This window comes from Mesorhizobium sp. M0019 (assembly GCF_040323975.1).
Lineage (GTDB): Bacteria > Pseudomonadota > Alphaproteobacteria > Rhizobiales > Rhizobiaceae > Mesorhizobium.
Window position 1 is genome coordinate 1 of the sequence record NZ_JAMYVK010000040.1, and the last position, 55,245, is coordinate 55,245.

The 55,245-nt window shown below is 62.6% G+C and carries 56 protein-coding genes (1 of these 56 only partly in view); 19 read left to right on the forward strand and 37 right to left on the reverse strand.

Annotated features, from left to right (window positions below):
• Positions 1–172 precede the first annotated feature (172 nt).
• From nadE to NKK47_RS24865, 8 genes are all read right to left on the reverse strand, one after another.
• Positions 173–1,180 (reverse strand): NAD(+) synthase, encoded by a 1,008-nt coding sequence (gene nadE / locus NKK47_RS24830; protein WP_352578589.1) that lies wholly within the window; start codon positions 1,178–1,180, stop codon positions 173–175.
• Entirely contained in the window at positions 1,177–2,739 is a 1,563-nt protein-coding gene (locus tag NKK47_RS24835; protein WP_352578590.1) for a class I adenylate-forming enzyme family protein, read from the reverse strand. Before NKK47_RS24835 ends, nadE begins: the two co-directional genes overlap by 4 nt.
• A 22-nt stretch (positions 2,740–2,761) precedes the next feature.
• Positions 2,762–3,025, reverse strand: a complete 264-nt coding sequence (locus NKK47_RS24840) for an acyl carrier protein (RefSeq protein WP_352449958.1) — start codon at positions 3,023–3,025, stop codon at positions 2,762–2,764.
• Positions 3,026–3,044: 19 nt separating this feature from the next.
• Entirely contained in the window at positions 3,045–4,982 is a 1,938-nt protein-coding gene (gene asnB, locus NKK47_RS24845) for an asparagine synthase (glutamine-hydrolyzing) (protein WP_352578591.1), read from the reverse strand.
• 186 nt (positions 4,983–5,168) lie between these two features.
• Positions 5,169–6,140: an NAD-dependent epimerase/dehydratase family protein gene (locus tag NKK47_RS24850; protein WP_352578592.1), complete on the reverse strand. Its 972-nt coding sequence runs from the start codon at positions 6,138–6,140 to the stop codon at positions 5,169–5,171.
• A gap of 109 nt (positions 6,141–6,249) precedes the next feature.
• Positions 6,250–9,708, reverse strand: a complete 3,459-nt coding sequence (gene smc / locus NKK47_RS24855; protein WP_352578593.1) for a chromosome segregation protein SMC — start codon at positions 9,706–9,708, stop codon at positions 6,250–6,252.
• A 117-nt stretch (positions 9,709–9,825) separates the two neighbouring features.
• Entirely contained in the window at positions 9,826–10,551 is a 726-nt protein-coding gene (locus NKK47_RS24860) for a DsbA family protein (protein WP_023674158.1), read from the reverse strand.
• Between the two features lie 129 nt (positions 10,552–10,680).
• Positions 10,681–11,181 carry a DUF721 domain-containing protein gene (locus NKK47_RS24865; protein ID WP_352578594.1) on the reverse strand — a complete coding sequence of 167 codons (501 nt, stop codon included), beginning with the start codon at positions 11,179–11,181 and terminating at the stop codon, positions 10,681–10,683.
• A gap of 49 nt (positions 11,182–11,230) precedes the next feature.
• Between NKK47_RS24865 and mutY the strand changes: the two genes are divergently transcribed.
• Both mutY and NKK47_RS24875 read left to right on the forward strand, forming a co-directional pair.
• Positions 11,231–12,343, forward strand: coding sequence for an A/G-specific adenine glycosylase (gene mutY, locus NKK47_RS24870; RefSeq protein ID WP_352578595.1), 1,113 nt, complete (start codon positions 11,231–11,233; stop codon positions 12,341–12,343).
• Between the two features lie 11 nt (positions 12,344–12,354).
• Positions 12,355–12,966: an HAD family hydrolase gene (locus tag NKK47_RS24875; RefSeq protein WP_352578596.1), complete on the forward strand. Its 612-nt coding sequence runs from the start codon at positions 12,355–12,357 to the stop codon at positions 12,964–12,966.
• A 66-nt stretch (positions 12,967–13,032) separates the two neighbouring features.
• On the opposite strand, the gene NKK47_RS24880 is transcribed toward NKK47_RS24875, so the two are convergent.
• Positions 13,033–14,166: a site-specific DNA-methyltransferase gene (locus tag NKK47_RS24880; protein ID WP_352578597.1), complete on the reverse strand. Its 1,134-nt coding sequence runs from the start codon at positions 14,164–14,166 to the stop codon at positions 13,033–13,035.
• Between the two features lie 181 nt (positions 14,167–14,347).
• On the opposite strand from NKK47_RS24880, the gene NKK47_RS24885 reads away from it, so the two are divergent.
• Positions 14,348–15,037 carry an HAD family hydrolase gene (locus NKK47_RS24885; RefSeq protein WP_023674153.1) on the forward strand — a complete coding sequence of 230 codons (690 nt, stop codon included), beginning with the start codon at positions 14,348–14,350 and terminating at the stop codon, positions 15,035–15,037.
• A gap of 38 nt (positions 15,038–15,075) precedes the next feature.
• Here the strand turns inward: NKK47_RS24885 and NKK47_RS24890 are convergent, their stop codons facing one another.
• Positions 15,076–15,774 carry a hypothetical protein gene (locus tag NKK47_RS24890; RefSeq protein ID WP_352578598.1) on the reverse strand — a complete coding sequence of 233 codons (699 nt, stop codon included), beginning with the start codon at positions 15,772–15,774 and terminating at the stop codon, positions 15,076–15,078.
• Positions 15,775–15,902: 128 nt separating this feature from the next.
• On the opposite strand from NKK47_RS24890, the gene thrC reads away from it, so the two are divergent.
• From thrC to NKK47_RS24910, 4 genes are read left to right on the forward strand one after another with little or no spacing between them, the layout of a single operon-like run.
• Positions 15,903–17,294: a threonine synthase gene (gene thrC, locus NKK47_RS24895; protein ID WP_352578599.1), complete on the forward strand. Its 1,392-nt coding sequence runs from the start codon at positions 15,903–15,905 to the stop codon at positions 17,292–17,294.
• Positions 17,295–17,308: 14 nt separating this feature from the next.
• Complete coding sequence (locus NKK47_RS24900; RefSeq protein WP_352578600.1) at positions 17,309–18,601, forward strand: M16 family metallopeptidase; 1,293 nt, start codon at positions 17,309–17,311, stop codon at positions 18,599–18,601.
• A gap of 15 nt (positions 18,602–18,616) precedes the next feature.
• Entirely contained in the window at positions 18,617–19,213 is a 597-nt protein-coding gene (locus NKK47_RS24905; RefSeq protein ID WP_254818464.1) for a GNAT family N-acetyltransferase, read from the forward strand.
• 2 nt (positions 19,214–19,215) lie between these two features.
• Complete coding sequence (locus tag NKK47_RS24910) at positions 19,216–22,104, forward strand: EAL domain-containing protein (protein WP_352578602.1); 2,889 nt, start codon at positions 19,216–19,218, stop codon at positions 22,102–22,104.
• A 24-nt stretch (positions 22,105–22,128) separates the two neighbouring features.
• Here the strand turns inward: NKK47_RS24910 and NKK47_RS24915 are convergent, their stop codons facing one another.
• Positions 22,129–22,737, reverse strand: a complete 609-nt coding sequence (locus tag NKK47_RS24915; protein WP_031211061.1) for a YqgE/AlgH family protein — start codon at positions 22,735–22,737, stop codon at positions 22,129–22,131.
• A gap of 147 nt (positions 22,738–22,884) precedes the next feature.
• Here NKK47_RS24915 and NKK47_RS24920 point away from each other — a divergent pair, with 147 nt between their 5' ends.
• The 3 genes from NKK47_RS24920 to NKK47_RS24930 all read left to right on the forward strand — a co-directional run bounded on the left by NKK47_RS24920 (position 22,885) and on the right by NKK47_RS24930 (position 24,901).
• Positions 22,885–23,691, forward strand: coding sequence for a protein-disulfide reductase DsbD domain-containing protein (locus tag NKK47_RS24920; RefSeq protein ID WP_352456894.1), 807 nt, complete (start codon positions 22,885–22,887; stop codon positions 23,689–23,691).
• A gap of 82 nt (positions 23,692–23,773) precedes the next feature.
• Positions 23,774–24,274 (forward strand): peroxiredoxin, encoded by a 501-nt coding sequence (locus NKK47_RS24925; RefSeq protein ID WP_023674145.1) that lies wholly within the window; start codon positions 23,774–23,776, stop codon positions 24,272–24,274.
• Between the two features lie 147 nt (positions 24,275–24,421).
• Positions 24,422–24,901: a DUF2938 domain-containing protein gene (locus tag NKK47_RS24930; protein WP_352578603.1), complete on the forward strand. Its 480-nt coding sequence runs from the start codon at positions 24,422–24,424 to the stop codon at positions 24,899–24,901.
• Between the two features lie 4 nt (positions 24,902–24,905).
• Here the strand turns inward: NKK47_RS24930 and NKK47_RS24935 are convergent, their stop codons facing one another.
• The 12 genes from NKK47_RS24935 to coxB form a co-directional block, all read right to left on the reverse strand.
• A complete protein-coding gene (locus NKK47_RS24935; RefSeq protein ID WP_352456891.1) occupies positions 24,906–25,499 on the reverse strand; it encodes a histidine phosphatase family protein in 594 nt (197 codons plus the stop codon).
• A gap of 43 nt (positions 25,500–25,542) precedes the next feature.
• The gene (gene rnhA / locus NKK47_RS24940; RefSeq protein WP_352578604.1) at positions 25,543–26,070 is read right to left on the reverse strand and encodes a ribonuclease HI; all 528 of its coding nucleotides are present in this window, start codon (positions 26,068–26,070) and stop codon (positions 25,543–25,545) included.
• Positions 26,067–27,029, reverse strand: coding sequence for a homoserine kinase (locus NKK47_RS24945; protein WP_352456890.1), 963 nt, complete (start codon positions 27,027–27,029; stop codon positions 26,067–26,069). The genes rnhA and NKK47_RS24945 overlap by 4 nt, the downstream gene beginning before the upstream one ends.
• 5 nt (positions 27,030–27,034) lie before the next feature.
• A complete protein-coding gene (gene ispH, locus NKK47_RS24950; protein WP_254818458.1) occupies positions 27,035–28,039 on the reverse strand; it encodes a 4-hydroxy-3-methylbut-2-enyl diphosphate reductase in 1,005 nt (334 codons plus the stop codon).
• A gap of 107 nt (positions 28,040–28,146) precedes the next feature.
• Positions 28,147–28,902, reverse strand: a complete 756-nt coding sequence (locus NKK47_RS24955; protein ID WP_352578605.1) for an SURF1 family protein — start codon at positions 28,900–28,902, stop codon at positions 28,147–28,149.
• Complete coding sequence (locus NKK47_RS24960) at positions 28,899–29,285, reverse strand: DUF983 domain-containing protein (protein ID WP_352578607.1); 387 nt, start codon at positions 29,283–29,285, stop codon at positions 28,899–28,901. The genes NKK47_RS24955 and NKK47_RS24960 overlap by 4 nt, the downstream gene beginning before the upstream one ends.
• Before the next feature lie 83 nt (positions 29,286–29,368).
• Entirely contained in the window at positions 29,369–30,250 is an 882-nt protein-coding gene (locus tag NKK47_RS24965) for a cytochrome c oxidase subunit 3 (protein ID WP_352578608.1), read from the reverse strand.
• Position 30,251: 1 nt separating this feature from the next.
• Complete coding sequence (locus tag NKK47_RS24970) at positions 30,252–30,884, reverse strand: cytochrome c oxidase assembly protein (RefSeq protein WP_023674136.1); 633 nt, start codon at positions 30,882–30,884, stop codon at positions 30,252–30,254.
• A gap of 7 nt (positions 30,885–30,891) precedes the next feature.
• Positions 30,892–31,059, reverse strand: a complete 168-nt coding sequence (locus NKK47_RS24975) for a cytochrome c oxidase system small membrane protein (RefSeq protein WP_023674135.1) — start codon at positions 31,057–31,059, stop codon at positions 30,892–30,894.
• Positions 31,056–32,000 carry a heme o synthase gene (locus tag NKK47_RS24980; RefSeq protein ID WP_352578609.1) on the reverse strand — a complete coding sequence of 315 codons (945 nt, stop codon included), beginning with the start codon at positions 31,998–32,000 and terminating at the stop codon, positions 31,056–31,058. The genes NKK47_RS24975 and NKK47_RS24980 overlap by 4 nt, the downstream gene beginning before the upstream one ends.
• A 75-nt stretch (positions 32,001–32,075) precedes the next feature.
• Entirely contained in the window at positions 32,076–33,728 is a 1,653-nt protein-coding gene (ctaD, locus tag NKK47_RS24985; protein WP_352578610.1) for a cytochrome c oxidase subunit I, read from the reverse strand.
• Between the two features lie 38 nt (positions 33,729–33,766).
• Positions 33,767–34,645, reverse strand: a complete 879-nt coding sequence (gene coxB / locus NKK47_RS24990) for a cytochrome c oxidase subunit II (RefSeq protein WP_352456886.1) — start codon at positions 34,643–34,645, stop codon at positions 33,767–33,769.
• 371 nt (positions 34,646–35,016) lie between these two features.
• Between coxB and NKK47_RS24995 the strand changes: the two genes are divergently transcribed.
• From NKK47_RS24995 to NKK47_RS25010, 4 genes are all read left to right on the forward strand, one after another.
• On the forward strand, positions 35,017–35,541 hold the full coding sequence (locus NKK47_RS24995; protein WP_023674131.1) for an invasion associated locus B family protein: 525 nt from the start codon (positions 35,017–35,019) through the stop codon (positions 35,539–35,541).
• A gap of 128 nt (positions 35,542–35,669) precedes the next feature.
• A complete protein-coding gene (gene tldD / locus NKK47_RS25000; RefSeq protein ID WP_352578611.1) occupies positions 35,670–37,082 on the forward strand; it encodes a metalloprotease TldD in 1,413 nt (470 codons plus the stop codon).
• A gap of 151 nt (positions 37,083–37,233) precedes the next feature.
• Complete coding sequence (locus tag NKK47_RS25005; protein ID WP_023674129.1) at positions 37,234–37,509, forward strand: AbrB/MazE/SpoVT family DNA-binding domain-containing protein; 276 nt, start codon at positions 37,234–37,236, stop codon at positions 37,507–37,509.
• A complete protein-coding gene (locus NKK47_RS25010; protein WP_352578612.1) occupies positions 37,496–37,885 on the forward strand; it encodes a type II toxin-antitoxin system VapC family toxin in 390 nt (129 codons plus the stop codon). Before NKK47_RS25005 ends, NKK47_RS25010 begins: the two co-directional genes overlap by 14 nt.
• 54 nt (positions 37,886–37,939) lie before the next feature.
• Here the strand turns inward: NKK47_RS25010 and NKK47_RS25015 are convergent, their stop codons facing one another.
• The 3 genes from NKK47_RS25015 to NKK47_RS25025 form a co-directional block, all read right to left on the reverse strand.
• On the reverse strand, positions 37,940–38,311 hold the full coding sequence (locus NKK47_RS25015; RefSeq protein WP_352578613.1) for an antitoxin Xre/MbcA/ParS toxin-binding domain-containing protein: 372 nt from the start codon (positions 38,309–38,311) through the stop codon (positions 37,940–37,942).
• A gap of 75 nt (positions 38,312–38,386) precedes the next feature.
• Positions 38,387–39,628, reverse strand: a complete 1,242-nt coding sequence (locus NKK47_RS25020) for a class I SAM-dependent RNA methyltransferase (protein ID WP_352578614.1) — start codon at positions 39,626–39,628, stop codon at positions 38,387–38,389.
• A complete protein-coding gene (locus tag NKK47_RS25025) occupies positions 39,625–40,404 on the reverse strand; it encodes a TlyA family RNA methyltransferase (protein ID WP_352578615.1) in 780 nt (259 codons plus the stop codon). The genes NKK47_RS25020 and NKK47_RS25025 overlap by 4 nt, the downstream gene beginning before the upstream one ends.
• A 175-nt stretch (positions 40,405–40,579) precedes the next feature.
• Between NKK47_RS25025 and NKK47_RS25030 the strand changes: the two genes are divergently transcribed.
• Entirely contained in the window at positions 40,580–40,981 is a 402-nt protein-coding gene (locus tag NKK47_RS25030) for a GFA family protein (RefSeq protein ID WP_023674122.1), read from the forward strand.
• Between the two features lie 68 nt (positions 40,982–41,049).
• Here NKK47_RS25030 and NKK47_RS25035 read toward each other — a convergent pair whose 3' ends face one another.
• The 7 genes from NKK47_RS25035 to NKK47_RS25065 form a co-directional block, all read right to left on the reverse strand.
• Positions 41,050–41,301: a hypothetical protein gene (locus NKK47_RS25035; protein WP_352571390.1), complete on the reverse strand. Its 252-nt coding sequence runs from the start codon at positions 41,299–41,301 to the stop codon at positions 41,050–41,052.
• 209 nt (positions 41,302–41,510) lie between these two features.
• Positions 41,511–43,424, reverse strand: a complete 1,914-nt coding sequence (dxs, locus tag NKK47_RS25040; protein ID WP_352578616.1) for a 1-deoxy-D-xylulose-5-phosphate synthase — start codon at positions 43,422–43,424, stop codon at positions 41,511–41,513.
• An 81-nt stretch (positions 43,425–43,505) separates the two neighbouring features.
• Positions 43,506–44,426, reverse strand: a complete 921-nt coding sequence (locus NKK47_RS25045; RefSeq protein WP_352578617.1) for a pirin family protein — start codon at positions 44,424–44,426, stop codon at positions 43,506–43,508.
• Between the two features lie 9 nt (positions 44,427–44,435).
• A complete protein-coding gene (locus tag NKK47_RS25050) occupies positions 44,436–44,702 on the reverse strand; it encodes a DUF2277 domain-containing protein (protein ID WP_023674118.1) in 267 nt (88 codons plus the stop codon).
• A gap of 109 nt (positions 44,703–44,811) precedes the next feature.
• On the reverse strand, positions 44,812–45,063 hold the full coding sequence (locus tag NKK47_RS25055; RefSeq protein ID WP_352578632.1) for an exodeoxyribonuclease VII small subunit: 252 nt from the start codon (positions 45,061–45,063) through the stop codon (positions 44,812–44,814).
• 3 nt (positions 45,064–45,066) lie between these two features.
• Entirely contained in the window at positions 45,067–45,993 is a 927-nt protein-coding gene (locus NKK47_RS25060) for a histone deacetylase family protein (protein ID WP_352578618.1), read from the reverse strand.
• 133 nt (positions 45,994–46,126) lie between these two features.
• Positions 46,127–46,780, reverse strand: coding sequence for a TetR/AcrR family transcriptional regulator (locus tag NKK47_RS25065; protein WP_352578619.1), 654 nt, complete (start codon positions 46,778–46,780; stop codon positions 46,127–46,129).
• A gap of 118 nt (positions 46,781–46,898) precedes the next feature.
• Here NKK47_RS25065 and NKK47_RS25070 point away from each other — a divergent pair, with 118 nt between their 5' ends.
• Positions 46,899–48,122 carry an MFS transporter gene (locus NKK47_RS25070; protein WP_352578620.1) on the forward strand — a complete coding sequence of 408 codons (1,224 nt, stop codon included), beginning with the start codon at positions 46,899–46,901 and terminating at the stop codon, positions 48,120–48,122.
• Between the two features lie 59 nt (positions 48,123–48,181).
• On the opposite strand, the gene ribB is transcribed toward NKK47_RS25070, so the two are convergent.
• Entirely contained in the window at positions 48,182–49,282 is a 1,101-nt protein-coding gene (gene ribB, locus NKK47_RS25075; protein ID WP_023674113.1) for a 3,4-dihydroxy-2-butanone-4-phosphate synthase, read from the reverse strand.
• A 105-nt stretch (positions 49,283–49,387) separates the two neighbouring features.
• Positions 49,388–50,488, reverse strand: coding sequence for a chorismate synthase (aroC, locus tag NKK47_RS25080; protein WP_352578621.1), 1,101 nt, complete (start codon positions 50,486–50,488; stop codon positions 49,388–49,390).
• A 275-nt stretch (positions 50,489–50,763) separates the two neighbouring features.
• On the opposite strand from aroC, the gene NKK47_RS25085 reads away from it, so the two are divergent.
• Positions 50,764–51,027 carry a DUF1344 domain-containing protein gene (locus tag NKK47_RS25085; protein ID WP_023716902.1) on the forward strand — a complete coding sequence of 88 codons (264 nt, stop codon included), beginning with the start codon at positions 50,764–50,766 and terminating at the stop codon, positions 51,025–51,027.
• A gap of 63 nt (positions 51,028–51,090) precedes the next feature.
• Here the strand turns inward: NKK47_RS25085 and NKK47_RS25090 are convergent, their stop codons facing one another.
• The gene (locus NKK47_RS25090) at positions 51,091–51,678 is read right to left on the reverse strand and encodes a histidine phosphatase family protein (RefSeq protein ID WP_352578622.1); all 588 of its coding nucleotides are present in this window, start codon (positions 51,676–51,678) and stop codon (positions 51,091–51,093) included.
• 31 nt (positions 51,679–51,709) lie between these two features.
• Positions 51,710–52,528 carry an enoyl-ACP reductase FabI gene (gene fabI / locus NKK47_RS25095; protein ID WP_031211054.1) on the reverse strand — a complete coding sequence of 273 codons (819 nt, stop codon included), beginning with the start codon at positions 52,526–52,528 and terminating at the stop codon, positions 51,710–51,712.
• 568 nt (positions 52,529–53,096) lie between these two features.
• On the opposite strand from fabI, the gene NKK47_RS25100 reads away from it, so the two are divergent.
• Both NKK47_RS25100 and NKK47_RS25105 read left to right on the forward strand, forming a co-directional pair.
• Positions 53,097–54,677 (forward strand): hypothetical protein, encoded by a 1,581-nt coding sequence (locus tag NKK47_RS25100; RefSeq protein WP_352578623.1) that lies wholly within the window; start codon positions 53,097–53,099, stop codon positions 54,675–54,677.
• Between the two features lie 84 nt (positions 54,678–54,761).
• Positions 54,762–55,245 carry the 5' end (the start) of a phosphatase PAP2 family protein gene (locus tag NKK47_RS25105; RefSeq protein ID WP_352578624.1) on the forward strand. The gene runs 539 nt beyond the window's last position, so 484 of the gene's 1,023 nt are visible here — the first part of the coding sequence; its start codon is at positions 54,762–54,764; its stop codon lies off the right edge, out of view.

The following is a 55,245-nucleotide window of genomic DNA, read 5'->3' on the forward strand; positions in this document are numbered from 1 at the left end:
GGAACCCCAGTCACAAAGAACCACGGTCGATCAGCAGGCGCACCGCCTGCCACAAGCGCCATTGCCGCGCGAGCGGCTTAGTCCTTCCGCCCATCTCGGCCATTGGCGGCAGCCTGCTGATTGAGTTTTGACCCTAAGGCGCTTTTTGGGACGTGGCCGGTCTTGAAGCAGGTCAGGTACCGAGTTCTTCGACTTCCTCGACGAGTTGCGGAGGCTGGTGCAGATAACGCGTCGCCTTGCGCTTGGCGATGATATCGGCCCAGACGCGTTCCACTTGTGAGGCGGCCAACCCCGCCGCCTGCCCCACCACTTCGGCCGCCATGCCGTTGTTGAGACCGTAAAGGCAAAGATCCATACGGTCATAGGGAAGCGAGAAGTAAAACTCCTCCTGGGTCTGCGCCAGCGAGTAGGTATCGGTGGTCGGCGGCCGGTTCCGGATTTCTTCCGGAACACCGAGATGGGCCGCAAGCGCATAGACCTGCGTTTTATAGAGATGGGCGATCGGCTTGACGTCCGCGGCGCCGTCACCGTTCTTCACGAAGAAACCCTGATCGTATTCCAGCCGGTTCGGCGTTCCAAGGACGGCGAAGTTCAAGCGATCGGCGTGATAGTATTCAATCTGCTTGCGGGTGCGCTGCTTCATATTGGTAGCGGCGACGACGCCGAGATAGACAGGCAGCGGCATTCTCAGTTTCGTCTGCTTGCCTTCCGGGTCCTGCACCACCAGGGACGAGATATTGTAGCCCCCGCCCTCAAGAGCGTTCGCGATCACGATCTTAGAAGCCCAGCCTTCGCCGTATTCCGGGACCAATTCGCGGATGAAGGCGTCGCGGCGCTGGTAGCAGCCCATTGCGCGCAAGGCCGGCCCGATATCTTCCGTCACAGCCTCGACACCAAAAGTTTCGGCGACGAGCCGGCCGAGCCGCAGGCTTTCGGGATCAGAATCGCTTTCCGGCATGAACAGGCAAAGCACATTCCGCGGACCGACGGCACGTGCGGCCAACGCGACCGACACGCTCGAATCGATCCCGCCCGAAAGACCGAGCACAAGGCCCCGCTTGCGAAGCCCGCGCAACTGCTGGCGCAAGGCTGTTACGATACGGTCCGTTTCAGCGGCCGGGTCGATCGCCAGAGCCTTCGCCACAAAGGTCGGCGCGTCCTCGGTCGGGCGAAGATTCATTGCGCGGCCTCCATCATCTCTGCCGCAAGCCGACGGCTGACCTTGCCGGTATCCGTCTTGGGCAGCTCGCGGCGAAACTCGATGACCTTGGGCACCATGAAGTCCTCAAGATGACGTGCACAGTGACGAACGACATCTTTTTCGCCAAGCGCTGGGTCGGACCGTACGACAAATGCGCCGATCGCATGCCCAAGCACAGGATCCGGCACGCCGAAGACAACCGCTTCCGCGATGCCCGGATGAGCGTAAAGCACGGCTTCCACTTCCTTGGGCGCCACCTTCTCTCCCCGTGTCTTTATGATGTCGTCCTTGCGGCCGACGAAATAGAGAAAGCCGTCCTCATCGGCCCTGAACAGATCGCCGGTGTAGAGAACCTTCTCCCAAGGGTTCGGGCCTGGGCGCAGGGTTTGTTCCGTCGCAGCTTCGTTTCGCCAATAACCCTGCATGACGTGCGGCCCGCGAATGACCAATTCACCTGCTATGCCCGGCGGCACTCGTTGCCCGTGGTCGTCGACGATAAAAGCTTCGGTGTTTGGAATGGCTATTCCGACCGACCCCGGCCGGCGGTCGAGCTCCTCGGGCGGCAGATAGGTGCAGCGCTTGCATTCCGTCAGGCCATACATCGAATAGAGCCTGACACCGGGAAAAAGGAACCGCAAGCGTTCTATGTGAGCCGGCGGCAAGGCAGCCGCCGTGTTGGAAATATAGCGAAGGCTGGGCAGGAAGCCCGGCGCCAGATCACGCATCTGCAGGATCATCGCTGCCATCGTGGGCACGAGCGGAAGCCCGGTGACGCCTTCCTGGCGGATGCGTTCAAAGACCGCCTGGGGAAAAGCGAAGGACTTCTCGAGCACGAGCGTGGCGCCGAGCCTGACGGTCATCAGCAATTGATAGAGGCCGTAATCGAAAGCGAGGGGCAGAACATTCAAGATGATGTCGTCGGGCGAGTTGCGCAGGTAGTTGGTGATGGAGTCGGCCGCCGCGTCGCAATTGCGGTGCGTCATCATCACGCCCTTGGGCCGGCCGGTCGAGCCCGAGGTGTAGATCAACATAGCAAGATCCACGTCAATGCCGCGGTGGTCAATTTCCCTGGCTTGGAGCGTCAAGCAATCCGCCAGGGATGTGGCCCCTGCCGGGCATTGGTTATCGGCAGCAACGGTGGAGGCCACGAAGATGCCGGTCTTGCCGGAGGACGTCTTGCCGGAGGATCCGGACGCCTCGGCGACCACGGGCATCAGTTTTGCTTGCGTGAGGATCGCAGCGGCATCGCAATCGGCGATGATGTAGGCCAGCTTTTCGGCCTTGGTGGATGCGTTGATCGGACTGAAAGTCGCGCCTGCTTTAAGAACTGCGAAAATCGAAACCGCAGCCTCCCAGCAATTGTCCATGAAGATCATCACCCGGTCGTCGCGCCTGACGCCATTCATGAAAAGGGCGGCGGCCAGGCGGCTAGAGAGATCGTCCAGCTCTTCGTAGCACAGTCTTTTGTGCTCGGTGATCAATGCCGTTTTGGCTGGATGGGCAGCGGCCTTCGCCGTCAGAAAATGTTCGATCCGCACGGACGCTCCTCGCCGATGGCGCCTACGCTGCCAGCGCTTCTGCCTTTGCCTTGATGAAGGCTGAGATGCGGTCAATCGAATCCAGATTGGCCGGTACGATGTCGGCATCGACCATCGCTATGCCGAAATCATCCTCTATGAATGCCACGAGCTCCAACACGGCCGTCGAGTCGATGATGCCGTTCTCGATCAGTGATACGGAGTCTGCAAGCTCGTAGGACGTGTCCCCGAACAGGAAGTTGTCGACGATAAAGGTTTTGACCTTGTCCTTGATTGCTACCATGATTTTTCATTCCCTCGATTTCTCAGGCCGCTCGTGCTGCACCGACCTTTTCGCCAGTGAAAATCTTCTGCCACAGTTGCGTCGACAAAATGCCGACGAAAGCCGCATTGTCGCGGAATCCGGACGCTGGCTGCAAGCGGCATTTCTCGTGCAGGTTCGCCACCGCGTTGGCGTTGAATAGTCCGCCGGCGGCGATGCTCGCTTCGCTCAGTGAGTCGCGTACGTAGTCCAGTTCTCCCGCTCCAACGAAGGAGCGGGCTTCCGGTGCCCGGTAAGGCTGTTTGGTGCGCTCGCGGATGGCCGTCGGAAGCAGGTGCTTGGCAGCTTGGCGCAATATGTGTTTTTCCACCAGTCCCTTCAGCTTCATCTCCGGCGGAAGTCTGGCCGCAAACTCTACCAAGCGATGGTCAAGGAAGGGGAATCGCCCTTCGATACCGTGCGCCATGGCCATGCGATCGCCCTGGCTGGAGAGGATGTAGCCCGGCAAGAGAAAGCGGGTTTCGAGATATTGCGCCTGATGCAGCGGATGCCACCGGGAAAATGCCTCAGGCAACCGGCTGGCTAGGTCCTCGGCTGCGTCATACCCCTTCAATGTCGCGCGCAGGTCACCGGAAAAGAACATCTTCGCCGCTGATGTGGTCTTGAAACGCGGCCGATGCGAGAACAGCGGATCGTCCAGGGCAGCGCTGCCGGTTCCGAAGAACGCAGCCAGGTACTCCACGGACTGCTGTTGCAGGCCCGGCAGATAGGGATAAAGCTTGCGGAACAGTTGTGGCCTGATGCGCGATGCCGGCTGTCGCGCGCAGAAACGGCGAACCCGCGCTTCCTTGAAGACATCATAACCGGCAAAGACCTCGTCGGCGCCTTCGCCTGTCAGCACCACTTTCAAACCGGCCTGGCGAACGAGGCCAGACAATTGATAGAGGGGGGCCGGGGCGGTGCGGATGATCGGCCGCTCGGTAAAGCGGATGACTTCGGGAAACACACCGGCGATATCGCCGGCACGACACGCAATGGTTCGATGGCGCGTGCCAAGTGCTGACGCCATTTCGGTCTGGAAGGCGCTTTCGTCATGCTCGGCGCTGTCGAACGTCACGGAAAATGTCTGCAGCTTAAGAGGAGTCATGCCGGCCGCGAGTGCCGAAACGAGGGATGAATCGAGCCCGCCCGAAAGGTAGGAACCGACCGGCACGTCGGCGCGCATGCGAAGCCTCACCGCGTCGGTCAAAAGGGCCTGCAGTTCCTCGGCCGCGTCGTCCTCATTGGTGATCTTCGATGGCGTATCCGGATACGGGTAGTCTAGGTGCCAATATGGTTTGACCGTGACTTGCCCCTGTGTCGCGATCATCACGCTTGCCGGCTCCAGCTCGTGGATGTTGCGGAAAGCCGTGCGTGGAGCGATCGGCGCCCACAGCGTAAAGATCTGGTCGAGTGCAATCGGATCGATTTCGGCCGAGACGCCGGGTACCTTCAGGAGGGCCTTTATCTCCGACGCAAAGTAGAGCACCCCGTCCTTGCTGGTGTAGAACAGCGGCCGAACACCCATGCGGTCTCTTGCAAGCACCATCCGCCGCCGCCGGTTATCCCAAATCGCGAAGGCGAAATCACCGTTCAGGAGCGACAGGCAGTCTTCGCCCATCTCGTCATACAGCTGCAGGAGAACTTCGGTATCGCTCGACGTGCGGAAGCGTCGGCCCTTGGCCAGCAGCCCTTCGCGCAATTCCACGTAGTTGAAGATCTCGCCGTTGAACGCAATCGTCAAATTGCCGGTTTCGTCGGACATCGGCTGCTGGCCATCACCAATTCCAATCACCGACAGCCTCGCATGCCCAAGCCCAGCCTCGGGCGCTACGAATTTCCCTTGTTCATCCGGCCCGCGATGGGCGATCGCAGACGTCATGCGCGCAAGCAAAGCTTCCGCATCCCGGACTGAACCGAAATAGCCCCCGAATCCGCACATCCACACAGCTCATACTGAACAGCAAGCCACGAAACATAGCGGTCATAAGCGCCTCAAAGGTTAATCGGATACTTTTCAGCAAGCATGTGGTTAACAGGATGTTAGGACAAAATGGTGCTTTTGCGGACCGACTTGCGCCCCACTCCAAGGTGTCACGCTTGAAGGCGTCACGGCGAGCGATGCAAATCACTGCTTCGAGTACGGCCGGTACCAGTCAACAAACTTCTTCAGCCCGTCCTCTATCGAAACGCTAGGCCTGAAGCCGAAATTCCGCTCCAGCGCGGTCATGTCGGCGTAAGTCTTCTCGACGTCGCTCGCCTGCATCGGCTCGTTGTGGCGGATTGCCTTGACCTCGAGCAGCCTTTCCAGAATGTCGATGAAGTCGCCCAGCCGCACCGGCCGGTTGTTGCCGACATTGTAGAGCCTGTTCGGCGGAACGTCAGCCGCCGGCGGCTTGTCGAGCACGGCGACAACCGCCTTCACAACATCGTCTATGTAGGTGAAATCGCGCCACATTTCGCCATTGTTGAAGACCCGGATCGGCTTGCCCTCGAGCATCGCCTGGGTGAACATCCAATAGGCCATGTCGGGACGGCCCCAGGGACCGTAGACCGTGAAAAACCGCAGGCCGGTCTGCGGTATGCCGAACAGATGGGCGTAGGTGTGGCTCATCAACTCATCGGTTTTCTTGGTGGCAGCGTAAAGCGAAACGGGCTTGTCGACCTGATCGGCTTCGCTGAACGGCACGCTGCGGTTGCCGCCATACACCGAACTCGACGAGGCATAGACCAGATGCTCGAATGCCGGTTCGGCGCGACAGCATTCGAGCACTTCGAGGTGGCCCATGACATTGGAGCGGATATAGAGCCGCGGATTGTCGAGTGAGTGGCGCACGCCCGCCTGCGCGGCAAGGTGCACGATCCTAACGATCCCTTGCCCGGCCAAAGCGGCTGCAAGCGCGCCCTGTTCGGCAATATCGATCTGGTGGAACGAAAAATCCTTATGGGGCAGAAGGCGGGCAAGCCGCCCCTTTTTGAGCGCCAGGTCGTAATAGTCGTTCATGTTGTCGACGCCGACGACCGCTTCTCCCCGGTCGAGCAGATGGTGGCAAACGTGGCTGCCAATGAACCCCGCGGCTCCGGTGACAAGTATAGGCAACAAGCTTCTCCACGCGCATAGCCGGGCCGGTATCTGGAGCGGCAGATCCGGCCCATTTTGTCGTGCTATAGTCGAAAGCCGAGGTGGAGACTACCATTAAGCTGATGCGTCAGCTTGCCTCGCGCATGGCTTCGGCCGCCTGCAGGTCAACCGACACCAGTTGGCTGACGCCTTGCTCGGCCATGGTCACCCCAAACAGCCGGTCCATGCGCGCCATGGTGATCGGGTTGTGTGTGATGATGACGAAGCGCGTTTCGGTGGTTGCGGCCATTTCGTCCATCAGATTGCAGAAACGCTCGACATTGTGGTCGTCGAGCGGCGCGTCGACTTCGTCGAGCACGCAGATCGGCGCCGGGTTGGTCAGGAACACGGCGAAGATCAGCGACATCGCGGTCAATGCCTGCTCGCCGCCGGACAGCAGCGTCATCGTCTGCGGCTTCTTACCGGGCGGTCGCGCCAGGATCTCAAGCCCTGCTTCGAGCGGATCGTCGGACTCGATCAATTGCAGCTCGGCGGTGCCGCCGCCGAACAGGTGCGAAAACAGCCGTTGAAAATGGCCGTTGACCACCTCGAAGGCGGCGAGCAGCCGCTCGCGGCCTTCACGGTTCAGGCTATGGATCGCCTGCCGCAGCTTCCGGATCGCCTCGATGATGTCGTCGCGCTCGGAGACGATGGTCTCCAGCCGGTCCGACAGTTCCTTCTGCTCTTCCTCGGCGCGCAGATTGACGGCACCGAGCCGTTCGCGTTCGACCTTCAGCCGGTCGAGCTGACGCTCGATCTCGGCCATTTCGGGCATCGGGCTGTCGGGTTCGAGGCCGGTGTGGCGGATCACCAGATGCGGCGGCGTGTTCAGCGTTTCCTGGATGCGCGCCTCGACTTCTAGCCGACGCTCGTCGGCGGCGGTCAGCCGCTCTTCGGCGCGAACGCGGGATTCGCGCGCCTCGGCCAGCGACTGGATGGCAGCAGTCGCAGCCTTGTCCAGCTCGGACTGCCGGTTCTCCGCTTCCTGCAAGCGGTCGCCCGCTGCCTTGCGCAGGCTTTCGGCCTCGGCGAGCTGCGACAGCAAGGCACGCCGCTTGGCGTCGATCTCGTGGGGGGCGTCGGCCAGTTGCTCGCGCTCGGCCTCGGCCTCTGCTTTGCGTTCGCTGAGCGCCGCGATCTGCGTCGAGGCGTTTTCGGCGCGCTCGACCCAGTTGCGCCGTTCAACGCCGATGGCGTCGAGCCGGCGCGCACGTGCCTCGGCTTCCCGCCTCAGGCCCTCGTGAACGGCACGCGCATCGGCAAGGGCGGCGCGGTCGCGGGCGACGTTGGCGGCCGACTGCTCGAGCTGCAATTGCAGATCGCCGAGATCGGGCGCGTCCTGCAGCAGCATTTCCGCCTCGACGAATGCCGCCGCCGTTTCCTCATGGCTGTCGACAATGCGTGCGCGCGCCTCGTCAAGTGCTGCACGCCGGCTCGACAGCTCGCCGCCGGCTTTTTCGGCCTCGGCCAGCGTATTGCGGGCAGCGTCGAGCCCGTGCTGGGCGTCGCGCCCGGCCTGTCGGGCGTTGCGTTCGGCCTCGCTCGCCTGGGCAAGCGCCTGTTCGGCCTGGGCAAGGGCTTGTTCAGCTTCGCGCAGGGTGCGCGTGGCATGGACTGCTTCGGCATCGAGCTCGGCCAGCCGGTTTTTCTGCGCCAGCCGCTGCGCGGCGGCGGTCGGGGCATCGGCGCTGGCGGTGAAGCCGTCCCAACGCCAGAGCGCGCCTTCGCGGCTGACCAGCCGTTGACCGGGAGCAAGCAGCGTCTGCAGCCGTCTTCCGTCGGCGGCTTCGACAATGCCGATCTGGGCCAGCCTGCGGGCCAGCTGTGCCGGCGCACGCACAACGCTGGCGAGGCTCCTTATGCCTTCGGGCAATGCGGCGTCGGCAGGCTGGATTTCGCTCTGGCCCCAATGCACCGGCGCACTGCGGTCGAGCGGCACGTCGAGATCTTCGCCAAGCGCGGCACCCAGCGCCGTCTCGTAGCCGCGCTCGACGCTGATCTGCTCCAGCACCGAGGGAAATAGATCGCCGCTGGCGGCGTTGAGGATCTTGGCCAGCGTGCGGGCCTCGGTTTCGATCCGCGCCAGCTCGGCCTTTGCGTCCTGAACCGGTGGGCGGGCAGCATTTTCGCCTGCACGCGCCTCGGCGACCGCCTGTTCGGCGGCAATGGCGGCTGCCTCAGCCTCTTCGAGCAGCGTCAGCGCCTGATCGACCAGCAGCCGCTTCTCGGCGGGATCGGGCAGGCCGGCGACCCTGGAGACGATCTCCGACAGTTCGCGGTCGACATCGGCAAGCTGGCGGGCAAAGCGGTCGCGGCGCTCAGCGGTGTCGCGCAGCGTCCGTTCGATCTGGTTGCGCGAGGCGGCAGCCTCCGCCCGTTCGGCGGTCAGCGCGGCGAGCCTGGCCTCGCTCGAGGCAAGCGTCGATGCCGCCTGCTCGAAAGCCGCGCGGGTGCTGGCCTCGCGCTCGGCGGCGCCGGCGTTTTCGGCGTTGAGCGCGGCTTCTTCGGCGGCGAGGCGTTCGAGGATATCCGCATTGTCGCGGACCATGCGCTCCTCGCGGGCAAGGTCGCCATCGAGCTGTTGCAGTCGGCGGTCGAGCTCAGCCTGGCGGGCGCGGATGCGGCCTGCCTCTTCCTCGATCTGCGCCTTGGCGATCGATAGACGCTGGAAGGCGGCGGCGGCAGCGGCTTCCGCATCGCGCAGGTCCGGCAGCCGGTGGGCGTTGATGCCTTGTTCCCTGGCGGCAGCCATCTGGGCGGCGGCACGGTCGCCGACCAGCGCGGTGGCAATCGCCAGCGCCGAACGCGCTTCGCCTTCCTGCGTCTTGGCCAGCGTCCAGCGCAGATGCAGCAGCGTCGCTTCGGCCTTGCGGATGTCGGCCGACAGGTTCTTGAAGCGCGAGGCCTGGCGGGCCTGGCGTTTCAGGCTTTCGATCTGACCCTCCAGCTCGCCGACGACGTCGTCCAGCCTTTCGAGGTTCTGTTCCGCCGCCTTCAGCCGCAGCTCGGCTTCGTGGCGCCGTGTGTGCAAGCCGGAAATGCCGGCCGCCTCCTCCAGCAGCGCGCGGCGCGCCTGCGGCTTTGCCTGGATCAGCTCGCCGATGCGGCCCTGGCCGACCATCGAGGGCGAGCGGGCGCCGGTCGACTGGTCAGCGAACAGCAGCTGAACGTCCTTGGCGCGAGCCTCCTTGCCGTTGATGCGGTAGAGCGAGCCGGCCTCGCGCTCGATGCGGCGCGAGACCTGCAATTCGTCGGCGTCGTTGAAGGCGGACGGCGCGGTGCGGTCGCTATTGTCGAGGAACAGCGTGACTTCGGCGGTGTTGCGGGCCGGACGCGTTCCCGAGCCGGAAAAGATGACGTCGTCCATGCCGGACGCACGCATATTCTTGTAGGAGCTTTCGCCCATGACCCAGCGCAGCGCCTCGACCAGGTTCGACTTGCCGCAGCCGTTCGGCCCGACGATGCCGGTCAGACCGCGTTCGATGACGAACTCGCCGGGTTCGACGAAGGATTTGAAGCCGAGGAGGCGAAGGCGCGAGAACTTCATTCGCGCCGGCCCATAGCCAAGTTTCGCAAAACTGTGCCGCGGTTTTGCAAGGAGAACCCGCGGCAAGACAAAGAAGTGCGCACGCCGAAGCTACGCCGCTTCGGCGCTGCCGAAACGTCAGAGCAGAGGGTCGATGATGGCCGACATTTCCGCAATCGACATCGCCCCTTTGTAGGTCTTTCCGTTGATGAAAAAGGTCGGTGTGGAATCGACCTTGAATTCGTCGGCGCCGCGCTTCTGGACGGATCTCACATCGTCCAGAAGTTTCTGGTCCGTCAAGCAGGCCTCGAAGGACTCCTGTGTAAAACCGGCAAGCTTGGCGATTTGCAGCAGTGCGTCCTTGGTATTGTTCACACCAACCCAGTTCGCCTGCTGCCTGAACAGCACGTCGACCATCGGGAAATAGTTGTCCTTGGAGCAGCGCGCCAGCATGAAACCGGCCTCGGCGCTGGGATCGAACGGAAACTCGCGCAGTATGTAACGGGCCTTGCCGGTGTCGATATATTTCGTCTTCAGCTCCGGAAAAGTGGTCTCGGCGAAATGCGCGCAATGCGGGCAGGTCATCGATGCATATTCGACGATAGTGACCTTTGCATCGTCCTTGCCGAGCTGCATGTCGGGCAATGCGCCGGGCTTCAGCAGTGCGGCCATGTCGACCGTGCCCTGAGCCTCCGGCGCCGCCGCGGCGGCCGGAGCGGCCGGCTTCGCAGGTTCCGGAGCCGCAGGCTTCACATCCTGCGCCTCGGCTTTCTCGCCCGAGTCGCTGCAGGCGGCAAGCAGCGCCACCGCTGGTATTGCGGCCAGCGAAGTCAAAAGGTTTCTGCGGGACAAGGAACGGATCATACGAATCACCTGGCAATAGTTGGATTTTGCAATGCAAAGTCTACAAAAAGCGAGAGTTGGCGCGAATTAAGGCATTACCGCCCCTATTCCAATCGCCAAATCCGGGCATACCATCACGATAGCGCGAGATCACGGTTTCTTTTGACCGAGAATGGTGGCGCCAAGCCGCTCCAGCGAGGCGCGCAGCCCGCCGTCCTCGATCAAACCAACGGTGCCCGACAGCTTCGCTTTCTCGGCCGCAGTCAGCGGCCGCAAACTGGGTTTCGGCTTGTCCTTGCCCGCCATTACCGGCTTCTGCACGATCCTGATCCGACCGATCGCATTGAAACCGAGGAAGGCATTGACCCGGTTGATGATCTCGCCGGTCTCGTGCTGCAGATGCAGCGCCGCCACACCCTCGCAGGCAATCACCAGCACCGCCGGTTCGAAAGGATCGTCCTCGTGCATGCGGCGCGGCCACTGGATCTTTTCCGGGCGCGAGCGGCCGGCAAGTCGCGGCCCGGCAATTTCTTCCCATGACTGGACCAGTCCGACCGACATACCGGCCCGCTTGCGCAGCACTGGGTCGAGGATCTCGGTTGCGAGATCGCTCACCGGAACGGGATTGCCGAAGGGCCTTTTCCCTGCCATGTGCGTTCTCCAGCTTCAGCACCAATGGATTAGGGCCGACCCACGATCAATGGCACTGCACGACCAGACCCGCAAGGCCGTATCCGGAGACAATGTCGAGATCGCCTCCCGGCTGCTTGGCTGGTACGACGCGCATCACCGCGACCTGCCCTGGCGCGTTTCGCCGCGCGCGCTGGCGGGCGGGGCGCGACCCGATCCCTATCTGGTCTGGCTTTCCGAGGTGATGCTGCAGCAAACCACGGTCGAGGCGGTAAAATCCTATTTCCGGGCGTTCGCAGAGAAATGGCCAACGGTCCAGGCGCTGGCGGCGGCACCGACCGAAGACGTCATGAAGGCCTGGGCCGGGCTCGGCTATTATTCCCGCGCCCGTAACCTCAAAGCCTGTGCCGATCTCGTCGCGCGGCAAGGCGGCCGCTTTCCGGACAGCGAGTCCGGCTTGAAGGAACTGCCCGGCATCGGCGCCTATACGGCGGCGGCGATCGCAGCGATCGCCTTCGACCGACCAGCCGCGGTCGTCGACGGCAATGTCGAACGGGTCGTCTCACGGCTGTTTTCGATCGCCACGCCGCTGGGCGAAGCCAAGGGCGAGATACGCGGCCAGGTCGAACGCATGGTTCCCCCGACAAGGCCCGGCGACTTCGCGCAGGCGATGATGGACCTGGGCGCGACGATCTGCACGCCGCGCCGGCCCCGCTGCATGCTGTGCCCCGTTCGCGAGGACTGCAGCGCCACGATCTCGGGCGACCCCGAACGCTTTCCGGTCCGCCTGCCCAAGGCCGAAAGACCCTTACGCCGCGGTGCCGCCTTCGTTGCCGTCAGGGGCGACGGCGCCATCCTTCTGCGCAAGCGCGCGGACAAAGGCCTGCTCGGCGGCATGACTGAGGTGCCGACGACCGGCTGGACGGCGCGCATCGACGGCGCCACCACGGAAGCGGCGGCCCCGCTCCCCGGCAACTGGCGGCAGGCCGGACGCATCGGCCATATCTTCACCCATTTTGCGCTTGAACTCGACGTGTTCAAGGCGGAGACCGACAGTGCCGCCCCGGTCGGGCATTTCTGGTCGCTGGCCCATGAAATTTCCGGGGAAGCGCTGCCGAGCGTCATGAAAAAGGTAATCGAAGCGGCGATACCGGGCGCGACGAAAAAGCAGCGGCCGCGTTGAAAGAGAGAAGAATGACTGAAATCCGCCACATCGTTTTCGACATCGGCAAAGTGCTGATCCACTATGATCCGGACCTGCCCTTCAGTCGCTTGATCCCCGATCCCGACGAACGGAAATGGTTCTTCGACAATGTCTGCACGCATGATTGGAACATCGAGCAGGACCGCGGCCGCAGCTGGGAAGAGGCCGAAGCGCTGGCGATCGCGCAATATCCCGAGCACGCCGAAAACATCCGCAATTTCCGCCGGCACTGGCACGAGATGGTGCCTCACGCCTATGGGGACAGCGTCGCCATCATGATCGGCCTGATCGACAGCGGCCATGACGTGACGATGCTCACCAATTTCGCTGCGGATACGCTCGCCGAGGCCCGCGAGCGCTTCGATTTCCTCAATCGGCCGCGCGGCGTCACCGTTTCCGGCGACATCCGCCAGATCAAGCCGGACCGCGCCATCTATGACCACCACGTCGCCGCGTTCGGCCTCGAACCGTCAGCCACGCTGTTTATCGACGACAGCCAGAAGAACGTCGACGGCGCCAAGGCGGCCGGCTGGCAATCGGTGCTGTTCACCGACGCCCAGACGCTTAAGGCAGACCTTGAGCGGCTTGGGATCAAGGTGTGATTTGAATCACTTCGGAAGACTGATTGAGACGTCGCTTTAACGCGATTTGCCGAAAGTTCAGGGGCTTCAGGCCCCTGCCCGTTCCATGCCCAGACGAGCAATGCGGCGAAGCTCGTCGATCGGGGTCAGGCCGCCGCTGCGCTCATAATGCCAGAAGGTCCATCCGTTGCAGGCGTCCAGCCCCTGCACTTGTGCGCCGATCTTGTGGATCGACCCGGCACTGTCGCCGATCGCCAGCGTGCCGTCGGCGCGCACTTTTGCCGCCCAGCGCTTCTTGGCGTCGTAGAGCGTGGCGCCGGGCGCCACCAGGCCATTGTCGAGAAGGGTGACGAATGCGACGCGCGGCTCAGCCCGCTTGCCAGTTAGTACCGTCAAATTGGCGCCTTCCAGCGGCCGGACCGCACCGATACGTTCCATGGCGGCATCGATATAGGTTTGTTCGCGCTCGATGCCGACGAAGTGGCGGCCAAGCCGCTTGGCCACAGCCCCGGTGGTACCTGAGCCGAAGAACGGGTCGAGCACGATGTCGCCCGGCCTGGTCGATGCCGTCATGACGCGGGCAAGCAACGCTTCCGGCTTCTGCGTCGGATGCAATTTGTCACCATTGTCGTTCTTCAGGCGCTCGCCGCCGGTGCAGATCGGAAACAGCCAGTCCGAGCGCATCTGGACGTCGTCGTTCGACGCCTTCAGCGCCTCGTAGTTGAATGTGTAACCCTTGCCCTTTTGGTCGCGCGATGCCCAGATCATCGTCTCATGCGCGTTCTGGAAACGGCGGCCACGGAAATTCGGCATTGGATTGGTCTTGCGCCAGACGACGTCGTTGAGAATCCAGAAGCCCAGGTCCTGCATCTTGGCGCCGACCCTGAAAATATTGTGGTAGGAGCCGATAACCCAGATCGTGCCGTTGGGCTTCAACACACGGCGCGCCGCCAGCAGCCAGGCGCGGGTGAAGGCGTCGTAGGCCTCAAAACTGTCGAACTGGTCCCAATGGTCGTCGACGGCATCGACCTTGGATTGGTCGGGCCGGTGCAGATCGCCATCGAGCTGCAAATTATAGGGCGGATCGGCGAAGATCACGTCGATCGACTTTTCCGGCAGCCGTTCGAGCGCGGCGACGCAGTCGCCCTTCAGGATCGTATCCAGCCACTCGGATTGCTGGGGAGCATCGGAAAGCTCGTCGAGAAGACGCACGGCAGACATTGTGACACCCAAGGCACGCGTTACTGTTTACTGTCCGTTATGGTTACCGATCAGCGTAAATATTCAGTGAAGCAGCCCGCTGAATTTGCGAAGCCCGGCCTGTTGGTGTATGCCGCGCCGCCTGAGCCGTTTGGACCAAAGGGCCCCTCGGCATTCCCCTCATCCCGCTTTCCGGATCACCATGCCCCAGCCAGACCTTGTCATCTTCGATTGCGACGGCGTGCTCGTCGATTCCGAAATCATCGCCGCGCGGATCGATGCCGAGCTGTTGACCTCGGCCGGCTACGAGATATCGGCCGAGGAGATTTCCGAGGTCTATGCCGGGTTGACTTTCAAGGACATCATGATGCGGGTCGAGGAAAAGTCCCGGATCCCGTTCCAGGCCTCGCTGATCGACAAGGAGGAACAGCTGGTCGATCGTCGGCTGCGCAGCGACGTGCGTGCCATCGACGGGGCGCACGAGGCTGTCGCCGCGGTAGCAGTGCCGCGCTGCGTCTGTTCGAATTCGCGTTCGGAGCGAATCGAATTCATGCTGGAGAAGGTGCAGCTTTTGCCGTTCTTTGCCGGCCGTATCTTTTCCTCGCTGGAAACCCCGACCGGGAAATCCAAGCCGGCTCCGGACGTGTTTCGGTTCGCCGCGGAAAAGCTCAAGGCCGATCCTGCGAACACCTTTGTCATCGAGGATTCGGTGCATGGCGTCACCGGCGCCAAGACGGCGGGAATGCGCGTCATCGGCTTCACCGGCGCGGCGCACAGCTATCCAGGCCACGCCGATGCGCTGACCGAGGCCGGCGCGGAAACGGTCATCCGCCGCTGGGCGGAACTGAAAAGCGTGATCGCCGCGCTGTCGGAATGGTCGGCGGACGCCTGAGAGGCCGCCTCCAACCGCCGTGGCGCGAATGCAGCGGCTTAGTTGGTCGCGGCGGCTTTCTTCTTCCTCGGCTTGTCTGTCGCTACTTTCGGAGCGCCCTCGTCATACCCGGCATATGCCTGGTAGTCCTTCGCCGTCGGCTCCGGAACGACGACGTTGGAATCGGTGAAGACGAACTGCGTGGCACTCGAAGGATCGGTAACCTGGACCTGATAGGAGTGAAGCTGCGAATAGAGAACTTCGGTGCCGTGCATCACCGCGATGCGGATCGGCATGGTGATGGTGCCGGGGGTGAACATCGGGCCAGGCACGACCTTGCCGGCGACGGCTATCTTCATCGACAAGGAGCTGTTGGCGCGGCTGCAGTCGCGGGTCACATCGGTGATCGAAGCCTGATAGATGATCTTGGCGGAATCGTCCGGCTGATCGGCGCCTGCCGCGTCCGCTGCCGGCTGGGCGGCTTCCTCGGCGGCAACATCGGTTTTTTTCTTCGGCTTCGGACCGCTCTTGGCGTAGGTATTGAAGAAGGCAGTGCCGTCACGCAACGTCACTTTCGGGCAATAGGCCTGCAGCTGGCTGGAAAGCACCTTGGGATCGGGTGGCGGTGGCGGTGTCGCATCCTTTTTGCCGAAGCCGAGAATTCCATTGTCGCTCGATTGGCAACCTGCGGCGGCAAGCATAAAGCCGGCGAGCGCCAGACCCGCGACAAAACGACCGTTGAATGAATGAAACGCCATGAACTGCACTTCCCTCTCGCAAAGCCGGTGACGTATATCAACCGCGCGGCAAAAATGCGACTGAGCCTGCGCAGAAATCCACCACCTCGCGGCGGGCGAAAATTCCCGGCAGCAATGGAAACGTGACGATGCAATATGTGAGTACCCGCGGGGAAGCGCCCGCGCTTGGATTTTCCGACGCGGTGCTGGCCGGACTGGCGCGCGACGGCGGGCTCTACCTGCCGAGCGCCTGGCCGCATTTTTCCGCAGCCGAGATCCGCGCCATGCGCGGCCTTGCCTATCCCGATCTTGCCATCCGTGTGCTGTCGCCGTTCCTCGGCGGCGAGATCGCGGCGCCGGTGTTCGAACGGCTGGTGCGCGAAGCCTATGCGACGTTCCGCCATGAGGCCGTCTGCCCGCTGGTGCAGACCGGGCCCAACAGCTTCGTGCTCGAGCTGTTCCACGGCCCGACGCTCGCGTTCAAGGACGTGGCGATGCAGCTTCTTGCGCGGCTGATGGACCATGTGCTGGCCGAGCGCGACCAGCGCGCCACCATTGTCGGTGCCACCTCCGGCGACACCGGAGGGGCAGCCATCGATGCCTTTGCCGGGCGCAACCGCACCGACATCTTCGTGCTTTTCCCGCACGGCCGCGTCTCGCCGGTACAGCAGCGGCAGATGACGACCTCGACCGCCGCAAACGTCCATGCGTTGGCGATCGAAGGCAATTTCGACGACTGCCAGGGCCTGGTAAAGGACATGTTTAACGACCACGGTTTTCGCGACCGGGTATCGCTGTCCGGCGTCAACTCGATCAACTGGGCCCGCATCATGGCCCAGATCGTCTATTATTTCTCCTCCGCGCTGTCGCTCGGCGCGCCCGACAGGCCGGTTTCCTTCACCGTGCCGACCGGCAATTTCGGCGACATCTTCGCCGGCTATGCCGCCAAGAAGATGGGGCTGCCGATCGAACGGCTGATCATCGCCACCAACGACAACGATATTCTGGCGCGCACGCTGGCGACCGGCGAATACCGCATGAAGGGGGTCTTTTCGACCACGTCGCCCTCGATGGACATCCAGGTGTCTTCGAACTTCGAACGCTTGCTGTTCGAAGCGTCCGGCCGCGATGCCTCGACCGTGCGGCGCTACATGAACGGGCTCAAGCAGTCCGGCGCCTTCACCATCGGCGAAATCGCCAAGATCCGCTCCGAATTCGACGCCGGCCGCGCCACCATGGACGAGGTCGCCGCCACCATCCGCACCACACTTGCGGCGAGCGGCTATCTGCTCGACCCGCATACGGCCGCGGCCGTGCATGTGGCCGCCGGCAAGGCTGCGGGTGAGGTGCCGATGGTGGTGCTGGGCACTGCGCACCCGGCAAAGTTTCCCGCCGCCGTCGAAGCCGCCAGCGGCGTGTCGCCTGCCCTGCCTGCATGGCTAGGCGGGTTGATGAGCGCCGAGGAAAAATACACGGTACTTCCATCCGACCTGAAAATGGTGGAAGATTATCTCGGCCGCCACACGCGGGCGGCGCGTTAGGGAGTAATTGCCATATGGGTGTTGAGGTAAGCCGTCTGTCGAACGGCCTGACAGTCGCCACCGAAACCCTTCCAAGCCTCGAATCTGTTGCCCTTGGCGCCTGGGTCAAGTCGGGCGCACGCAACGAGCGTGACGAAGAGCACGGAATGGCGCACTTGCTCGAGCACATGGCTTTCAAGGGCACCAGGCGGCGAAGCGCCTTCGAGATTGCCTCGGAGATCGAGGACGTCGGCGGCGAGATCAATGCCGCCACCAGCGTCGAGACGACCTCCTATTATGCAAGGGTTCTGAGCGACGACGTGCCGCTGGCCGTCGATATCCTTTCCGACATCCTGCAGGAATCCGAATTCGATCCGCAGGAGTTGGAACGAGAGCAGCATGTGATTCTGCAGGAGATCGGCGCCGCGCACGATACGCCCGACGACGTCGTTTTCGATCACTTTACCGAGACCGCCTTCCGCCACCAGACTATCGGCCGCTCGATTCTTGGCACGCCGGAAACCGTCAAATCCTTCACTTCGAAGCAGCTGCACGACTTCATCGAACGGCAGTACGGCGCCGAGAACATGGTGATGGTGGCGGCCGGCGATATCAAGCACGACGATTTCGTGCGCGAGGTCGAAAACCGTCTCGGCGGCTTCCGCGGCAAGGCCGACGGCACCGTCCCGCAATATGCGCAATATGTCGGCGGCGATTTTCGAGAAGACCGCGACCTGATGGACGCCCAGATCGTGCTGGGTTTCGAGGGCCGCGCCTATCACGTCCGCGATTTCTATGCCTCCCAGGTCCTGTCGATGATCCTGGGCGGCGGCATGTCGTCGCGACTTTTCCAGGAAGTCCGCGAGAAACGCGGCCTGTGCTATTCGGTCTATGCCTTCCATTGGGGTTTTTCCGACACCGGCGTCTTCGGGGTCCATGCGGCGACCGGACAAAGCGATATTGCCGAGCTGGTGCCTGTGATCATCGACGAGCTGCAAAAGGCCGGTGAAAACATCCTGCAGGAGGAGCTTGACCGGGCGCGTGCCCAATACCGCGCCGGGCTGATCATGTCGGCCGAGAGCCCGGCCAGCCGCGCCTCGCAGATCGCCAGGCAGTTGCTTCTGTTCGGCAGGCCGATCGCCAAGGAAGAGCTGATGGAGCGGCTGGCGGCGTTGACTGTCGAGCGGCTGACGGATCTGTCGTCCCGGCTTTTTTCGACCAAGCCGACGCTTACAGCCGTCGGGCCGGTGGGTACGCTCGCGCCCTATGAGGCAATCCTCGATTCGCTTTCGGGCACGCAGACCACTGCCCGTAAGCTTGCCGTCTAAGCCTATTCGAGCGTCGTGTTCGCGCTCCCTTTCTTTCGCCGCGACCTGCCGGCACTGAAGGGCGAGCTTGTCACGCTGCGCGTACCGCTGACCAACGACTATCGCGAGTGGTCGGTGCTGCGCAGTGAAAGCCGCGCTTTTCTTGAGCCGTGGGAGCCGCGATGGACCCCTGACGAACTCGACCGCACGGCGTGGCGGCATCGTATCGGGCGCTACCGCGAGGACTACGCGCAGGGGACGGCGATCGCCTTCTTCATCTTCGAGAAAAGCAGCGGCAAGCTGGCCGGCGGTATCACCCTCGGCAATATCCGCCACGGGGTCGCCCAAAGCGGCCATATCGGCTACTGGATCGGCGAGCGCTTCAGCGGACGCGGCCTGATGACCGATGCCGTCAAAGTGGTGACGCGTTTCGCCTTCGAAACGCTGCGATTGCACCGGATCGAAGCTGCCTGTATTCCCGACAACGCCCGGTCGATCCGCGTGCTTGAAAAAGCCGGATTCCGGCGCGAAGGACTGCTACGATCCTATCTCAGGATCAACGGCATCTGGCAGGACCATTACCTATACGCCCGAATCGCGGACGATCCGCCGGGCGTTGGAACAAAGGACTGATTTTGACGAATTTTCTGCGCAAGGGGTCGCTGCTTGCCTTTATGCTGGCGGCAATCGTCACGCTCTGCGCGGCGTCCTCGGCCTTTGCCGTAGAACCGATCAAGATCGCCCGCGACGACGTTGCGCTCGATCTTTCGGGGGCCGTCTTGATCTACCGGAACCAGGGCGAGAATTTTCAGGTGTCGACGGCACCCGGCCCGGACGGCATCGTGCGGCGCATCGAGGTCGAGGCAAATGATGCGCGCTCGACCGGTGACTGGGCGGTGTTCGCGCTCGCTAATACCACCGACCAGCAGCTCGACAGGCTGATTGTCGCACCGCATTTCCGGCTGGTGAATTCCGGCCTGTTCTGGCCGGATCTCGGCTCGACCCGTATCGCCGCGATCACGCCCAGCGAGGGCTTTGCGCTCGACCGCCAGACCAGCCCCGACGCCGACGTGTTCCGGGTCACGCTGAACCCGGGAACGGTGATTACCTTCATCGCCGAGCTCGCCTCGCCCAAGCTGCCGCAGGTCTATCTGTGGGATCCTGAATCCTACAAGGACTCGGTCAATTCCTACACGCTGTTTCGTGGCATCGTCATCGGCATCGCCGGCCTGCTGGCGCTGTTCCTGACCATCCTTTTCGTCGTCAAGGGGACCTCGATGTTCCCGGCAACGGCGGCCCTAGCCTGGGCGGTGCTTGCCTATATCTGCGTCGATTTCGGCTTTCTCAACAAGATCATAGAGATCTCACCGGGCAATGAGCAGATGTGGCGCGCCGGAACGGAGGTGGCGCTCGCGGCGACCTTCGTGGTGTTCCTGTTTGCCTATCTCAACCTCAACCGGTGGCACGGCCATTTCAGCTACGGCGCACTGGTCTGGATTCTCGGGCTGGTGCTGATCGCCGGTGTCGCCATCATCGATCCGGCGGTTGCCGCCGGCATTGCCAGGCTGTCCTTCGCCGCCACCGCGCTGACCGGGCTCGGCCTGATCATCTTCCTCGGTATCCGCGGTTACGACCGCGCCATCATGCTGGTGCCCAGTTGGGTGATGGTTCTGCTGTGGCTATGCGGATCGTGGATGGCAATCACCGGCATGCTGGACAACGATATCGCTCAGCCGGCGCTGGGCGGTGGGCTGATCCTCATCATCCTGCTGATCGGCTTCACCGTGATGCAGCACGCTTTTGCCGGCGGCGCGCTGCATCAGGGCCTGTTCTCCGACCTTGAGCGGCAGGCGCTGGCGGTTGCCGGATCGGGCGATACTGTGTGGGACTGGGACGTGCTGCGCGACCGCGTCGTCACTCGTCCCGACGTCAGCATTCAGCTCGGTCTTGCCCCCAACAGCCTCGGCGGCCCTGCCCGCAACTGGCTGCCGGTGCTGCATGCCGACGACCGCGACACGTTTCGCACGACACTCGACGTGGTGCTCGAGCACCGGCGCGGCCGGGTGTCGCAAAACTTCCGCCTGCGCGGCGCCGACGGGCACTATCACTGGTTTTCGTTGCGCGCCCGGCCGGTGATCGGCTCGGACGGCGAGGTCATCCGCTGCGTCGGCACCATGGTCGACGTGACGGAGCAGAAGAAATCCGAGGAACGGCTGCTGCATGACGCCGTGCACGACAATCTGACCGGCCTGCCCAACCGCGAGCTGTTCATGAACCGGCTGGAGGCGATCATTTCGATTGCCCGCACCGAAGAGAAGGTGCGCCCGACCGTCTTCGTCATCGACATAGACCGGTTCAAGCAGGTCAATGACGGGCTCGGCATCTCGGCCGGCGATACGATCCTTTTGACTATCGCGCGGCGGCTGCACCGACTGCTCAAGCCGAAGGATTCGCTGTCGCGCTTTGCCGGCGACCAGTTCGCGCTGATGCTTTTGTCGGAGCAGGATCCGGCCCGCATCGCGGCCATTGCCGATGCCATCAAGCACGCCATCAACAACCCGATCACCTTCGCCAAGCGCGAGATCGTGCTGACGGCCTCGATCGGGCTGATCACCTGGACCGCCACGCAGACCTCGGCCGAGGACATGGTCAAGGATGCCGAGCTTGCCATGCATCAGGCCAAGCGCTTCGGCGGCGACCGGATCGAGCCGTTCCGTCCCGCCTTCCGCACCGTCGGCACCGACCGGCTGCAGTTCGAGTCCGATCTGCGCCGCGCCATCGAACGACGCGAATTCACGCTTGCCTACCAGCCGATCGTGCGGCTGGAGGACGGCAGCGTCGCAGGCTTCGAAGCGCTGCTGCGCTGGGACCATCCGCGGCGCGGCATGATCCCGCCGGCGGATTTCATTCCGGTCGCCGAAAACTGCGGCTTGATCGTGCAGCTTGGGCTGTTCGCCATGCAACAGGCTGCCGAAGACCTGGCGGGATGGCAAAAGCAGATCGGCGATGCGCCGCTGTCGGTCTCGGTCAATCTGTCCAGCCGTCAGCTCATCCGCCGCGACCTGGTCAGTGACGTCCGCTCGGTTATCGCACGAGCCAACCTGAAACCGCGCTGCTTCCGGCTCGAACTCACCGAATCGCTGGTGATGGACAATCCCGAGCAGACCGCCCATGTGCTGACCAAGCTGAAGCAGCTTGGCATCGGCCTGTCGCTGGATGATTTCGGCACCGGCTATTCATCGCTGGCCTATCTGACGCGCTTTCCGTTCGACACCATCAAGATCGACAAGAGCTTCGTCGACGACGCGACGCCGAAACGTGCGGTGCTGCTCAAATCCATGGTCAACATGGCGCATGAACTCGGCCTGTCGGTCGTTGCCGAAGGCATTTCGGACGAAAGCGATGCGCTGGAGCTGCGGCAGATGGGCTGCGAATACGTGCAGAGCTTCATGTTCGGCGCGCCGATGCCCGGCGACCAGGTGCTGAAGACGCTGAAGGAACAGTATCCGCTCACTCAAGCGTGACAAGTTTCGGGGACGTGATGAGGCTCAGGCGTGACCGGCAGCCAGGCTGAGATGCGCGAGATCGATGCCGATCGAGGCAAGGATCCGGTCGTATTTGCGGTCGATGTCGGCGTCGAACAGAAGCTCGGCACTTGCCGGGCAAGTCAGCCAGCCATTCTCGACGATCTCGTTTTCAAGCTGGCCCGCACCCCAGCCGGCATAGCCGAGCGCCATCAGAGCCCGTCGGGGTCCGCGGCCGGAGGAGATGGCGCGCAATATGTCGACGGTCGCGGTCAGACAGACATCATCGGACACGGCGAGCGAGGATTCCACCCGGTAGTCGCCCGAATGCAGAACGAAGCCGCGGCTGCGATCCACCGGTCCGCCATTGCGCACGACGAAGTCGCGCGCCGGCGGCGGCAGGCGAATTGCCTCCAGCTCGTTCATGATGCCGAGTTGCACGAGCAGGTCCGGAAACAGCATCTGCTGCGTCTGGTTGATGATCAGCCCCATCGCGCCTTCGTCGCTGTGCGCGCAAATGTAGATGACAGAGCGCGTGAAGCGGTCATCCTTCATGCCGGGCATGGCAATCAGGAACTGATCGTCGAGAAAGCCGGGTCCTGCGGCCGTCCTTTTATGGCGCAACAAATCCATGGCCACAGGGTAACGCGTTTCCGGGGCGTCGAAAAGATGGGCGGCGCCCGATTTGATCAGGCTCGTAAATCGAAGGTCACGCAAATATGATGCTGGCGGCGTCATGAAATCATTGTGCGGCCATCAACAGACGATCAAATCATCGCCATGCAAAGCTTGAAAATCCTGCTGCTTGGTGTGGCCATTGGATCGGCGACCGGCCTCCCCGCCTCAGCCTCCTCATCGGCCTGGTACAACAGCGAAGGCGGCAGGGTGCGGCTGGTAACAAGCGGCAAAGCCGACGAGGCCGGACGTCTCCAGGGCGTCCTCGACATTGCGCTGAAGCCGGGCTGGAAGACCTATTGGCGCGATCCGGGTGATGCGGGCGTGCCGCCACAGATCGACGTCTCGGCCAGCACCAACATTGCCGACGCGACGCTTTCGTTTCCGCCGCCGCAGCGCCACGATGACGGCTATGGCAAATGGGCCGGCTACGACCACCCGGTTTCGTTGCCGGTGACGTTCACGCTTGCCGCGCCCGGCCAGCCGGCCGTCATCGATGCGGACATCTTCCTCGGCATTTGCGAAACCATCTGCATCCCGGTGCAGACAAGGCTGACCGTCGATCCCGGCGCCGATCCCGACAACGCCGAGGATGCGGCACTGGTCAAGGCGGGCCTTGCAACCCTGCCCGCCACGGCAACGCCCGATTTCGGCATAAACGTACTGCCGGGCGACCACGAAACGCTGATTGTCGAAGCGAGCTTTCCGGGCAGCCCCGAGGGCGCCGACTTCTTCGTTGCCGGCGAACGCGACTACATGTTCGGTGCCCCGGCACGCAGCGAAAAGGATGGCAAGCTGATCTTTACGGTGCCGATCCTCGACAGGCCGTCGACAACGCCAACCGATGGCGGCCTGCACTACACACTGACAAGTGCCGCAGGCGCGGTCGAAGGCCTGTTGCCATTCCCGTGATGCCAACGTCTGGACGGTTGCCGGGCGCGCCTTAATTCGCTATCGCAAGGACACTCCCTTCCATTTCCAAGCGAGGACCATCATGACGATCTCCGTTGGCGACAAACTGCCCGATGCGACCTTCAAGACAATGACCGCCGACGGTGCAAGGCCGATCACGACGGGCGAGATATTCTCAGGAAAGAAGGTCGTGCTGTTTGGCGTTCCAGGCGCCTTCACGCCGACCTGCAGCAACAATCATCTGCCCGGCTACCTGGACAATTACGACGCCATCCTGGCGCGCGGCGTCGACACTATCGCCGTTGTCTCGGTCAACGATGTTCACGTCATGGGGGCTTGGGCCCGCTTCAGCGGCGGTGAAGGCAAAATCCTTTATCTTGCCGATGGCAATGGCGATTTCGCCAAATCGGTCGGCCTCGACGCCGACCTCTCCAGCGGCGGCATGGGGCTACGCTCGAAGCGTTTTTCGATGATCGTCGATGACGGCAAGGTCACCGCACTCAATGTCGAGACAAAGCCCGGCGTCGACGAATCCGGTGCGGCTCACATTCTCGGACAGCTTTCCGTCCTGGCGACAGCCTAGGCCAGGCACGGCAAAGGGCGCCTTCGAGCGCTCAACGTCCAAAGGACGCTGACTTTTGCATCGGCGCATGATCCTTCCGAAAGCCGACCCGGTTTTCGGGGCCATGTGTCGGCCCTTCGGGACTGCTTGCTTTTGGGGACCTCGATTATGTCTGACATCGTCTGGCGCAGCGTCGCGATCGGCATCGGCGCAACCGCGCTTATGGATGTCTGGGCGATTTTCCTGAGCAAGGCCTTTGCCCAACCGCGACCGAACTGGGGGCTGGTCGGCCGCTGGGTCTGGCATCTCAGGGAAGGCAAGGTCTTCCATGACGACATTGGCGAGGCCTCGCCCTACCCGCATGAATCAGTACTTGGCTGGGCCTTTCATTATGCTGTCGGTATCGTCTACGGCATCATACTGGTCGTGCTGGCCGGAACGGCCTGGCTCACCGCGCCGACCTTCCTGCCGGCCTTTGCCCTCGGCATCGTCACCGTCGGCGCCGGCTGGTTTCTGCTGGCGCCCGGCATGGGTGCCGGCTGGGCCGCTTCGAGGCGCCCCAATCCGATGCAGGTCCGCGCCCTCAATCTTGTGTCGCACACGGTGTTCGCGCTCGGGCTGTTCGGCACCGCCCTGCTGATCCGATAGGTAATTAACCGTCGCGGCGCTGCGTCGGCCTGTCGATCGGCTGCCATCCATGGATAACGCGACGCGCGCTGATATCGTATGCGAAGTAGTTCCCACCGCCCGCTGGCTGATCCGCCTCGCGGCTGATTTCCCGACCGCTCAAAGAGAGCAGCAGGAGCGTTCCGACACCTCCGTGACCTATGAAAGCAACGTCGACGGCGGCGTCGGTGCGTAGCACAGTGTCTACCTCGCTTAGAATACGACGCTGGGCTTCGATAGCTCGCTCCCATCCACGAATGCTGCTGTTTGGATTGGCGAAGAATTGGTCGGCGACCGCCTCGAACTCCGATGGCGGCAGGAAACCGGTTGCCGATCGGTCATTCTCATGCATCCGTTCCCTCACCTCGACTGCAAGGCGGAGATGCCTTCCGAGTATCCCGGCGGTTTCTATCGCCTTGCGTTCACCCGACGACACGATCCGCCGGATCGACCCAACCCACGGCTGATCGAGCATTGCAGATGTTCTCGCTCGCCCGATGTCGGACAGTCCCCACTCCGGCACTGGAACGTTGGCATCGACCTGAACCTGGGGATGCGTGATGTAGTATGCAATCGGCATGATAACAGCTCTTCCTGCCAGAGAGCGGACCCGCAGCCGGAATTCAATAGCTTTGCGTCGAGCGCCGCGCCTTTGTGGCCGCCGGCTGCTTTGACTGCGAACCTGGTTCTGGCGCCGCAGTCTTGACGAGGCCTTTCTTGAAAGGCGCCATGCCGAGCCGCGCCAATTCGTCGGCGCGCTCGTTCTCAGGATGGCCGGCATGGCCCTTGACCCAATGCCAGGTGACCTGATGGCGGTTACGCGCCGCGTCGAGCTGCTGCCACAGCTCGGCATTCTTCACCGGCTGCCTGGCGGCCGTCTTCCAGCCGTTGCGCTTCCAGCCGTCGATCCAGCTGAAAATACCGTCCTTGACATAGTTGCTGTCGGTATAAAGATCGACGGCGCAGGGCTCCTTGAGCGCATTAAGCGCCGAGATGGCCGCCAACAGTTCCATACGGTTGTTGGTGGTGGCAGCCTCGCCACCATGGAGCTCCTTGATTGCGCCGTTGAAGCGCAGGATTGCGCCCCAGCCGCCAGGCCCGGGATTGCCCGAACAGGCACCATCGGTGAAGATTTCAACGAGCTTGGTCATGTCAGTCCATATTCGGAAGGAGAGTTGATCGCCCGGTGGAAGCGCATCCGGCGGATATACTCGGTCGGGTCGCGTTTCATCACCAGCCCGCCGTCCGGGACCGTCAGCCAGTCATAGAGCCGGGTCAGCATGAAGCGCAGCGCCGAACCGCGCGCCAGCATCGGCAGCGCAGCTTTCTCGTCACTGCTCAACGGCCGCACGCTTTGGTAGCCGGCAAGCAACGCCGTGCCCTTGGTCAGATTGAAAGAAAAATCCTTCTCGAAGCACCAGGCGTTGAGGCACGTGGCAACGTCATAGGCGTAGAGGTCGTTGCAGGCGAAGTAGAAGTCGATCAGCCCGGACAGTTTCTCGCCGAGGAAGAACACATTGTCCGGGAAAAGATCGGCATGGATGATGCCCTGCGGCAGACCGTTCGGCCAGTTCCGCTCGAAATCGGCGAAATCGGCATCGACCTCGGCCGCCAGTCCCGGCTCGACCTCGTCGGCGCGGGCGCGGGCGGCATTCCACAGCTTGCGCCAGCCATCGATGGCAAGGGCGTTGGGGCGGGTCATCGGAAAATCCGCGCCGGCGAGATGCAGTGCCGCCAGCGCCTTGCCGACCTCGCCGCAATGCGCAGCCGTCGGCCGCCGCAGCGACAGGCCTTCGAGAAAGGTGATGATGACCGCCGGCCGGCCGGCAAGTGTTCCGATCACACCGCCATCATGTGCGGTGACCGGGAGCGGGCACGAAATGCCCTTTCTGGCGAGGTGGGCCATAAGGCCGAGAAAGAACGGCAGGTCAGCCTTGTCGACGCGCTTCTCGTAAAGCGTCAGGATGTAGGAGCCGCTGCTGGTGTGCAGAAGAAAATTCGAGTTTTCGGTGCCTTCGGCGATGCCCTTGTAGGACAAGAGGTCGCCGACCGGATAGTTCCTGAGGAATGCGCCGAGCTCGCCCTCGTTGACGTCGGTGTAGACCGCCATCGTTGCTACGCGGCCCCGTTGACGAAGGCCATGTCGGCAGCCGTCAGTTCGACATCGCGCAACACCCGCATCACCGGAAAGTCCTCCGTCTCCGTCGCCGTCACGGCCAGCTCGATGGTCACGTCGAAGCGCTGCCTGAACGCATCGACGATCTCGTCGACGATGATCTCCGGCGCCGAGGCGCCCGCCGACAGGCCGAGCGTCGAAATGCCGGCAATCTCATTCCACGGAATTTCGGAGGCGCGCTGCACGAGAAGCGACATCGAGGCGCCGGCGCGCTCGGCCACTTCGACCAGGCGCCGCGAGTTGGAGGAGTTAGGTGCGCCGACAACCAGGAAGAGATCGGCGCCGGCCGCTGTTTCCTTGACCGCTTCCTGGCGATTGGTGGTGGCATAACAGATCGATTCCGCCGCCGGCGCGTGCAGCTCGGGAAAACGCTGCTGCAGGGCGCGGATGATACCGGCGGTGTCCTCGACCGACAGCGTCGTCTGGGTGACGAAGCCGAGCGCTTGCGGGTCTGCAGGCACGAAGCTTGCGGCGTCGGCCTCGGTCTCGATCAGAGTGACCGCGCCGTCCGGCAACTGGCCCATTGTGCCGATCACCTCCGGATGCCCGGCATGGCCGATCAAGAGCACGTGGCGGCCAAGCCGCTGATGGCGCATCGCCTGCTTATGGACTTTCGAGACCAGCGGGCAAGTCGCGTCGAGATAGAACAGGTTGCGGGACTGGGCGTCGGCCGGCACCGATTTCGGCACGCCATGCGCCGAAAAGACGACCGGGCTCTGGCGATGCTCGGGCGGGATCTCGGAGAGCTCCTCTATGAACACCGCGCCCAGGCTTTGCAGCCCTTCGACGACGTAGCGGTTGTGCACGATCTCGTGGCGGACATAGACCGGCGCGCCGTATTTCTTCAGCGCCAGCACGACGATCTGGATGGCACGGTCAACGCCCGCACAGAAACCACGGGGCTGGCAGAGCCGGATGGTCAGCGGCGGCTTTGTGTGAAGCATGATTGCATCTTACGCTGATTGTAGGCCGGTTGATCGGACTATGACTTCTGAGCTCAAGGCGCGAAATGAGGTGCGCGGCCCTGCCCTGTCAAGGGTAGTGGCGGCGATCATTGGTCTTTCGCCGAGCGGCGGAGCCAGGAGATCAGGACGCCGGCAAGGGCGGCGGCAAGGCCGTACCAGGTTATCGCATATTGCAGATGGCTGTTCGGCAGGTCGATGACGGTGACACCGCCAACTGGCAGCCCGCCGGGGTTGGGCGTGGCGTTCGCATCGATGAAGATCGGCACCAGCGCCGCACCTGTCGGCAGGCCGGCGCTCGAGGCCATCGCGTCACGATCTTTCCAGTAGAAGATATTCTTCTGCGGATCATTGTCGGGAAGCATCATCGAGGGCTTGGCCGGCAGCGGGTTGCGGGCCAGCCCCGTCACCGTCATTTTGCCCGTTACCTGCCCCTGCGGCCGCTTGGCTGGATCCTTGAAATCGTAAGGCACGAAGCCGCGGTTGATCAGCACGAAACGGCCATCGTCGAGCTGTAGCGGCGTGAAGACGTCGAAACCGGACTGGCCTTCCCAGGTGGCGAGGAAATGCCGCTCGCCTCGATGCAGGAAAATGCCGGTCACTATCACCGGCGTGTAGTCCACGTCGCCGGCGGCAGCAAACCGCTTTTCGAGTTCGGCCAATGGCACAGGCGCCGAATGCGTGCGCTGGTCTATCGTCTGGAGAAGGCCCTCTTTCCAGTGCAGGCGCTGAAGCTGCCAGGTGCCGAGCGCCAGCAGGATCAAAAACACGACGATACCCAGGCCGAGTGCCAATGCGCGCTTCGGCCGCGACCGGCCGGCCACCGAACCGGATGCCTCGCTCATTCGCCGCGGTCCAGCCGGCCCTCGGCCGCCTTGTTGCGGTATTGCAGCGTCAGCAGCACGCCCTTGATCAGCCGGAGCGCCGCCAGGCAAAGCACCAGCGTCAGCGGAGTCCACAGCAGCAGATGCAGCCAGAGCGGCGGATTGAGCGTCACCTCCATCCACAACGCCAGGCCGACGACGATAAAGCCGATGATCAGGATAACGAACACCGCCGGCCCGTCGCCGGCATCGGCGAAGGAATAATCGAGGCCGCAATTGGAGCAGCGATCACCGACCGTGAGGAACCCGGAGAACAGCTTGCCCTCGCCACAGCGGGGGCAGCGGCCATGCAAGCCGGCCGAGATCGGATCGATTGGTGGCCAGATCGCCTTGTCGTCGCTCATGAGGTCCATCCTAGGAGCATTTGCCGCAAAAGATAAGGCGGCCACGTCGCCGCAGCCGCCTTGTCGATTTCCTCAGCTCGATCTCAGTGCGGTTCGATCATCGCGCCGTTCGATGCCCAGACGTAGATCGAGGCAAACAGGAACAGCCACACCACGTCGACGAAGTGCCAATACCAGGCGGCGGCCTCGAAGCCGAAATGCTGCTTGGGCGTGAAGTCGCCCTTCATGGCGCGGATCAGGCAGACCAACAGGAAGATCGTGCCGATGATGACGTGGAAACCATGGAAGCCGGTCGCCATGAAGAAGGTGGCGCCGTAGATCGAATCCCTGAAGCCGAACGGCGCGTGCATGTACTCGTAGGCCTGCACCATGGTGAACAGCATGCCGAGGCCGACGGTCAGCACCAAGCCATTGATCAGGCCCTTGCGGTCGCCGTGGATGAGCGAGTGGTGCGCCCAGGTCACCGTGGTACCTGACAGAAGCAGGATGACGGTGTTGTAGAGCGGCAGATGGAAAGGGTCGAGAACTTCGAGGCCCTTGGGTGGCCAGACGCCGCCGGTGAAGGCGGTACGGGCGTATTGATGGACCTCGCCCGGAAACAGGCTGGCGTCGAAGAAGGCCCAGAACCAGGCGACGAAGAACATCACCTCGGAGGCGATGAACATGATCATGCCGTAGCGCAGATGCAGCGACACGACACGGGTGTGGTGTCCCTCATGCGCCTCCTTGATCGTATCCGACCACCAGGCGAACATCGTGTAGATGACGATCAGCAGGCCGATGAAGAACAACCATGGATTAGCGATGTTGAAACCGAAGATCGGGAAATCGCCGCCCTTGAGATATTGCATGTAACAGACGCCGCCGAACGCGGTCACCAGCGCCCCGACGGAGCCCAGGAAAGGCCACGGGCTCGGGTCGACAAGGTGGTAGTCATGTTGTGGTTTTGCGTGTGCGTCTGCCATGTCAACCCCCGAGGCTTGCTTCGGTATCTGAAATCTTGTTGCGGCGGCCGTCGGCCGGCACCGATGATGCGACCGGCTTGGTCTTGTCGACCGGGAACATCGTGTAGGACAGGGTAATCGTCGTCAGATCCTTCAATTCCGGCGCGTTGACGATGTCGGGATCGACATAGAAGACGACCGGCATGTCCAGCGTCTCGCCCGGCTTCAGCGTCGTGTCGGTGAAGCAGAAACACTCGACCTTGTTGAAGTAAGGTCCGGCCAGTTCCGGCTGCACGTTGAAGGTGGCGCGTCCAGTGATGGGACGGTTGAATTTGTTGGTCGCGCTGAAATGCGCCTCGGCGGTTTCGCCGATCTTGATGGTGATCGAGCGGGCGACCGGCTGGAATTGCCAGGGAACGCCGGCGGTGTTGGCGTCGAAGCGGATGGTGATGTCGCGATCGAGCACCCGATCGGCATATTGCTGGGTCGCCCGTTTGACGGTGCCGCCGTAGCCTGTCGCCTGGCAGAACATCGCATAGAGTGGTACCGCGGCGTAGGCCATGCCGATCATGCCGCCGAAAAACGCGATGCAGACGCCAGCGACGACGCGGTTCGTGTTTTTCTTCGTAGGATCGGTGACTGTTTGCCTGGTCATTGTGAGCTCACATCGAGCCGGGGAAACTGTGACCAAATTTCACGATGGTCGCGACGTAGAATATGACGACCAGCGCCGCCAGCGCGAAACCGATTGCGGCCGAGCGATTGCGGCGGGCCTTCTGCTGACGTTCGGTCAGCGTGACCAGTTCAAGCTTCTTTTCGGCCATGCTCATGCTCCACCGATGGTCAGCGCGCGCGCGACAACGCAATCGCCAAGGTAGGCGGCGAAGATGGCGAAGAGATAGAGCAGCGAATAGCCGAACAAGGCCTTGGCCGGCTTCATCGCCCGGTCGTCATCGGCCATTTGCAGCACCTTCCACGCATACCAGACGAAGCCGGCGCCGAGCAGCAATGCAACGATGCCATAGGCCGGCGTGGTGAAGCCGAGAACCCATGGCAGCACGCCAACCGGTGCGAGGACCAGCGCATAGGCAAAGATCTGGCGCCTGGTCGAGGCCTGGCCGGCGACATTCGGCATCATCGGAATGCCTGCCTTCGCATAGTCCTCCGACTTGAAGAGCGCGAGCGCCCAGAAATGTGGCGGCGTCCACAGGAAAATGATCAGGAACAGCACCAAGCTTTCGAGGCTGACCGATCCGGTTACCGCCGCCCAGCCTATGACCGGCGGAATGGCACCGGCAGCCCCGCCGATGACGATGTTCTGCGGCGTCCAGCGCTTCAGCCACATCGTATAGATGACGGCATAGAAAAAGATGGTGAAAGCCAGAAGCGATGCTGCCAACCAGTTGACCAGCACGCCGAGCGTCATCACCGACAGAACCGACAGCACCAACCCGAAACTCAATGCCTCGCCCGGTCGGATGCGGCCGGCCGGCACGGGACGGCCGGCGGTGCGCGTCATCACCGCATCGATGTCTGCGTCGTACCACATGTTGAGCGCACCGGAGGCGCCGGCGCCGATGGCAATAGCCAGGATCGCGATCACCGCCAGCAGCGGATTGATGGTCACCGGGGCGGCGACCATGCCGACAAACGCAGTGAACACCACCAGCGACATGACGCGCGGCTTCAGCAGGGCGAAGAAATCGCCCGCCGTCGCTTCCGACATGCGGAAGCCCGGCTCGTCGATCAGTCTGTCTTCGGCAAGGGCCATGCGTACTTAAAGTCCATCATTCCGTTGGCCAAAACCGCCGGCCGGCCGGCGGTTCCGTATTAAGGAGGCAACCGCCTACTTGATCTTCGGCAACTGTTCCCACTGGTGGAACGGCGGCGGCGAAGGCAGCTGCCATTCCAGCGTGGTCGCACCCTCGCCCCAAGGATTGGCGCCGGCGACCCGCCTCTTCTGGAACGCCTCGAAGACGCCGAAGAGGAAGATGACGACGCCGACAGCCGAGATGTACGAGCCGTAGGACGACACCATATTCCAGCCGGCGAAGGCATCCGGATAGTCGATATAGCGACGCGGCATCCCGGAGAGACCGAGGAAGTGCTGTGGGAAAAAGACCAGGTTGACGCCGACGAAAGTGACCCAGAAGTGGGTGTTGGCGATCACCGGCGAATACATGTAGCCGGTCATCTTCGGGAACCAGTAGTACCAGCCGGCGAAGATGGCGAAGACCGCGCCCAGCGACAGCACGTAGTGGAAGTGCGCGACCACGAAATAGGTGTCGTGCAGCGGGCGGTCGAGGCCGGCATTGGCCAGCTGCACGCCGGTGACGCCGCCAACAGTGAACAGGAAGATGAAGCCGATCGCCCACAGCATCGGGGTCTTGAGCGAAATCGACCCGCCCCACATAGTGGCGATCCACGAGAAGATCTTCACACCCGTCGGCACCGCGATGACCATGGTGGCAAAGACGAAATAGCGCTGGGTGTCGAGCGACAGGCCCGTCGTGTACATGTGGTGGGCCCAGACGATGAAGCCCACCGCGCCGATGGCAACCATCGCATAGGCCATGCCGAGATAGCCAAACACCGGCTTCCTCGAAAAGGTCGAGATGATATGGCTGATGATACCGAAACCCGGCAGGATCAGGATGTAGACCTCCGGATGGCCGAAGAACCAGAACAGGTGCTGGAACAGGATCGGATCGCCGCCGCCGTCCGGGGCGAAGAAGGTGGTGCCGAAATTGCGGTCGGTCAAAAGCATGGTGATGCCGCCGGCCAGCACCGGCAACGACAGAAGCAGCAGGAAGGCGGTAATCAGCACAGACCAGGCGAAAAGCGGCATCTTGTGCATGGTCATGCCGGGCGCGCGCATGTTGAAGATGGTGGTGATGAAGTTGATGGCGCCAAGAATCGAGGAGGCGCCGGCGATGTGGATTGACAGGATCGCCAGGTCCATGGCCGGTCCGGGCTGGCCCGATGTCGACAATGGCGGATAAAGCGTCCAGCCGCCGCCGACGCCGTAGGCGCCGGGCGCACTCGGGACGAAGGCCGAGAAAATCAGCAGGATGAAAGCCGGCGGCAGCAGCCAGAACGAAACGTTGTTCATGCGCGGGAAGGCCATATCCGGCGCGCCGATCATGATCGGCACCATCCAGTTGGCAAAGCCGCCGATCAGCGCCGGCATCACCATGAAGAAGATCATGATCAGCGCATGCGCGGTGGTGAAAGCATTGTACATGCTCTTGCCGCCGTCGATGGCGGCGTCGCCATTCATGCCGTAGACCATCTGCGCCAGGCCAGTGAATATCTGGATGCCCGGCTCCTGCAATTCCATGCGCATGACGACCGACAAGGCGCCACCGATGCAGCCCGCCATGATCGCGAAGATCAGATAAAGCGTACCGATGTCCTTGTGGTTGGTCGAATACACCCACCGGACCCAGCCATGATACGGCTTGTGGTCGTGGTCGTCGTGAGCTGCAGCGTGCGCCATGGTCGGCTCCGTTCCCTGAATCTTTTCTGGTCGCGGCATCAATTGCCGGCGGCCGCTACCTTGTTCGTGCCATCGACCTCGGCCATCAGCGCCTTGTTGGCGCCGGGAAGGTCGGTTTTGGCTGCCGCCAGCCAGGTCTTGTATTGTGCATCGGAGACGACGCGAATGGCGATCGGCATGAAGGCGTGGTCCTTGCCGCAGAGTTCCGAGCACTGGCCGTAATAGAGGCCTTCCTTGTCGGCCTTGAACCAGACCTCGTTGATGCGGCCCGGCACCGCGTCGGTCTTGATGCCGAAGGACGGCATGGCAAAGGCGTGAATGACGTCGGTCGCCGTCACCAGCACGCGGGTCATGGTGCTGACCGGCACCACCATCTCATTGTCGACGGCGAGCAGGCGCGGATACTCGGCGCGATCTTCCTTGCCGGCAGCAGCCCTGTCGGCATCCTGAAGGATCGCGGAATTAAAGGAAAGCGTGTTGTCGACCTGGTATTCGTAGTCCCAGTTCCACTGATTGCCGGTCGCCTTGACGGTCAGCTTGGCTTCTTCCGGCGGCGTGTATTGCGCGGTCAGCAGCTGGAACGAGGGAATGGCGAGACAGAGCAGGATGACCACGGGACCGACAGTCCAGATGACCTCGATCAGCGTGTTGTGGCTGGTGCGCGACGGCGTCGGGTTGACGCTCGCCCGGAACCGCAAAATGCAGTAGGCGATCAGGAAAAGCACCAAGGCGGTGATCACAATGATGAACGCGAACGAGTAGTTCCCGAACCACTCGATCTGCCGCATAATGTCGGTTGCCGGAGGCTGAAAACTGGTTTCCCAAGGTTGGGGCTGGGCTGCATGAGCGGATGCAGCGGCAAACAACGTGGCGGCGGCACTAGCTACGATTTTGGCGGTTGCCAGGAATTTTCTCATCGCCCTCGTCATCTCCCAGTTCCTCGCGATCGGACCGCAAGAATGTCGAACAATGCCGGGACGGGAATCCCGGACAATTCAAGGCTGGTTCAAACCATACTCTATTTGCCTCCGCAAGAAAGGAGCGCCGGAACCCGTGCGGCATTTTTGCGCGCAAGCGCGGCTGTGGCTTCGTGCTGTGACTGCTTGCCGCGAATCACCGGAGCGGCATCTGGGTAGAATGAGCCGCGCGGCGTGCGGAGCCGTCGCAATTAGGGCGAAATTGGCACTGAAAAGCGCATTGTCGCCTGTGTCGGGGCAGATCGCCAGGGTCTCGTCCTTTACTTGGGTTTAGTGCGGCTTAAAGTGCCGTGATTCGCAATGGAGCCGTCATGAACCCTTGGCTTTCGAGAACCTTGGCGAAGGTCATCTTTGTTGCCGCCGCAATAGCCTTGTCCGGCGCCGGCCTGGCCAATGCCGCGCAGCCAAGCGGCACGGTGAAGTCAACGCATGGGGCGTGGTCGATCATCTGCGATACGCCCGCCGGTGCTACATCCGAACAATGCGTGATGATGCAGAACGTCGTCGCCGAGGACCGTCCGGAAATGGGTCTTTCCGTTGTCGTGCTGCGCACAGCCGACAACAAGGCCGAAATCCTGCGTGTGCTGGCGCCGCTCGGCGTCCTGTTGCCCAACGGCCTCGGCCTCAATGTCGACGGCAAGGATATCGGCCGCGCCTATTTCGTGCGCTGTTTCCAGGATGGCTGCTATGCCGAGGTCATCCTGGAAAAGCCGCTGCTCGACACGCTGAAGACTGGTACGTCCGCCACCTTCATCGTCTTCCAGACGCCGGAAGAGGGCATCGGCATTCCCGTCGACCTCAAGGGTTTCGCCGACGGCTTCGCCGCCCTGCCTTGAGACTTGGTCTTGTAGCACGATCCAGTGATGTTGACCGGCCGAGGTCACGGCAAATCTCATTTCAGATTGTCTGTGCGGGCCTTCGCGCCTACATCGTGGGAAACAATCCTCCTGCGAATGGACCTGCCATGAACAGCCTGATCGGCCAATTTGACATTTCCGACGATCGCATCAAGCAAATCGTTGCCGAGACTATTAACGGCGCCGACGACGGCGAACTGTTTCTCGAATATAGCGAAAGCGAATCGCTGATGTTCGACAATGGCAAGCTGAAGACCGCGAATTTCAACACCGACCAGGGTTTCGGCCTGCGCGCCGTCGCCGGCGAAGCCAGCGGCTACGCCCATTCCAGCGATCTCTCCGAAGCCTCGCTGCTGCGCGCCGCCGATGCCGTTTCGACGGTGAAGAGCGGCTATTCCGGTACGCTTGCCGCAGCGCCTGCCCGCACCAACCGCCATCTCTACGGCGACGGAAACCCTATCCCCTCGCCTTCCTTCGAGGCCAAGGCCAAGCTGCTTCAGGAAATCGATGCATGGCTGCGGGCCGAGGATCCGCGCGTCAGGCAGGTGACGGCGTCGCTCGCCGCCTCCTGGCAGCATGTCGAGATCGTGCGCGCCGACGGCCAGATGGTGCGCGACATCCGTCCGCTGGTCAGGATCAACGTGTCGGTGGTGGTCGGCGACGGCGACCGCCAGGAGAGCGGCTCCTACGGCATGGGAGGCCGCAAGGATTTTGGTGAATTCCTGGTCGAGGACAGCTGGCGGCACGCGGCCAAGGAGGCATTGCGGCAAGCGCTGGTCAATCTCGAAGCGGTTCCAGCACCTGCCGGCACTTTCGACATCGTGCTGTCGAGCGGCTGGCCGGGCGTCATGTTGCACGAGGCGGTCGGCCACGGGCTGGAGGGCGATTTCAACCGCAAGAAGACGTCGGCCTTTGCCGGCCTGCTTGGCCAGCAGGTGGCAGCGAAAGGCGTCACCGTCGTTGACGACGGCACCATGCCCGAGCGGCGTGGCTCGCTTACCGTCGATGATGAGGGCACGCCATCGGCCCATAACGTGCTGATCGACGATGGCAAGCTGGTCGGCTACATGCAGGATCGTCAGAACGCCCGGCTAATGGGCATGAAAGCCACCGGCAACGGGCGACGCCAAGGTTATGCGCACGAACCGATGCCGCGCATGACCAACACCTACATGACAGCAGGCGACATGGAGCCGGACGAGATCATCGCCTCGGTGAAGAACGGCATCTATGCCGTGTCGTTCGGTGGCGGCCAGGTCGACATCACTTCGGGCAAGTTCGTGTTCGGCTGCACCGAAGCCTACATGATCGAGAACGGCAAGGTGACGCAACCGATCAAGGGCGCCATGCTGATCGGCAACGGGCCGGATGCCATGCATCGTGTGGCGATGATCGGCAACGACATGAAGCTCGACACCGGCATCGGCATGTGCGGCAAGGCCGGACAGGGCGTGCCGGTCGGCGTCGGCCAGCCGCATCTCAGGATGAACCAGATGACAGTCGGCGGCACCAGGGTTTGATGGAGTTGACGCCGAATTATCGCCGCTCCGGAACAACCAATCCCCGCCGCCCACTGCCTTGTCATCGCTTTAAGTAGGAGTAGCTTGCGCCTTGAATTTGCCGAGAGCTTCGACTATCTTACATTCGTCTTACACCTAAGGACGTGCCGAGATGGCTGCCGCAGAGAAGCTCGTAACTACGGTCTCGACCAAGGGACAGGTCATCCTGCCCAGCGCGATCCGGAAACGGAGGGAATGGCATGCCGGCACACGCCTTCTGGTCGAGGATACCCCGGAGGGCGTGCTACTGAAGCCTGCGCCAGTCTTCGCCGAGACGCGGCCAGAGGACGTGTTTGGATCGCTGCGCTATAGCGGCAGGCCGAAGACGTTGGAAGAAATGGACGCGGGCGTGCTCGCCGAAGCGCGGCGGCGCCATGCTCGCAATTGATACCAACCTGATCGTCCGCTACCTGACGGGCGATCACCCGTCGCAGTCTTCCCGCGCCCGGGCGCTGATCGATAGCCAGCCGGTCTTTGTCGCCGTCACGGTGATGCTGGAAGTCGAATGGGTGTTGCGCAGCGCCTACGGTTTTGCGCCGCTTGAAATCGCCCGTACGCTACGGGTGTTTAGCGGGCTTCCCACGGTAGAGGTGGAAGACGGGGCGGTCGTGTCGTCCGCGCTCGACCTCTCGGAACAGGGGTTGGATTTCGCTGACGCGCTGCATCTGGGCAAGTCCGCTCACTGCGCTGGCCTCGCGACTTTTGACCGCAAGTTCGTCAGGGCCGCGAAGGCGGCCGGATACGAACGCGTGCAAGAAGCATAGCAGCTCACAGCGGCCCAGCGCGGCACAAAAGCGCGCCACAGGGTCAGCCTGGTTTCAGGCATAGATGCCGGAGCGGACTGCCTCCAGATAGGCAAGCACCTTGTCCGTCTTGCCTTCGCGAACCAGATCGTAGGCGGTCTTTCCGGCCCAACCGGGGATCGGCTGATGCTTGAACCAGATCGCCGCACGATGTTCATCACCGGCCATCTCGCCGGCCATCGCCAGGATACGGACGATGGGACTCAATGCGGCGTCGACCTTGCGCGCACCGGACTTGGCGGCAAGCGTGTTGCGCGCGAGACCGGTCAGCCCCGCCAGTTCTGTCATATTAACCCCTAGCAGTTCAGCGACCCGCCTTGGCGAGAGAAACGGCGCCCGCTCCTCGCCGAAGCGCCATGCCGAAATTTCGAAGGCTGCGGTGCTCATGGCAATTCCCTAGCACAGTCTGAACGACGTGCGTTCAAAATGTGCTTTTTTGGTGCGCGTTTCAGGCCCTGGCTGCTAGCGCCTTCGTCTCGGCTTCTCCAACAGCGCCACGACCTCGACATGCGGCGACCACAGGAACTGGTCGATCGGCGTCACGCTCTTCAGGGCGTAGCCGCCGTCCATGAGGATGCGTAGGTCCCGCGCCAGCGTTACCGGATTGCAAGACACCGCGGCGACGAGCGGCACGTCGGAGCGCGCGATCTGCTTCGACTGGTCCTCGGCGCCGGCGCGAGGCGGGTCGAAGACAACGCCGTCAAAGGCATTCAACTCCTTGAATGTCAGCGGCCTCCGGAACAGGTCGCGACGTTCGCCGGTCACCCGCTTCAGGCCGCTGGCGAAACGGAATGCCCGGTCGAGCGCCGCGAGTGCTGCCGCATCGCCTTCCACCGCATGAACCTCCGATCTTGCGGCTAGGCGCAGCGCGAAGCTGCCGCAGCCGGCGAAGAGATCGGCGACCTTTTTGGCGCGCGCGAAATGCTGGACGACAATGTTGGCCATCGCCTGTTCGGCAGCCTCGGTCGCCTGCAGGAAAGCGCCCGGAGGCACTGCGACGGCGACGCCACCAAACAGGACGACCGGTTTGTTTGGTTCGATAATGACCTCGCCGTCGACCGACAGCCTGGCTAGCCGCTCGGCGATGACGAAGTTGGAAGCGACGCGGCGCTGGTTCTCGCCGAGCTTGCCGGAATCGTGAACCGCGACATCGAGGCCGGAACCGGTCACCGTCACCGCCATGTGGAACGATTTGGTCGTGGTGCAGATCAGTCCGGCAAGCATCCTCAAACGGTCGAGCGCAGCGACGATCTGCGGCAGCGAGATCGGGCATTCCTCGATCGAGATGATCTCGGATGACAGCGCGCGAACAAAGCCGAACTGCATTCCCGCCTCGCTCCGCCGGGCGGTGAAGACGACGCGGCGGCGCGTGTGCGGCGCGCACGGCACCAGCGCCCCGACATCGCAAGCGATGCCCTTGCTCTTCAGCGCATGCACGACCTTTTCGCGCTTCCACCGGTGATAGGCTTCAGTCTCGAGATGCTGGACGGCGCAGCCGCCGCACGCGCCGAAATGCCGGCACGGCGGATCGACCCGCAACGGCGAAGCCTCAAGGACCGACATCAAGGTGGCGCGATCTTTCTCCCGCGCGGCGGTGACGACCTCTCCCGGCAGCGCGAACGGAATGAAAACCTCTCCGGTTTCCGTCTCGGCGATGCCGTCGCCCTGCGACCCCAACCTTGCGATCGTGAAACGGGTGCTCATCGCTTCTGGGTCTCGACGTCCTTGATGCCGCCGAGCAGGAACTCGCGGTTGCCGTCGCCGCCCTCTATCGGTGACAGATGAAGCCCCAGCGAGCGCCAGCCGGGAATGGCATCGAGCCAGTCCTGCATCAGGCCGGCAATGCGCGCCGCATCATAGGGGTCCTTCAGCAGGCCGCCCTTGCCGATCGCCTCGCGGCCGGCCTCGAATTGCGGCTTGACCAGAAACACAGCTTTTGCGCCATTCCTGGCCAAGGCAAGCGCCGGCGGCAGCGCCAGTTTCAGCGATATGAAGCTGACATCCGAGACGATGAAATCCGGCACACGGCCGCCGAGATCGGCGGCCGATAGTTCGCGCGCATTCAGGCCTTCAATTACCGTCACGCGCGGATCGCCGGCAATGTCGGAGTGCATCTGGCCGTGCCCGACATCGATCGCCGTGACATGCGCCGCGCCGCGTTCGAGCAGCACCTGCGTAAAGCCGCCGGTCGAGGCGCCGACATCGAGCGCTTCGTTGCCGGTGGGGTCGAGGGCGAAATGGTCGAGACCAGCCTTCAGCTTCAGTGCAGCGCGCGACACGTAACCTTGCGCCGGATCGTCAACGACGATGTTGCACTCAGGCAGAACGGCCTGGCCCGGCTTGAGGGCGACGATGCCATCGACCGTCACGGTGCCGCGCTCGACCGCGTCGCGGGCACGCGAGCGGCTGGCAAACAGGCCGCGCTGGACGAGCAATTCGTCGAGCCGCTGGCGTATGCTGGCTGGCGGAAGGGAAGTCATCGGCCTTCATGGCGAAAGCCAACGATGATGGCAAGGAATTTGGCGATCAGACAAGGCATAGTTGGAAAGGCGGTGAGCGCATCAAGCCGCTGCGCTGTTTGTCGAGCCTCGCACGAGACCCGACGCAATGCTAAGAAAGAGATGCCGTTTAGCCGTCGAAACGTGGAGGAGGAACATGCTGACGGGAACCTGCCACTGCGGCGCAGCCCACTGGACCCTGGAGGGCGATCCCGGTTCGATCACTGCCTGCAATTGCACACTTTGCCGTCGCTACGGCACGCTCTGGGCTTACGACTATGTCGACGAACGCATCCGCCTTGCCGGGCCCGTAAGCGCCTATCGGCGCGTCGGAAAGGCTCATCCTTCGCTTGAGATTCTCTTCTGCCCAACCTGCGCTTGCGTCCTGGCCTGGCGCGGTTTGCATCCCGAGGCGGCTGGGCGCTACCGCATCGCCGTCAATGTGAGGCTTGCGCCGCCCGAGGCCGTCGCCGATCTCCCGATCGACCATTTCGAGGGTCTCGATACATTCGAGGATTTGCCGAGAGATGGTCGCTGTGTGCGGGACATGTGGTTCTAGTTTCTAGAGTCTCTTCGGGATCATGCTTTAGAATATGGTCCGCGAAACCCGCCGTTCGACGGCCGGCGTCAGACCGTCGCTGCTGTCGCCGGACACCTGTGTGCGCGCCGGTCAGCGGAACTGGACGCCTTCGGCAAGGTATCGGGCACGACGACGAATTGCGGCGCCTGCTTGTAGGAGAAGCCGCCACGGATTTCGCCGATCTTGCCGGCGACGACGCCCATCACCGCCTCTTCGAGTTTGCGGTCGTAGCGCGTTTCGGCTGTAGCCGACAAGACGAAGATGGCCGCAAGCGCGATGCCGCCCAAAAGCGATCTCATTGGTCTGCTTTCCCCTGCCTGTTGCCTTCTAGCAGGGCAGCGTTGAAGAACGGCCAAAGGACACGGTAAGCAAATCGCCAAACGGCAGCGTAAACAGCATGTTACGATTGTTCGCCGGTAATTTGATTCAAGCGTTTGAGATATTGATTCAGACTAGCATCTTGCAGCCAAGTTGAATCGCGTCGGCGTCGCGGGAATGCGTCTAAAAGCTAGGCGCGCTGGGCCTGCGCGGTATGCCCCAGCGCCACGAACACGGTGCGCACGATGCCGGCGCTGTCCAGCCCGGCATCGGCATACATCTTTTCCGGCTTGGCATGGTCGACAAATGTATCGGGCAGCACCAGCGGGCGCACCTTCAGGCCGCTCTCCAGCAGCCCTTCATGGGCCAGGAACTGCAGCACATGGCTGGCGAAGCCGCCGATCGCGCCCTCTTCCACCGTCACCAGTATCTCGTGTGAACGGGCCAGCCGCCGGATCAGGTCCTCGTCGAGCGGCTTGGCAAAACGGGCATCGGCGACCGTGGTCGAAAGCCCGGCCGCGCCAAGCTCCTCGGCCGCGGCCAGGCAATCCTGCAGCCTGGTGCCGAAGGAAAGCAGCGCAACCTTGGTGCCTTCCCTGACGATCCGGCCCTTGCCGATCTCCAATACCGAGCCGCGTTGCGGCATCTCGACACCAACGCCGTTACCGCGCGGGTAGCGGAAGGCGATCGGGCCGTCATCGTAGCTTGCGGCGGTGCGTACCATGTGGCGCAGCTCGGCCTCATCGGCCGCGGCCATGACGACGAAACCGGGCAGCGTCGCCAGGAAGGTCGTGTCGAAGGCGCCGCAATGGGTGGCACCATCGGCGCCGACGAAGCCGGCGCGATCGATCGGAAAGCGCACCGGCAATTTCTGGATCGCCACGTCGTGGACGACCTGGTCGTAGGCGCGCTGCAGGAAGGTCGAGTAGATCGCCGCGAAAGGCTTGAAGCCTTCCGTGGCAAGGCCGGCGGCGAAGGTCACCGCATGTTGCTCGGCGATGCCGACATCGAAGGTCCTCGCCGGAAACGCTTCGCCGAACAGATCAAGCCCGGTGCCGTTCGGCATGGCGGCGGTGATGGCGACGATGCGGTCGTCCTCTCGGGCCTCCTGGATCAGGCTTTCGGCAAACACCTTGGTGTAGCTCGGCGCATTGGCGGGCGCCTTGGCCTGGGCGCCGGTGATGACGTCGAATTTGTTGACGCCATGATATTTGTCGGCCGCCGCCTCGGCCGGGGCGTAGCCCTTGCCCTTCTGGGTCACGACATGGATCAGCACCGGGCCGTCGGCATTGTCGCGGACGTTCTTCAGCACCGGGATCAGGTGCTCGAGGTTGTGACCGTCGATCGGGCCGATGTGGTAGAACCCCATTTCCTCGAACAACGTGCCGCCGGTGACGTAACCGCGCGCATGCTCGACCGCTCGCTTGATGGCGCGATCGGCGCGCTCGCCGAGATACGACGTCAGCTTCTTGCCGAAATCGCGCAAGCCTAGATAGGTCTTGCCCGACGCCAGACGGGCCAGATAGGCGCTCATTGCGCCGGTCGGCGGAGCGATCGACATATCGTTGTCGTTCAAGATGACGATCAGCCGGGCATCGAGTGCGCCGGCATTGTTCATCGCCTCATAGGCCATGCCGGCCGACATGGCGCCGTCGCCGATGACGGCAATGACATTGTTGCGGCCATCGGACAGATCGCGCGCCATCGCCATGCCGAGGCCGGCTGAAATCGAGGTCGAGGAGTGGGCTGCGCCGAACGGATCGTATTCGCTCTCGACGCGACGCGTGAAGCCGGACAGGCCGCCCTCCTGCCGCAGCGTGCGGATGCGGTCGCGGCGGCCGGTCAGGATCTTGTGCGGATAAGCCTGGTGGCCGACGTCCCAGATCAGCCGGTCGTCCGGCGTGTTGAAGACGTAATGCAGCGCGACAGTCAGTTCAACGACGCCGAGGCCGGCGCCGAGATGGCCCCCGGTGTGGGAAACGACGTCGATCAGTTCGGCGCGAAGCTCTGACGCCAGCTGCGGCAGGTCGCCTTCGGCAAGCGTGCGCAAATCGGCTGGGACGCGGACCTTGTCGAGAAGCGGCGTATCGGGCTTTGCGTTCACTGTTTGCGAGCCTGGTCAGATTTTCTGTTCATCGTGAAATATGCCGCTGGCCGGCGAATGTAAATGTGGCGGTAACGCGCATCAGCTTTCGGGCAGCGGGATGAACTCTTGCTCGTCTCCAGGAACGATATCGAAGCGGCCCGTCTTCCATTCTTCTTTCGCCTGCTCGATGCGTTCCTTTGAGGACGATACGAAATTCCACCAGATATAACGTTTCGAACCGAGCGAAGCGCCGCCAAACAGCATGAAATGGGCGCTGCGTTCCGATGAGACAACGATTTCATCACCGGGCCGGAAAACCAGCAGCCGCTCGGCCGGGAAGCGGTCACCGGATATCGAAACCTCGCCTTCCAGCGTATAGATGGCGCGCTCCTCGGCATCGGCCGGGATTTTCACGCTGGCACCCGGCGCCAGCCTGAGATCGGCATAAAGCGTGTCCGAAGCGGTGGCGACCGGGGAGCGCAGTCCGGAAAACGCACCGATGATCACACGGCCGCTAACCCCCTCCGCATCGATTTCGGGCAGGCGCAGGGCCGCGGTGTTCTCGAAGACCGGCGCGACTTCTTCCTTGCCGTCCGGCAGCGCCAGCCATGTCTGCAGGCCGGAAACCGACATCGGCGCGCCGCGCAGTTCTTCCGGCGTGCGCTCCGAATGGACGATGCCACGGCCGGCGGTCATCAAATTCACGTCCCCGGGCTGGATTACCATCTCGGTGCCGAGCGAATCGCGGTGCCTGATCTTGCCATCGAACAGGTAAGTCACCGTAGACAGGCCGATATGTGGGTGCGGACGCACGTCGAGCGCCTGGCCCGCTCGCAGTACGGCTGGACCCATGCGGTCGAAGAAGATGAAGGGTCCGACCAGCCGGCGCCTGGCCGTCGGCAAGGCGCGGCGAACCTGAAATCCGCCGATGTCCTTGGCGTTCGGAATGACCATCAGCTCGATCTGATCGCTGGCGAAGGCATCGCCCATCTGCGGATCGTTTCCGGGAAAGAAGCTCACGCGGTCTCCTCAGGCGAAGCGAAGTACGGATTTGGCCTTCGCCTTGGCCGCCACCTCTTCGCGATTGCGCGGATGCTGCGTCGTCTCGAGGCTGTCGAGCAATTCGCGCGCCGAGGCGGCAATGGCCTCGACGGCATGGTCGAACGCATGCTGGTTCTGTTTCGACGGCCGCGTCGTTCCGCTCAGCTTGCGGACGAACTGAAGCGCGGCATCGCGGACCTCGTCATTGGTTGCCGGCGGATCGAAATTGAACAGGGTTTTGATGTTTCTGCACATCGTTCGCAATCTCCTCTCGTCCTGGAGCCGTTTCAAACGGGATGAGTTTTACCCTCAATCGTGATGATGTCCAAAGCCGGTAAGCAAAATTGTCGTTCGAGGCCGCGCCTCAATCCGCGTCCAACGGCTCTATCCCCACCGGCTTGCCGTCACGCGACAGCCTGATTTTCTCGACCTTGTCCTCGGCCGCCTTCAGCAGCCGGTCGCAATGCGCCTTCAGCGCCTCGCCGCGCTCGTAGATGCGGATCGACTGGTCGAGCGGAACGTCGCCGCGCTCCAGATCGTCGACGATCCTCTCCAGCGCCTCGAGCGCCTGCTCGAAGCTCATCGCCTTGACATCCTCGTTAGTCTCACCAGCCATCATCTATCCCTTCATCAGCCGCCCGACATGGGCGGCGACTGAAAATGCCAATCCCTGCAGATCGTAGCCGCCCTCGAGCACGCTGACGAGCCGGTTGCGGCTACGGCGCCCGGCTCGTTCGAGCAACTGGCCGGTCGCCCAGTCGAAATCATCCTCGGTCAGGTTGATCTCGGCCAGCGGATCGCGGTGGTGGGCATCGAAACCGGCGGAGATGATGATGAGGTCGGGCGCAAAATTGTCGAGCGCCGGCAGGATGCGTGACAGAAAGGCGTCGCGGAAACTATCGCTGCCGCTCTGCGGCGCCAGCGGCGCGTTGACGATGTTGCCGGCGCCGGTTTCGCTCACGGCCCCGGTTCCCGGGTAAAGCGGCATCTGGTGTGTCGAGCAATAGAGCACCGATGGATCGTCCCAGAAAATGTCCTGCGTGCCGTTGCCGTGATGCACATCCCAGTCGACGACGGCGACGCGGTCGGCGCCATGGTTCTTCTGCGCGTAGCGTGCCGCGATCGCGGCGGTGTTGAACAGGCAAAAGCCCATGGAGGTGGTCTTTTCGGCATGATGGCCGGGCGGCCGTGCGGCGACGAAGACGTTGTCGGCACGGCCGGTGAAGACGTCGTCGACCGCGGCGTTGGCTGCGCCGATCGCGGTCACGGCCGCCTGCCAACTCTTCGGGCTGGCGGTGGTGTCGGCGTCGATACGGGCGATGCCGGTGTCCGGAATCGCTGCGCGGACACGTTCGACGAATTCGGGCGGATGCGCGTAGAGGATGGTTGCCTCGTCGCCTTCGGGCGCCTGGACGCGATCGAGCGCCGCGAAGGCCTCGTCGTCAAGCACACGCTCTATGGCGCGCAAACGGTCCGGCCGCTCCGGATGACCGGGCGGTGTTATGTGCTCGAGGAAAATCGGGTGGGTGTAAAGTCTCGTGACCATGCCCCGATATAGGCGCGCCTCGCCGCTTTGGCCATGTTTTCGCGCGCTGGTGACTCGATGTTCAACAGGGTTTAGGCAACCGGCGTCGGCTGAGCCCACCGCGAGCCGCCTTGGGATCGGCGAAAAGATGACCTCAGGCCGGTGATCGGTCAACCTCGGGCTGCATCGCCGACGGTCGGTCAGGCTGAGGCAGCTTGCCGGTGCGATTGAGCAGCCCTTCCAGAAGAACCTTGAACGCCTTCACTGCCTTCTTCGACGTCGCTTCGGGATCGTTCGAATTTGCGATCCACTGCGCCGCATGCAACGAGGCGCCGCTGACCAGCCTTGCCGCGGCTTCGGGATCGACGGCGAGAATTGTCCCCTCGTCGCTCAGTCTTTGCAGGCTCTCTGTCATCGAGCGGATGCATGTGCTCTGGCTTGGCCATTGCGATGGATCGCCGAGCACCGCCGGCCCGTCACGAAGCACGATACGCTGGATCTCCGGCTCCAGCGCCATCTCGATATAGGCGGTGCATTCGTCGACAAAGCCCTGCCAGAGATTGTCCGGCTTGGCCGAAACGACCTTCAGCCGGGCTGCCATTTCGGCGTCGATCTCGGCGATAACCGCCTGGAGTAGGCCCTTCTTGTCTCCGAAATGATGATAGAGCGCACCGCGCGTCAGCCCGGCCGATGCCGTGAAATCGTCCATCGAGGCTTCGGCATAGCCGAGCGTGCCGAAGGCCTTGCGCGCCGCCCCGATCAGCTTGGCGCGGGTTTCGGCAATCATCTCCTTGCGTGGTCTATGCATGCTCTGGCCCTATTAACATACGTCTCGTATGCCAATTGACATACGCCGCGTATGATCTATTTAAACTCATACGCCACGTATGTAATCGCCGAACCGGCCGTTGTCGAGGAGCCAGACCATGCAAAATCCCTATTCCCAGATCTTTCGCGCGCCCGGCGCCAAGGGCTTTGCCGCCGCCGGCTTCGCTGCCCGGCTGCCGATCGCCATGGCTCCGATCGGGATCGTCGCGATGCTGTCGCAGACCGATGGCGAATACTGGCTGGCCGGCGCCGTCTCCGCGACATATGCGCTGGCCAACGCTTTCGTCGCCCCGCAGGTATCACGGCTGGTGGACCGCCTCGGCCAGACGCGGATTGTGGTGCCGACCACAGTAATTTCCACGCTCGCTTTCGCGATCCTGATTGCGGCGGCCAATCAGCATTGGCCGATATGGACGCTATTCGTCTCGGCGCTGCTCGCCGCCGTCATGCCCAGCATCCCGGCAATGGTGCGCGCACGCTGGACCGAGATTTTTCGCAACCGCCCCGAGCTGAACACGGCGTTCGCCTTCGAGTCGGCGGCGGACGAACTGGTGTACATCGCCGGCGCATCGCTGTCGGTAGGGCTGAGCGTCGCGTTTTTCCCGGAAGCGGGAGTGCTCGCGAGCACATTGTTCCTCGCCTTCGGTTCGACGGCCTTCATCCTGCAGCGCTCGACCGAACCGCGAGCCCGACCGGTGGAACATGGTTCAGGCGGCTCGGCAATCCGCCTGCGGCCGGTCCAGATCATCACCTTGGCCCTGATCTTCATCGGCGCGACCTTCGCCACCACGGAGGTGAGCACCGTGGCGATCACCAAGGAGCTTGCCCAGCCGGGCGCCGCCAGCTTCGTCATCGGCGTCTACGCGCTTGGATCGTTCGTCGTCGGCATCATCATCGGCGCCCTGAACCTGAAAGTGCCGCTGCAGATTCAGCTTGCCATCGCAATCGCCATCATTGCGCTTACCACGCTGCCGCTGCTCGTCGCCGACACCGTGCCGCTGCTGGCACTGGCCGTCTTCGTCAGCGGCGTGGCAATCTCGCCGACCTTCATCACGGCATTCGGCCTGATCGAGCGGCGCGTGCCCGAGGCGGTGCTGACCGAAGGCGTGACCTGGGTGATGACCGGCATCGGCATCGGCATGGCGCTCGGCTCGTTCGCCGCCGGCTGGGTGGTGGACGCTTTCGGCGCGCATAACGGGTTCTGGGTATCGGTGGCATCGGGCACAATCGCGCTGGTCATCGTGCTCGCCGGCCAGCGCAGCCTTGTCGCGCCGGACTGCGACATGGCTGCATGCGACGCAGCCGCGGTCGCTGCGGAATAGTTTCCGGCGCGTCCGGTCCCGAGGCGGGGCCGGACGCATACCAGCATCGTGAGAATGGCCTAAAGAATCTCGGTCTTGGCGATGTGGATGCCAAAACCTTCGAGGCCGACATAATGGCGCTCGCGCGAGGCGATCAGATTGATCGAGGAAATGCCGAGATCCTTGAGGATTTGCGCGCCGAGGCCGATCTCGCGCCATTCGTTCTCGCGGCGGCGAGCCTCTTCATGATCCTCGCGGTCGCCGGCAGCCGGGCGCTTGCGCTCCTGATGGGCGACGCCGACCGAGCCTTCGCGCAGATAGACGATGACGCCGCGCTGGCGCTCGCCCATCGCCTTCATTATGGCGTCCAGCCGGTGGCTGGTGCCGAAGACGTCGCTGACCACGTCCTCGGAATGAAGGCGCACCGGCACCTCGACGCCGTCGCGGATATCGCCAAAGACGACCGCCACGTGATGCATGGAATCCCAGGGCAGCGTGTAGGTGAAGACCTGTGCCTTGCCGCCGGGCGTCTCGATGTCCGAACAGGCGACGCGCTCGACCAGCGTTTCCTTGCGTTGCCGGTAGGCGATTAGGTCGGCAACCGAAATCTGCTTCAACCCGTGCTTTTCCGCGAAGGCCTGCACCTGCGGGCCACGCATGACAGTGCCGTCATCATTGACCAGCTCGGAAATGACGCCGACCGGCGGCAGGCCGGCGAGCTTGCAGAGGTCGACAGCGGCTTCGGTATGGCCCGAACGCATCAGCACGCCGCCTTCGCGCGCGATCAGCGGAAAGATGTGGCCGGGGCGCACGAAATCGGACGCGCCGACATTGCCATTGGCGAGATTGCGCACCGTCAGCGTGCGGTCGTCCGCCGAAATGCCGGTCGTGGTGCCGTGCTTGAAGTCGACGCTGACGGTAAAGGCAGTGGTGTGGGCCGAATCATTGTCGGCGACCATCGGCGACAGGTTGAGCCGCTTGGCTTCCTCGCGCGGCATCGGCGTGCAGACGATGCCCGACGTGTTGCGAACGATGAACGCCATCTTTTCCGGCGTGCAATGGACGGCGGCTACGATCAGGTCGCCCTCGTTCTCGCGGCCGTCATCGTCCATAACGACGACGATCTCGCCGCGCTCGAAGGCGCGTAGGGCTTCAACGATCTTCTTCTGGTCGTAAGGCATAAGTGCTCGCTTCGCTCGCAGGGAATAGGGGAGTAGGGCAGTACGGGAGTAGGGGAAAGGAAAAAATGCTGTTGTGGGAGTTGCGTAACCTACTCCCCTACTCCCCTACTCCCCTCCCGTTTGTCCCCGATGACGCAGATAATGATCGGCAATGGCGCAGGCAACCATCGCCTCGCCGATCGGTACGGCGCGGATGCCGACGCATGGATCGTGCCGGCCCTTGGTCATGATCTCGACGTCGTTACCGTCCTTGTCGATCGACTTTCGCGGCGTCAGGATCGACGAGGTCGGCTTGACGGCGAAACGCGCGACGATCGCCTGGCCGGTCGAGATGCCGCCGAGGATGCCGCCGGCATTGTTGGATAGGAAGACCGGCTTGCCGTCATTGCCCATGCGCATCTCATCGGCATTCTCCTCGCCGGTGATGCGGGCGGCCTCGAAACCGTTGCCGATCTCGACGCCCTTGACGGCGTTGATCGACATCAGGCCGGCGGCGATGTCCTGGTCGAGCTTGGCGTAGATCGGCGCGCCAAGCCCCGCCGGAACGCCGTCGGCGACGATCTCGATGACCGCACCGACCGAGGAGCCCGCCTTGCGGATGCCGTCCAGATATTTGGTGAAGACGGCGACGGACGCCGGATCAGGCGTGAAGAACGGGTTTTCGGCGTCGCCGACGAAATTCCAGTTCCAATTGGCGCGATCGATCGAATTATCGCCCATCGACACCAGCGCGCCGCGCACCACCATGCCGGGCACGACCTTGCGGGCAAGCGCTCCGGCGGCCACCCGCGCCGCCGTCTCACGCGCCGAGGAGCGGCCGCCGCCGCGGTGATCGCGCAGGCCGTATTTGACCTCGTAAGTGTAATCGGCATGGCCTGGCCGGAACTGACGGGCGATGTCGCCATAATCCTTGGAGCGCTGGTCGACATTGTCGATCAGCATCGACACCGGCGTGCCGGTGGTGATCATCGTCTCACCGTCCTCATCGAGGATGAAGCCGGACAGGACCTTCACCTCGTCCGGTTCGCGACGTTGCGTCACAAAACGTGACTGGCCCGGGCGGCGCTTGTCGAGTTCGGCCTGGATCTCGTCGCGAGTGAAGCGGATCCCTGGCGGACAGCCGTCGACGACGCAGCCCAGCGCCGGCCCATGGCTTTCGCCCCAGGTGGTGACGCGGAAAAGATGGCCGAACGTGTTGTGCGACATGGAACCAGCCCTGCCGGCGTCGGAGCCGGCTCAGCGCATGACCCCGAAAATCGGAGCGATTTTCGGAAAGGATCATGCACAAAATCAAAAGTGCTACAGCGTCCCTTGCGCGTCCAGCCGGACGCGCGGCGCTGTCGCCTGCCTTCTATTGGCGTTTTCCACAGTGGTCAAACTGTGATCCCGCGGATTTAGTTTTGACACATTCGATTGGTTTCTGCTCAGTTCCGTTCCGTTGGACCGAGCCGCTGTACCGGCAATGATTAAAGAGGACGATGATGCGTATCCTGATTGGCGCTGTTGCCGCCACGCTGTTGATTTCCACCGCCGCCTTCGCCGGCCAGACCGAAGGCCTGATCAAGAAGGTCGATAAGGATGCGCTGACGCTGACGCTGGACGACGGCAAGTCCTACAAGCTGAACGCCGAAACCGACCTCGATGCGCTGAAGCCAGGCATGGACATCGTCCTCGCCTACGACGTGACGAATGGCGAGAACGTCGTCACCGATATGGAACTGCCGGACACCGGATCGACGGAATAGGGCGCGTCGATATTCAGCTGAGGCCGGCCCGACCTGATCTCAATATACGCTACGTCATCGGTCTCAAAGCCACTCCAGGCGCCGGCCGTCCAGCCTGAGCACGCGGTCCTGCGGCACTTCCATGCTGACCGCATCTTGTTCGGACATCCCCAGCACGAAGCGGAACAGCGCGCGCATGACGCCACCATGGGTCACGCAGACCGTCTGGCGATCGAGCGAGTCGAACCACGGCTTCACCCGTTCGAGCAGCATCTGATAGCTTTCGGCGCCTTCGCCGGGCGGCTGGAAGTTCCATTTATCGAGGCGTCGGTGCCTGGTCGAACCGGGATCGTTCGCCTCGAGTTCGGCAAAGGTGAAACCCTGCCAGTCGCCAAAGCTCAATTCTACGAGCAGCGGCTCGGTACGATAGGCGTGCGGATCGAGCTTCATCGCCGCGCGCAGGCGCTCCATCGTCTCGCGCGTGCGCCGCATCGGGCTGGCGACAAATTCGAAATCTTCGGGCTTGTCGATGAGTTCGGCCAGCCTGCGCCCGTTGCGGCTAGCCTGCTCGCGGCCAAGCTCGTTGAGGTCGGTATCGGCCTGCCCCTGCAGCCGGGCCTCGGCGTTCCACGCCGTCTGGCCGTGGCGCACGATATAGACGAGCGGGTACATCAGGTCTTCCGGAAGAGGTCAGACGGTGGCGTCAGTCCTTGACCGTCGAAATATCCGGCGCGTCGACCGCCTTCATGCCGACGACATGATAGCCGGAATCGACATGATGGATCTCGCCGGTGACGCCGCGCGAAAGGTCGGACAGGAAATAGACGCCGGAATCGCCGACCTCCTCCTGCGTGACCGTCTGCTTCAACGGCGAATTGTATTCGTTCCACTTCAGGATATAGCGGAAATCGCCGATGCCGGATGCGGCAAGCGTCTTGATCGGGCCGGCGGAGATCGCGTTGACGCGGATCTTCTTGGCGCCGAGGTCGACGGCCAGATAGCGCACGCTGGCTTCGAGTGCCGCCTTGGCGACACCCATGACGTTGTAGTGCGGCATCACCTTTTCCGCGCCGTAATAGGTCAGCGTCAGCAGCGAGCCGCCGTCGGTCATCAGCGCCTCGGCGCGTTTGGCGATGGTGGTGAAGGAATAGACCGAAATATCCATGGTGCGCAGGAAATTGTCGCGCGTCGTCTCGACATAGCGGCCGGTCAGCTCGTCCTTGTCGGAAAAGGCGATGGCGTGGACGAGGAAATCGAGCTTGCCCCAATGGCTGGCGATATCGGCGAACACCGCATCGAGGCTGGCCGGGTCGGTCACATCGCAATGGCCGGCGACATGCGCGCCCAGTTCCGCGGCAAGCGGCTCGACGCGTTTCTTGAACGCCTCGCCCTGATAGGTCAGCGCGATCTCGGCGCCATGGTCGACACAGGCCTTGGCGATGCCGTAAGCGATCGAGCGATTGTTGGCGATGCCAAGGATAAGGCCGCGCTTGCCGGCCATAAGGCCCCGTCCACCCGCCATGTCAGCGCTCTCCGCAAGGTTCTCTACTTTGTGAAGTGCCTATCGCACAGCCACAGTGCCCCTTCAAGCGTTCAAAGCGGACAGTTCGGGGGACAAAGCCGCTGGTCTACAGAGCCGCGCGTCCTTTGGGCGCGCAAAGGACGCTGTAGCGCCTTGACCTTGCAGTCGTGGGCCAGTGGAAAAATCTGACACTGGTATCGGTGTGGCACGGCGGAAGATGACCCTTTGGCGGAAGTTCGTTGGCCCGTGGCCGAAGTCACGCTCATGACCCCAAGCCGACAATGGAACCGCTTACATCGAACGACCGCTTGATGTCGCTACCGAGTCCTTCCGTCACAGCAGAAATCCCGTCTCGAATCCTTTGCCACGTGTAGGTTTGACCTCCGGAAGCCGAGAATTACAGATAGACTTATATTAGTGAATGATATATTAGATACGGGGACGCGAGGGGCCGCTAGTGTACTCGGATGGCCGTCCTTTCCTTAGATTGATTGGGCCATTCGCGATTGAGAGCGCGGATGGCGCGGACGTCACGCCGCATGGCAGACGGTCTAAAGCGCTCTTGGCCATGCTCGCCCTGGCACCCAAAGGTACGCGGAGCCGAAAATGGCTGCAAAGCAAGCTCTGGAGCACTCGCGGCGAGGAGCAGGGTGCAGCAAGCTTGCGGCAGGAACTGTCCGAGGTTCGGAAGTCGCTCCGCAGCGCCGGCCTTGATCTAATCTCGACCGATCGTGATGTGGTTCGACTCGACGTCGCTTCGATCGGCATCGATTTGAACGATCCGCCCGAAGGCTCTGCCACGCGTGATCTGCTTGAGGGCCTCGATATTCGCGATCCAGAGTTCGAGGATTGGCTTCGTGAGCAAAGAAGCCAATGGCCCCGGCCTCGCACAGTGCCAGCAAACGTCTCTCCTGTTGCCGCGGCAGATCAGTTGTCCGGACAGCGAAGCGCCTCACTTCTGAATTCGTCGCGGCTATGCTTGGGCCTGGTTCGCGATGCCAGGTGGACGGAGGGCTCCGCTAACAGGGCCGTCAGCGACCTTGTCCTGGATCTGGTGGTTCGATCGATCCTGAATTTCGAAGTGGTCGACGTCGTGGATTTTCAAGCGCAGGGACCGCTGACCCAAGCGCCTGACACAGCGCTACCAGACTGGCTGTTGCAAACCAGGGCAACGGTGGTGGGTGACAGAGTGGGCCTGACATTTGCATTAATTGCGCCCGGTGACAGCCGGCTCTTGTGGTCGCATACGGATTTTCTCGAGCCGGCCGACCTGACTGGCCCGGCGAGCCTGAAGCTGATGTCGTTGGTCAATCAGATCGTGTTTTCGATCCTCGAATTCGTTCTCGATCCTAAGTCCATCCGCGACGAGCCCCGACACCGGGCGTCTCGGCTTGCATTGACAGCGCTGCGACAGGTATTCCGCATGCGCGATACGGACCTGGATTCGGCGGAGCGCATGCTCGCCGAAGCATATGAGCTCGACCCGCGTAGCACGTATCTGGGGTGGCAGCTGTTTGTGTTTGTCACCCGCTTAGGCGAGAGACGGGTCGGCCGCTCGGGCACCTTTCACGATCAGGTTCGGGAATGCGCCAGTCGCGCCGTCGAAGTGGCCCCCTTCAATCCTATCACCCTGGCGTTGGCCGCTCATGCCCATTCGTTCGTCTTTCGTGAATACGCACAGGCACTGGAACTCGCCGATCGAGCGATAGCCGCTAACCCGCTACAAGCCATTTGCTGGGACATGCGTGCCTTGACGCTCGGCTATCTCGGCGAAGTGAAGCGTGGCTATGAGGATGCGATGCGCGCACGTGCACTGGGCGGGCCTCCCCTGTATCGTTACTGCATCGATACCACGTGCTGCATCTTGGCAACTCTGAACGGGCGCTTCGAGGAGGGGATACGTCACGGCGAGCGTGTCCTTGCGCAGCAACCCACATACCTACCCGCTTTGAGATACTCGGCTGCCTGCCACGGGCATTTGGGGCAGACTGTGGAGGCAGTTCGAACTATCGAACGCTTGCGCGCCTGGGAGCCGGATTTCTCGCTCGAGCTGCTTTCGGAGGAGAATTATCCAATTGCAGGCGTACTCGGAGTTTCGGTTATCAAGAGCGGGTTGTCGCGAATAACGCTGCCAAGGTACGCACCCTAGCGCTGCGCACCGCAGGCGTTACGTCGAGGCTCCGACCACCAGTTGGCGCGGATCAAATTTAGAAGCTTTAGTTGAGGGGTGGACATGACGTCGACAATTGATCTTAATAACAAGTTGTTTAACGCCCGCTTCTTAGTAAGTGGATCGGCCATAAGGCAATATCCGCTGATATTGGGTGACGCAAAACCTGAAAAATCTCTTGAGGAATACATCAAAAATAGAGGCGGCGAAAAACTGCATCCTTTCGTGTCTATGATGACCAAGAGCAGCGTTCTGTCGATTCAAGAAGAGCAGATCGTGATAACGATTTCTGATGACCCTGTGGAGGGTGCCATGCGCCTTTCGCCAGCCTTCTTGGCGGGGCCGAGCGCAGGTCGAGGTCGAGGCAGGGGCAGAGGACGCGGACGAGGACGGGGACGCGGCAGAGGGCAAACGGCTTTCGAAACTGGCGAGGAGGCTTTGCCGGCGTGGCACGACAAGCGTGCCTTGCACGGGATCGGACTAAGCGTCGCCAACAAATATCTCGGCGCGATCTGGGAGGACATTCTTATCGATCCCCCGCCCGGAC

Excerpts from the sequence above, each read along its gene's own strand:
- nadE (WP_352578589.1), bottom strand. The coding sequence starts at position 1,180 with ATGAATCTTCGCCCGACCGAGGACGCGCCGACCTTTGTGGCGAAGGCT.
- asnB (WP_352578591.1), bottom strand. The coding sequence starts at position 4,982 with ATGTGCGGATTCGGGGGCTATTTCGGTTCAGTCCGGGATGCGGAAGCT.
- smc (WP_352578593.1), bottom strand. The coding sequence starts at position 9,708 with ATGAAGTTCTCGCGCCTTCGCCTCCTCGGCTTCAAATCCTTCGTCGAA.
- NKK47_RS24860 (WP_023674158.1), bottom strand. The coding sequence starts at position 10,551 with ATGATCCGTTCCTTGTCCCGCAGAAACCTTTTGACTTCGCTGGCCGCA.
- NKK47_RS24865 (WP_352578594.1), bottom strand. The coding sequence starts at position 11,181 with ATGGCAGGGAAAAGGCCCTTCGGCAATCCCGTTCCGGTGAGCGATCTC.
- mutY (WP_352578595.1), top strand. The coding sequence starts at position 11,231 with ATGGCACTGCACGACCAGACCCGCAAGGCCGTATCCGGAGACAATGTC.
- NKK47_RS24875 (WP_352578596.1), top strand. The coding sequence starts at position 12,355 with ATGACTGAAATCCGCCACATCGTTTTCGACATCGGCAAAGTGCTGATC.
- NKK47_RS24880 (WP_352578597.1), bottom strand. The coding sequence starts at position 14,166 with ATGTCTGCCGTGCGTCTTCTCGACGAGCTTTCCGATGCTCCCCAGCAA.
- NKK47_RS24885 (WP_023674153.1), top strand. The coding sequence starts at position 14,348 with ATGCCCCAGCCAGACCTTGTCATCTTCGATTGCGACGGCGTGCTCGTC.
- NKK47_RS24890 (WP_352578598.1), bottom strand. The coding sequence starts at position 15,774 with ATGGCGTTTCATTCATTCAACGGTCGTTTTGTCGCGGGTCTGGCGCTC.
- thrC (WP_352578599.1), top strand. The coding sequence starts at position 15,903 with ATGCAATATGTGAGTACCCGCGGGGAAGCGCCCGCGCTTGGATTTTCC.
- NKK47_RS24900 (WP_352578600.1), top strand. The coding sequence starts at position 17,309 with ATGGGTGTTGAGGTAAGCCGTCTGTCGAACGGCCTGACAGTCGCCACC.
- NKK47_RS24915 (WP_031211061.1), bottom strand. The coding sequence starts at position 22,737 with ATGGATTTGTTGCGCCATAAAAGGACGGCCGCAGGACCCGGCTTTCTC.
- NKK47_RS24920 (WP_352456894.1), top strand. The coding sequence starts at position 22,885 with ATGCAAAGCTTGAAAATCCTGCTGCTTGGTGTGGCCATTGGATCGGCG.
- NKK47_RS24925 (WP_023674145.1), top strand. The coding sequence starts at position 23,774 with ATGACGATCTCCGTTGGCGACAAACTGCCCGATGCGACCTTCAAGACA.
- NKK47_RS24930 (WP_352578603.1), top strand. The coding sequence starts at position 24,422 with ATGTCTGACATCGTCTGGCGCAGCGTCGCGATCGGCATCGGCGCAACC.
- NKK47_RS24935 (WP_352456891.1), bottom strand. The coding sequence starts at position 25,499 with ATGCCGATTGCATACTACATCACGCATCCCCAGGTTCAGGTCGATGCC.
- rnhA (WP_352578604.1), bottom strand. The coding sequence starts at position 26,070 with ATGACCAAGCTCGTTGAAATCTTCACCGATGGTGCCTGTTCGGGCAAT.
- NKK47_RS24945 (WP_352456890.1), bottom strand. The coding sequence starts at position 27,029 with ATGGCGGTCTACACCGACGTCAACGAGGGCGAGCTCGGCGCATTCCTC.
- ispH (WP_254818458.1), bottom strand. The coding sequence starts at position 28,039 with ATGCTTCACACAAAGCCGCCGCTGACCATCCGGCTCTGCCAGCCCCGT.
- NKK47_RS24955 (WP_352578605.1), bottom strand. The coding sequence starts at position 28,902 with ATGAGCGAGGCATCCGGTTCGGTGGCCGGCCGGTCGCGGCCGAAGCGC.
- NKK47_RS24960 (WP_352578607.1), bottom strand. The coding sequence starts at position 29,285 with ATGAGCGACGACAAGGCGATCTGGCCACCAATCGATCCGATCTCGGCC.
- NKK47_RS24965 (WP_352578608.1), bottom strand. The coding sequence starts at position 30,250 with ATGGCAGACGCACACGCAAAACCACAACATGACTACCACCTTGTCGAC.
- NKK47_RS24970 (WP_023674136.1), bottom strand. The coding sequence starts at position 30,884 with ATGACCAGGCAAACAGTCACCGATCCTACGAAGAAAAACACGAACCGC.
- NKK47_RS24975 (WP_023674135.1), bottom strand. The coding sequence starts at position 31,059 with ATGAGCATGGCCGAAAAGAAGCTTGAACTGGTCACGCTGACCGAACGT.
- NKK47_RS24980 (WP_352578609.1), bottom strand. The coding sequence starts at position 32,000 with ATGGCCCTTGCCGAAGACAGACTGATCGACGAGCCGGGCTTCCGCATG.
- ctaD (WP_352578610.1), bottom strand. The coding sequence starts at position 33,728 with ATGGCGCACGCTGCAGCTCACGACGACCACGACCACAAGCCGTATCAT.
- coxB (WP_352456886.1), bottom strand. The coding sequence starts at position 34,645 with ATGAGAAAATTCCTGGCAACCGCCAAAATCGTAGCTAGTGCCGCCGCC.
- NKK47_RS24995 (WP_023674131.1), top strand. The coding sequence starts at position 35,017 with ATGAACCCTTGGCTTTCGAGAACCTTGGCGAAGGTCATCTTTGTTGCC.
- tldD (WP_352578611.1), top strand. The coding sequence starts at position 35,670 with ATGAACAGCCTGATCGGCCAATTTGACATTTCCGACGATCGCATCAAG.
- NKK47_RS25005 (WP_023674129.1), top strand. The coding sequence starts at position 37,234 with ATGGCTGCCGCAGAGAAGCTCGTAACTACGGTCTCGACCAAGGGACAG.
- NKK47_RS25010 (WP_352578612.1), top strand. The coding sequence starts at position 37,496 with ATGCTCGCAATTGATACCAACCTGATCGTCCGCTACCTGACGGGCGAT.
- NKK47_RS25015 (WP_352578613.1), bottom strand. The coding sequence starts at position 38,311 with ATGAGCACCGCAGCCTTCGAAATTTCGGCATGGCGCTTCGGCGAGGAG.
- NKK47_RS25020 (WP_352578614.1), bottom strand. The coding sequence starts at position 39,628 with ATGAGCACCCGTTTCACGATCGCAAGGTTGGGGTCGCAGGGCGACGGC.
- NKK47_RS25025 (WP_352578615.1), bottom strand. The coding sequence starts at position 40,404 with ATGACTTCCCTTCCGCCAGCCAGCATACGCCAGCGGCTCGACGAATTG.
- NKK47_RS25030 (WP_023674122.1), top strand. The coding sequence starts at position 40,580 with ATGCTGACGGGAACCTGCCACTGCGGCGCAGCCCACTGGACCCTGGAG.
- NKK47_RS25035 (WP_352571390.1), bottom strand. The coding sequence starts at position 41,301 with ATGAGATCGCTTTTGGGCGGCATCGCGCTTGCGGCCATCTTCGTCTTG.
- NKK47_RS25050 (WP_023674118.1), bottom strand. The coding sequence starts at position 44,702 with ATGTGCAGAAACATCAAAACCCTGTTCAATTTCGATCCGCCGGCAACC.
- NKK47_RS25055 (WP_352578632.1), bottom strand. The coding sequence starts at position 45,063 with ATGGCTGGTGAGACTAACGAGGATGTCAAGGCGATGAGCTTCGAGCAG.
- NKK47_RS25060 (WP_352578618.1), bottom strand. The coding sequence starts at position 45,993 with ATGGTCACGAGACTTTACACCCACCCGATTTTCCTCGAGCACATAACA.
- NKK47_RS25065 (WP_352578619.1), bottom strand. The coding sequence starts at position 46,780 with ATGCATAGACCACGCAAGGAGATGATTGCCGAAACCCGCGCCAAGCTG.
- NKK47_RS25070 (WP_352578620.1), top strand. The coding sequence starts at position 46,899 with ATGCAAAATCCCTATTCCCAGATCTTTCGCGCGCCCGGCGCCAAGGGC.
- ribB (WP_023674113.1), bottom strand. The coding sequence starts at position 49,282 with ATGCCTTACGACCAGAAGAAGATCGTTGAAGCCCTACGCGCCTTCGAG.
- aroC (WP_352578621.1), bottom strand. The coding sequence starts at position 50,488 with ATGTCGCACAACACGTTCGGCCATCTTTTCCGCGTCACCACCTGGGGC.
- NKK47_RS25085 (WP_023716902.1), top strand. The coding sequence starts at position 50,764 with ATGCGTATCCTGATTGGCGCTGTTGCCGCCACGCTGTTGATTTCCACC.
- NKK47_RS25090 (WP_352578622.1), bottom strand. The coding sequence starts at position 51,678 with ATGTACCCGCTCGTCTATATCGTGCGCCACGGCCAGACGGCGTGGAAC.
- fabI (WP_031211054.1), bottom strand. The coding sequence starts at position 52,528 with ATGGCGGGTGGACGGGGCCTTATGGCCGGCAAGCGCGGCCTTATCCTT.
- NKK47_RS25100 (WP_352578623.1), top strand. The coding sequence starts at position 53,097 with ATGCTCGCCCTGGCACCCAAAGGTACGCGGAGCCGAAAATGGCTGCAA.